Source organism: Mucilaginibacter sp. RCC_168, from assembly GCF_041355315.1.
In the GTDB taxonomy this organism is placed as follows: Bacteria; Bacteroidota; Bacteroidia; order Sphingobacteriales; family Sphingobacteriaceae; genus Mucilaginibacter.
The window spans coordinates 173,015-222,722 of the sequence record NZ_JBFUPN010000011.1; the positions used below are offsets into that span (position 1 = coordinate 173,015).

37 protein-coding genes and 1 pseudogene (1 of these 38 only partly in view) are annotated in these 49,708 nt (G+C 44.0%); 26 read left to right on the forward strand and 12 right to left on the reverse strand.

What is annotated here, in order from left to right:
- Nucleotides 1–207, forward strand: a pseudogene (locus tag AB6735_RS12330) (SDR family oxidoreductase) (it extends 420 nt beyond the left edge of the window).
- A 549-nt stretch (nucleotides 208–756) separates the two neighbouring features.
- Here the strand turns inward: AB6735_RS12330 and AB6735_RS12335 are convergent.
- Together AB6735_RS12335 and AB6735_RS12340 are read right to left on the reverse strand one after the other, a co-directional pair.
- Nucleotides 757–2,703 (reverse strand): RagB/SusD family nutrient uptake outer membrane protein, encoded by a 1,947-nt coding sequence (locus AB6735_RS12335; RefSeq protein WP_090465734.1) that lies wholly within the window; start codon nucleotides 2,701–2,703, stop codon nucleotides 757–759.
- Nucleotides 2,704–2,719: 16 nt separating this feature from the next.
- The gene (locus AB6735_RS12340) at nucleotides 2,720–5,914 is read right to left on the reverse strand and encodes a SusC/RagA family TonB-linked outer membrane protein (RefSeq protein ID WP_090463711.1); all 3,195 of its coding nucleotides are present in this window, start codon (nucleotides 5,912–5,914) and stop codon (nucleotides 2,720–2,722) included.
- Between the two features lie 564 nt (nucleotides 5,915–6,478).
- On the opposite strand from AB6735_RS12340, the gene AB6735_RS12345 reads away from it, so the two are divergent.
- Nucleotides 6,479–7,708 carry a hypothetical protein gene (locus AB6735_RS12345; RefSeq protein ID WP_090463708.1) on the forward strand — a complete coding sequence of 410 codons (1,230 nt, stop codon included), beginning with the start codon at nucleotides 6,479–6,481 and terminating at the stop codon, nucleotides 7,706–7,708.
- On the opposite strand, the gene AB6735_RS12350 is transcribed toward AB6735_RS12345, so the two are convergent.
- Nucleotides 7,705–7,896, reverse strand: a complete 192-nt coding sequence (locus tag AB6735_RS12350; RefSeq protein ID WP_090463705.1) for a hypothetical protein — start codon at nucleotides 7,894–7,896, stop codon at nucleotides 7,705–7,707. The two genes, AB6735_RS12345 and AB6735_RS12350, sit on opposite strands and share 4 nt — an antisense overlap.
- Before the next feature lie 253 nt (nucleotides 7,897–8,149).
- Here AB6735_RS12350 and AB6735_RS12355 point away from each other — a divergent pair, with 253 nt between their 5' ends.
- Nucleotides 8,150–11,200 (forward strand): lantibiotic dehydratase, encoded by a 3,051-nt coding sequence (locus AB6735_RS12355; RefSeq protein WP_090463702.1) that lies wholly within the window; start codon nucleotides 8,150–8,152, stop codon nucleotides 11,198–11,200.
- A 9-nt stretch (nucleotides 11,201–11,209) separates the two neighbouring features.
- Here AB6735_RS12355 and AB6735_RS12360 read toward each other — a convergent pair whose 3' ends face one another.
- A complete protein-coding gene (locus tag AB6735_RS12360) occupies nucleotides 11,210–11,941 on the reverse strand; it encodes a LytTR family DNA-binding domain-containing protein (protein ID WP_090463699.1) in 732 nt (243 codons plus the stop codon).
- Nucleotides 11,938–12,993: a sensor histidine kinase gene (locus AB6735_RS12365; RefSeq protein ID WP_090463696.1), complete on the reverse strand. Its 1,056-nt coding sequence runs from the start codon at nucleotides 12,991–12,993 to the stop codon at nucleotides 11,938–11,940. The genes AB6735_RS12360 and AB6735_RS12365 overlap by 4 nt, the downstream gene beginning before the upstream one ends.
- 127 nt (nucleotides 12,994–13,120) lie before the next feature.
- On the opposite strand from AB6735_RS12365, the gene AB6735_RS12370 reads away from it, so the two are divergent.
- The 17 genes from AB6735_RS12370 (at nucleotide 13,121) to AB6735_RS12450 (ending at nucleotide 27,420) form a co-directional block, all read left to right on the forward strand.
- The gene (locus tag AB6735_RS12370; RefSeq protein WP_090463694.1) at nucleotides 13,121–13,300 is read left to right on the forward strand and encodes a hypothetical protein; all 180 of its coding nucleotides are present in this window, start codon (nucleotides 13,121–13,123) and stop codon (nucleotides 13,298–13,300) included.
- Nucleotides 13,301–13,408: 108 nt separating this feature from the next.
- A complete protein-coding gene (locus tag AB6735_RS12375; RefSeq protein ID WP_090463691.1) occupies nucleotides 13,409–14,572 on the forward strand; it encodes a hypothetical protein in 1,164 nt (387 codons plus the stop codon).
- A gap of 88 nt (nucleotides 14,573–14,660) precedes the next feature.
- On the forward strand, nucleotides 14,661–15,497 hold the full coding sequence (locus AB6735_RS12380; protein WP_090463688.1) for an RteC domain-containing protein: 837 nt from the start codon (nucleotides 14,661–14,663) through the stop codon (nucleotides 15,495–15,497).
- 156 nt (nucleotides 15,498–15,653) lie between these two features.
- Nucleotides 15,654–16,223: a hypothetical protein gene (locus AB6735_RS12385; RefSeq protein ID WP_143013805.1), complete on the forward strand. Its 570-nt coding sequence runs from the start codon at nucleotides 15,654–15,656 to the stop codon at nucleotides 16,221–16,223.
- 10 nt (nucleotides 16,224–16,233) lie between these two features.
- Nucleotides 16,234–16,578, forward strand: coding sequence for a DUF4134 domain-containing protein (locus tag AB6735_RS12390; protein WP_090463683.1), 345 nt, complete (start codon nucleotides 16,234–16,236; stop codon nucleotides 16,576–16,578).
- 26 nt (nucleotides 16,579–16,604) lie between these two features.
- On the forward strand, nucleotides 16,605–16,919 hold the full coding sequence (locus AB6735_RS12395; RefSeq protein ID WP_090463681.1) for a DUF4133 domain-containing protein: 315 nt from the start codon (nucleotides 16,605–16,607) through the stop codon (nucleotides 16,917–16,919).
- A gap of 2 nt (nucleotides 16,920–16,921) precedes the next feature.
- Nucleotides 16,922–19,372 carry a TraG family conjugative transposon ATPase gene (locus AB6735_RS12400; RefSeq protein ID WP_090463678.1) on the forward strand — a complete coding sequence of 817 codons (2,451 nt, stop codon included), beginning with the start codon at nucleotides 16,922–16,924 and terminating at the stop codon, nucleotides 19,370–19,372.
- 64 nt (nucleotides 19,373–19,436) lie between these two features.
- On the forward strand, nucleotides 19,437–19,757 hold the full coding sequence (locus AB6735_RS12405; RefSeq protein ID WP_090463675.1) for a hypothetical protein: 321 nt from the start codon (nucleotides 19,437–19,439) through the stop codon (nucleotides 19,755–19,757).
- Between the two features lie 64 nt (nucleotides 19,758–19,821).
- A complete protein-coding gene (locus AB6735_RS12410) occupies nucleotides 19,822–20,505 on the forward strand; it encodes a conjugal transfer protein TraI (protein WP_090463673.1) in 684 nt (227 codons plus the stop codon).
- Entirely contained in the window at nucleotides 20,492–21,187 is a 696-nt protein-coding gene (locus AB6735_RS12415) for a hypothetical protein (protein ID WP_090463671.1), read from the forward strand. The genes AB6735_RS12410 and AB6735_RS12415 overlap by 14 nt, the downstream gene beginning before the upstream one ends.
- An 8-nt stretch (nucleotides 21,188–21,195) precedes the next feature.
- Entirely contained in the window at nucleotides 21,196–21,843 is a 648-nt protein-coding gene (locus tag AB6735_RS12420) for a hypothetical protein (RefSeq protein ID WP_090465731.1), read from the forward strand.
- Between the two features lie 10 nt (nucleotides 21,844–21,853).
- Nucleotides 21,854–23,056 (forward strand): conjugative transposon protein TraJ, encoded by a 1,203-nt coding sequence (gene traJ, locus AB6735_RS12425; RefSeq protein ID WP_090463669.1) that lies wholly within the window; start codon nucleotides 21,854–21,856, stop codon nucleotides 23,054–23,056.
- A gap of 26 nt (nucleotides 23,057–23,082) precedes the next feature.
- Complete coding sequence (traK, locus tag AB6735_RS12430) at nucleotides 23,083–23,703, forward strand: conjugative transposon protein TraK (protein ID WP_090463666.1); 621 nt, start codon at nucleotides 23,083–23,085, stop codon at nucleotides 23,701–23,703.
- Nucleotides 23,704–23,705: 2 nt separating this feature from the next.
- Entirely contained in the window at nucleotides 23,706–24,041 is a 336-nt protein-coding gene (locus AB6735_RS12435; protein ID WP_090463663.1) for a hypothetical protein, read from the forward strand.
- A 2-nt stretch (nucleotides 24,042–24,043) separates the two neighbouring features.
- Nucleotides 24,044–25,153: a conjugative transposon protein TraM gene (gene traM, locus AB6735_RS12440; protein ID WP_090463660.1), complete on the forward strand. Its 1,110-nt coding sequence runs from the start codon at nucleotides 24,044–24,046 to the stop codon at nucleotides 25,151–25,153.
- Nucleotides 25,154–25,159: 6 nt separating this feature from the next.
- Nucleotides 25,160–26,191: a hypothetical protein gene (locus AB6735_RS12445; RefSeq protein ID WP_090463657.1), complete on the forward strand. Its 1,032-nt coding sequence runs from the start codon at nucleotides 25,160–25,162 to the stop codon at nucleotides 26,189–26,191.
- 53 nt (nucleotides 26,192–26,244) lie between these two features.
- Entirely contained in the window at nucleotides 26,245–27,420 is a 1,176-nt protein-coding gene (locus AB6735_RS12450) for a hypothetical protein (RefSeq protein ID WP_090463654.1), read from the forward strand.
- A gap of 592 nt (nucleotides 27,421–28,012) precedes the next feature.
- Here AB6735_RS12450 and AB6735_RS12455 read toward each other — a convergent pair.
- From AB6735_RS12455 to AB6735_RS12485, 7 genes are all read right to left on the reverse strand, one after another.
- Nucleotides 28,013–29,794 carry an alpha-L-fucosidase gene (locus AB6735_RS12455; RefSeq protein ID WP_090463651.1) on the reverse strand — a complete coding sequence of 594 codons (1,782 nt, stop codon included), beginning with the start codon at nucleotides 29,792–29,794 and terminating at the stop codon, nucleotides 28,013–28,015.
- A 382-nt stretch (nucleotides 29,795–30,176) separates the two neighbouring features.
- Nucleotides 30,177–31,814 carry a RagB/SusD family nutrient uptake outer membrane protein gene (locus AB6735_RS12460; protein ID WP_090463649.1) on the reverse strand — a complete coding sequence of 546 codons (1,638 nt, stop codon included), beginning with the start codon at nucleotides 31,812–31,814 and terminating at the stop codon, nucleotides 30,177–30,179.
- A 40-nt stretch (nucleotides 31,815–31,854) separates the two neighbouring features.
- Entirely contained in the window at nucleotides 31,855–35,151 is a 3,297-nt protein-coding gene (locus tag AB6735_RS12465) for a TonB-dependent receptor (RefSeq protein WP_255366841.1), read from the reverse strand.
- 230 nt (nucleotides 35,152–35,381) lie between these two features.
- Nucleotides 35,382–36,410, reverse strand: coding sequence for a FecR family protein (locus AB6735_RS12470; RefSeq protein ID WP_090463642.1), 1,029 nt, complete (start codon nucleotides 36,408–36,410; stop codon nucleotides 35,382–35,384).
- Between the two features lie 191 nt (nucleotides 36,411–36,601).
- Nucleotides 36,602–37,189 carry an RNA polymerase sigma-70 factor gene (locus tag AB6735_RS12475; RefSeq protein WP_090463639.1) on the reverse strand — a complete coding sequence of 196 codons (588 nt, stop codon included), beginning with the start codon at nucleotides 37,187–37,189 and terminating at the stop codon, nucleotides 36,602–36,604.
- A gap of 387 nt (nucleotides 37,190–37,576) precedes the next feature.
- Nucleotides 37,577–38,356, reverse strand: coding sequence for a carbonic anhydrase (locus AB6735_RS12480; protein ID WP_218128198.1), 780 nt, complete (start codon nucleotides 38,354–38,356; stop codon nucleotides 37,577–37,579).
- A 310-nt stretch (nucleotides 38,357–38,666) separates the two neighbouring features.
- Nucleotides 38,667–39,056: a nuclear transport factor 2 family protein gene (locus tag AB6735_RS12485; protein WP_090463636.1), complete on the reverse strand. Its 390-nt coding sequence runs from the start codon at nucleotides 39,054–39,056 to the stop codon at nucleotides 38,667–38,669.
- 138 nt (nucleotides 39,057–39,194) lie between these two features.
- Between AB6735_RS12485 and AB6735_RS12490 the strand changes: the two genes are divergently transcribed.
- The 6 genes from AB6735_RS12490 to AB6735_RS12515 all read left to right on the forward strand — a co-directional run bounded on the left by AB6735_RS12490 (nucleotide 39,195) and on the right by AB6735_RS12515 (nucleotide 48,972).
- Nucleotides 39,195–39,503, forward strand: a complete 309-nt coding sequence (locus AB6735_RS12490; protein ID WP_090465725.1) for a helix-turn-helix domain-containing protein — start codon at nucleotides 39,195–39,197, stop codon at nucleotides 39,501–39,503.
- 645 nt (nucleotides 39,504–40,148) lie between these two features.
- Nucleotides 40,149–40,739 carry an RNA polymerase sigma factor gene (locus tag AB6735_RS12495; RefSeq protein WP_090463630.1) on the forward strand — a complete coding sequence of 197 codons (591 nt, stop codon included), beginning with the start codon at nucleotides 40,149–40,151 and terminating at the stop codon, nucleotides 40,737–40,739.
- Between the two features lie 95 nt (nucleotides 40,740–40,834).
- Nucleotides 40,835–42,004, forward strand: coding sequence for a FecR family protein (locus tag AB6735_RS12500; RefSeq protein ID WP_090463627.1), 1,170 nt, complete (start codon nucleotides 40,835–40,837; stop codon nucleotides 42,002–42,004).
- Between the two features lie 173 nt (nucleotides 42,005–42,177).
- Nucleotides 42,178–45,468: a TonB-dependent receptor gene (locus AB6735_RS12505; protein ID WP_090463624.1), complete on the forward strand. Its 3,291-nt coding sequence runs from the start codon at nucleotides 42,178–42,180 to the stop codon at nucleotides 45,466–45,468.
- An 11-nt stretch (nucleotides 45,469–45,479) separates the two neighbouring features.
- Nucleotides 45,480–47,150: a RagB/SusD family nutrient uptake outer membrane protein gene (locus AB6735_RS12510; protein WP_090463621.1), complete on the forward strand. Its 1,671-nt coding sequence runs from the start codon at nucleotides 45,480–45,482 to the stop codon at nucleotides 47,148–47,150.
- Nucleotides 47,151–47,355: 205 nt separating this feature from the next.
- The gene (locus AB6735_RS12515) at nucleotides 47,356–48,972 is read left to right on the forward strand and encodes a hypothetical protein (RefSeq protein WP_143013804.1); all 1,617 of its coding nucleotides are present in this window, start codon (nucleotides 47,356–47,358) and stop codon (nucleotides 48,970–48,972) included.
- Nucleotides 48,973–49,708 lie beyond the last annotated feature (736 nt).

Consider the following 49,708-nt stretch of genomic DNA (forward strand, 5'->3'; position numbering starts at 1 on the left):
GAACAGAACCGGACCCTGCTTACCCGTCCGGACGGCTCTTATACAGAACGAGGTAAGCTGGTGCTGAAACAAACGCCGTATCATCGGTTCGGGGATGCGGACGAGTTATGCGGAGCCTTGATCTGGCTGCTCAGCGACGCCTCTAAATTTGTTACCGGTACCGTTATTAACGTCGATGGTGGTTTCGCCGTGTTCAGTGGCGTATAATTTATTTCCACTAAATACTTCCCGTGCCGTGCCGGTATTCGTAACCGCAATAACAAACAATCTATTCACTTAAAACATATGTACTGAAAACATCATCATTTATAACAGAAAGGAGTCCCGGATCAAGGTATTTTTACCGTTATCACTGGCTCGTGCCTCGCACAGACATGAATTTACCTGGAAATTGCATGCAACCCGTACAAGGCAGGACTACACACCATCTATTATTCCCTACAAGGGCAAGTGGTATATTTTTTACCATGATACAGAGTTATTTGGCAAAACCTATCTACGCAATATCAAAGTGACCAAATTATATCATACTGCTGATGGTAAAATCAAGATGATCTATCCTTGATTCAGGCCATGGTATACTAAGAAGTTACAATTGTAGGGGTTAACCGCGCGTCTTCTATTACTCTACAGCGGATACTTTATCCGCTAATTATTGGCAAACAGGGGCGCCAATCCTTAAATGAAAATCCTAACTAAAACAGGCCGCCGGATATCCGGCGGCCTGTTTTAGTTAATCACGGGTAAATTTAAGATTTAATAACCATTGTTTTGCGGATACTTAGGCCCTGTAAGTACCGCGTCGATCAGACTCTGCGGTATCGGCCTCCGCATGTGATATTCCTGAACGTTCGGTCTGCCGTTCGCATTGTACATTTTTACACGGCGAACCAGCTGCCGGGTCCTCACCAGATCATACCAACGACGCGGATCACCAAACAATTCTCTTGAATACTCATCCAGGATCAGATCCATCCCACAGGGCGGCGAACCCGGCGTTAGGTTGTTGGGAATGGACAATTGCGCCTGTTGTGCCGGTGTCAATGCCATTGCGGCGACATTCGCCGCGTTGGCCGTTCCCTGAGTGGCAGCTGTCACCCTGAATTGTCCCTGGGGAATCGTATTTCCATCAGCAGGAACGCGGTAAGCGGCACGCTGGCGAATGACATTCAATGACACAGCAGCTTTATCAGCATTACCCAGCATATAGTTAGCCTCCGCGTTCATGAGGTACACTTCCGAAAAACGCATTAGAACGATGGGGCGGCTTGAAAAATCATTCATGCCGGTACGCAACGGATCGTCAAATTTCTTGACGGTTGGGAACACGTTATTATTGTATTGTTTCGGGGTGACGATCAAACCTTTAAAAGCATCCCTCCTGGCCATGGTAACCTCTGCTCCTGGCATCAATATAGCGGTGTCGCCATCAATAGGAATATTGTAAGCGGACTGTGAAAAATTTGACGTGGGTGTAAGGGCGCCTTTAGACCCGCCCGTACTGGTTACGCCGGCAGCCACCTTTTGATTACAAATCCAAAAAGTTTGAAAAGTAGCGTCCCAACGGCAATCATGCACCTGATCCAAAAAAACCTGATTAACATATGGTCCATTAGGCGCCACACGCACATAGGGACGGCCATTATAAACATCACGCTGCATTGGCTGTTTGTTGGTATTAATTTTTTGCGGGACAGCATCAATACCGGAGCCATTGTCAACACCGGCTTGCGTGATATAATTCCAGCGCCATACTACGGGTAACTGGTTCAAACCATAACCCCCACTTCCCTGTTGGGTATAACCAGAGTAACTCGGATCAGTCATGCCGTAATCAATAGTGAACATGTTCTCCTTGCCATAGTCATTAGCCGGTTTGTGTTCATCGTTGTAATCCTGAAACAGATCAAGTCCATAAGCAGATTTGTTGGCAATGAGATCACTGGTCAGATCTGCGGCTTTCTGATAATCGCCTGGCTGCGCCACTTCGTTGAGATAGCCCCTGGTCAAATACACCTTAGCCAGGTAAGCTTTTGCCACTGCAGCGGTGGCCGTTTTACCGATACCGCCGGCGGAAAATGGATTTGAAGAAGTGATCGTATTCGGCAATGCTGCTGCTGCATCCGTAAGGTCTTTAATAATCAGATTGTAAATATCTGCCAACGGAGCTGGCGCATCACTTGTATTGGCCGCAGTGATAAATGTGGTATGCAGTGGAATACCACTTTTTTGTGTGGCGGTTGTTCCGCCATAGGCCTGAACCAGGTGAAAATAGATCCACCCGCGTAAAAATTTGGCCTGCGCCACATATTGTACTTTGAGCTCGGGAGCAAGCGTGGTGGTTTCCGAATATTTAAGCACACCGTTTAAGGTATTGATATCTGACCAAAAGTTATTGAAGTAAATCGTATTGGACGAGTTAATGCCGTTATAGGTATCAAACGCAATCCCGCCAGAAGTGGAACTTGAACCGTAAATAGACTCATCTGTACCATTCCACCAGTAAACGCCCTCGCCCGAAAAAACGCCCCTCAGATCATTGTATACTCCTGTTATCCCTGCGGGGATGCCACCAGGTGTACCAAGGTAATCCGGATACAAGGATGCGCGCGGCTTTTCATCCAGTAACTTCTTACAACCTACACCCGAAAAAAACAACACGAAGACAGCTATGACGATACCTGTTTTATTTAAAATTTTCATGACTCCTTTAGTTAAATTAAAATCTTGCATTGATACCAAAAATAAAATCACGTGTCTGTTCTCCTGCGCTGATACCTACGCCACGATAAGAACTGGCATTGTTTCCGTCGAAACCGCCTACGTTACCGCTTGCATTCGCCGGCACAGGCCCGATGCCGCTGATCGACTCTGGATCAGGTACGGAAAAACCATGATTGCGAATAGGCGCGTAAATAATAAACGGATTTGTAACATTCGCATAAACACGTAATGAGGCCACGCCCAGGCGTTTTAGCACACTGGCTGGAATAGTGTAACCCAAGTTGATACTTTTTGCACGGATGAAAGAACCGTCGAAATACTGCAGCGTGGAGTAAAACTGGCTCTGGAACTGGTTGTTGGGCATAGGCCATTCACCATTAGGGTTAGTCGGGGTCCAATAATCAAGTACCGGCTGATTGTGGCGTCCCAGATTCAGAAACTGCCATCCCCACACGTTTGAATTTGACGAAGAAACATAGGGAACCGTTGTCATAAACTTCATGCGGCCTTGAATAACAATACTCAGATCGAAGTTTTTGTAATTAAAACGATTGGTGAACCCAAATGTATATTTCGGCTGCGGAGACCCCAGGATCTGATTGTCCTTGGCATCAATCTTACCATCGCCATTCAGGTCCTGCACCCGGATTTGTCCAGGATATTGCAAGGGGGAAGTTTGTCCATTTACCGGCAGATATACCGTACCACCGTCAGAAGCACTTTTTGCTGTATTAACGCCCTGCGAATCAGCTATCTGCCAGATGCCGATTTTACGAAGATCATAATAAACGGTGAGCGGAGAACCCACAAACTCACCCACGCCTATATTCTGTATACTGCCGTTTGGTAGTTTAACTATTTTTTCACGGCTGAACGCGATGTTGAAATCCGTAGACCAGTTGAACCCTGATGCGTTTCGGATGTTTACACTGCTCAATGATATTTCCAGACCTTTATTCGCGGATTCACCCAGGTTGCTGGTTTGCGACCCGGCTCCGCTCGTTGCGGGCAGAATATTGTTCAGGATGATACCGGTCGTCTTTTGATGGTACACTTCCACCGAACCTGTCAGGCGATTTTTAAAAAAGGCAAAATCCAAAGCCAGGTTCGTTTCAGCAGTACGCTGCCACGTTAAGCTGTTGTTTACTAATGATGTCACCAATACCCCGGAAGCATCGCCCGATGAGGCACCACCATACTGATATTTATTAGAGGTTAACTGGCCCAGGGTGTTATACGAAGAGGCACTGACGGTGTTGGACGTGATGCCATAACCGGCACGCAACTTCAGGTTATCGACAAAGTTATAAGCCTTCATGAACGATTCGTTACTGACTACCCATCCCAATCCAATGGAAGGATAGCTGGTCCATTTGTGACCGTCGGCTAAGGCTGAGGCTCCGTCCGAACGCATCGTCGCCGTCAGGTTATACCGGTTGGCATAGGTATAATTTATCCTCCCAACAAAAGACAGTAAGCCCGTCTCGTTCCAGCTGCCGCCGAAGCTGTTGAAGGTTCCGAGATTCAGGTTGGCGTTTTTTACCGCATCAGACGGAATACCGGTTGCACTCATATTGGAATTTTCGGTATGTGATTTTTCCGATGTAAAGCCGGCTACAAAATTGATGTGGTGATCATTAAAAAAGGTATTGTCATAGGTGAGCAGGTGTTCCTGATACAGGCGGTAAGCATAATTGTTGGTCGTACTCGCGCTGGTCTTGGCGATGGTCAGGATATCCACACCGTTTATACCGTTATAGACCCCCTGCAATGATTGCGAAAAGTTATAATTAGCGCTATAGCGGTAGGTCAGGTGGCTAAGCGGCTTTACCTCCAGATAGACAATATCATTGTTAAGAAAACCTCGCGTATAGTTATAAAACGTGTCGGGATTTTGACCTTTAAGAAGGGGGTTACGGGCAGACGCATCCAGTTGCCCTACCAGGGGGGTAGGATTAATAGAACCATCGGTATTATAAGGAGAGGCAAGCGGGCTAAACCATTGTGCGGTGCCGTATTCGTTTCCCCCCCCACTATTGATCAGCCTGATACTACCTAAAATACTTACACCAAATTTAATATAGTTGTTGATCTTGTGATCAATGTTCGCATTCAGCGTAATTCGCTTAACGGAATTATTCGGCTCCAGACCGGTGCTGTTCCGGTAAGCCAGACCAACGTTAAATTGTGTCTTTTCGGTGCCACCGGACACGCGCAGGCTCTGATCCCATACCTGCGCGGGTTTGGTCAATAAATCAACCCAGTTGGTATTAGTCCCATCCTTAAGCGCCTGTTGTTCGGTGGCCGTTAACGGGTAGGCTTGTGAAGGGCCATTACTTTGCATGATTGATCCCTGAAGTGCATCGGTTTTGAGTTGTGCATATTGTTGACCATTCAGCGTTTTAAGCTGGCCTTCCAGCGTGGTAATACCGTAATAGGTGTCATATGCTGTTTGTGTTTGACCAACTCTTCCACGATTGCTCGTGATCAGGATCACCCCCCCGGAGCCCCGCGACCCATAGATAGCTGTAGCGGACGCACCTTTCAGCACCTCCACGCTTTTAATATCATTCGGGTTGATATTTTCAATAAAATTATAATAAGGCACGCCATCTAAAATAATCAACGGGCCATCCGCACCCGGATTACCGATCGTGCGGTTACCCCTGATCGTTATCGCGGGGCCATTATTCACATTATTAACTACATCAAGACCAGCCACTCTACCTTTTAGCTGTTCGAAAACGTTGGCAGAAGGTACTTCCTGAAGTGTCTTGGCGCTTACAGACACAACGGTACCGGTTACATCCTGCCTTCGCAGCGCGCCATAACCCACGACAACCACCTCATTCAGGTCTTTATTATTTTTGGTTAGGGTCACTGTTGCCAAATTGGGTTTATCGGGATTGATGATTTTTACCGCATCCACATAACCAACAAAGGAAATAGTGACGCTGTTGGTACGGGCCGGAACATTCAATGTAAAATTACCGTTGAGGTCAGCTGTTGTTGCTGTGGTAGTTCCGGTGATCCGGATGGTAGCGCCCGTAAGCGGCTCCCCTTTCTCATCCACCACTTTTCCTTTAAGCCCGATTGTCTGCGCATGAGCAACAGTGGATATTCCATTTAACAATATAAAGGTAAGCAACAGTGTGGGGCATTTTAATTTAAAAAGTTGAAGTATTCTCATATAATTGGATTTATAATTAAAGTTCAGATTGTTTTCATCTGCTCGTCCTGGACGAGCAGGTTTACGGTATTATCTATGTCTCCATGGTCTTCTATTAAAATAAAGTAGTTAATTAATCCGCTTCCGCGGCTACGCAAAGGATGTCAATTACACTATGCAATCGATATCACAACATGGCTCAATAATTCCCCGTTTACAGAGGTTAAAAAAATGATTTACGGCTTATAATTATAAATTTTAGTGCAACGCACACGGTTGCGGCTGAATTGCTAAGTTCAGTGGTTTCGGCTTTCTCCTGTAGAACTTTTCGGCAAAATATTATGACAAATGTTCATTTCAAGCGCTTTAGACCGCTGTTATGACGAAAATGGCAGCCGTTCCCGCTATTCCGGAAAAATAACCTCCTCCTGCTACTTGCGGCCTTCTTTTCTTTAAGGAAATACGATTTAATCATTTGTTGCATATTTCAATTCAATCGTGACATTTCGTCACGGCGAATAAAAATATTTTTGTTCTATCAGTAGTCACTGACATTTACCAATTATTAACCAAAATCTAATCATCATGAGAAAAAACTTATGGCAACTGGCTTGCCTGGTCCTGCTGTTTGCTGGTTGTTCAAAAAACGAAAACACCAAACCGCGCACAACTGAACCTACGCCCGACCAAACACGGAAAGCACAAACCACGGCCACTACCGGCACAGCCGCGATAGATGCAGCAACGGAACAACAAACCATTCAGGGGTTTGGCGGTGCAAGCATCCTGACCTGGATAGCCGACCTTACTCCCACTCAGCGTACCGAAGCTTTTTCGCCAACCAGCGGCATTGGTATGAGTATACTTCGTGTAATGGTTCCTACAAGCAGCAGCAACTTTGCGGCTGAAAAACCGACCATTGATGTAGCCAAAAGTTATGGCGCCAAAGTAATCGCCACGGCTTGGAACGCTCCCTCAAGTATGATGACAGGTGTCAATCTGAATACCGCATCATACGCTGCTTACGCGGCTCACTTAAATTCGTACAACACCGCGGTGGGCGGCGTTTATGCGATTAGCCCGTTCAACGAACCCAATTTGTCGGGTACCGGCTGGATGGAGGCAACCGCCACGGAAGTAGCTAACTTTGTAGCAGCACAGGGAAGCAACTGCGGTGCACCAATTATGGCTCCGGAGCCCTTTAATATGGATCAGACATTTATTAACGCCTATTTAAGTAACGCAACTGCCAAATCAAAGACAAGCTTTGTTTGCGGACATATTTATGGCAAGACGCCTTACAGCTTAGGCAGCATTGGTAAATCAGTTTGGATGACGGAACACTTTACCAACTCCAGTGTGAGCGGTAATGACTGGTCCAATGCTATGAACGCTGCTAAAGAAATTCACGACTGTATGGCTGCCGGATATGCTGCCTATACCTGGTGGTATATTCGCCGAAGCTACGGCCCTATCGACGAAAGCAGCAATATTACCAAGCTTGGGTATGTCATGGCGCAGTATGCGCGCTATGTAAGGCCTAACTATATGAAGGTATCCTGTACAGCTAACCCATCCACCGGGGTTTACGTTACCGCGTACAAAAGCGGCAGCACGCTGGTACTTGTTATTGTCAATCAGAATACGGCAACAACAAACCAGGTATTTAGTTTGAGCGGCATTACGGTAAGCGGATTCAATCGTTATTACACCAACAGTTCCTCAAATCTGGCATCCAACAGTTTTAGCGTATCGGGCAGCAGTTTTAACATTAACCTCACTCCCTCAAGTATAACGACATTGGTCTCTAATTAATGACCGAACATTGAACGGCCTGAAAAATTTTCAGGCCGTTCAATGTTCCAGGATGCTTGCCCGCTGATGGTCTCCTTTTGCGGACATTTCATGACCAACAAGTATGCGAGCAAAACCTTAGCCGCCTGTTTTATCCGTTTCGATTGAAAAACAGTAGGCTGGTACCGTTTTGCTATCGGAACATCCATAATTTTATATTTTAGTTTTCGGTCGGTTAATTAGGATCGCAACAAATCATCTGCAGTGAATTGATCTTTTTGTCGAAGGACTATTTTCCATACTCAGGGTGATGCCGGTTTGTAACTCGTAATAACTTATGTACTTAAAGAAGATTGGTATACCCAGACATTATCGGGGAAGTGGCCCTAAAGTTGCTTTAGAAATTTAACGGGTGCCAGATCCTATCATCAATGAGTATTTGCATTTATCTACATTGCCATCATGAATTACCATTTTGCGCCGCATCTGCTTTTGCGAATGCCTGTTAAAACCCCAGTTGACTATATCGGGGAACAACAAAGCTTTCTGGATGATGAATTTTTTCGCACAGCGATAAAAGTCGCCACACCCGCCTTTTACGCTGTCCTCGATCACCATCAGTTTCAGGGTATAAGGCTATCGGAAAAAGAAACGATTACGGTACAAAAATACATCAACCGTTATTGTTTTCGTCCAACGCCATTCGGCCTTTTCTCTTCTGTATCATTGGTGAACTGGGTAGACAAGGCCGACAGCGATCATTCCCCGGCAAATTTCAGCGCTGACATCCGGACCGCCATGCCGTTGCAAAATATGCTGGGCAACTACCTGCTGGAATACGAATTGAAAGATCAGGCAAGGTTTGAAAGCAATCCGTCCATTTACCGGGTATTAAATGAATACCGTTTTCTTAGAGTGGGATTGGAAGAAGGAGGTAAACGGCGCGAATACCAGCTACAGTCCATTGCTTTCTCTAAGTTACTCAAGGACCTGCTCAACCAATGCGCCAGAGGATGTTCCCGGCAGGAAATCGTCAGCCGAATTGCAAGGTCCGCTGACTGCCTTCTTCATGATGCTGAAGATTATGCCGATTTTCTGATCGAAGCGCAATTACTTATCAACCAGGATCGCATGTCAATTAACGGTGCGGATTACCTAACGCGACTGGCCGGCAAGCTTAATGAAAGCCCGGTAAAACATGATCTTCTAAGTATCCTGGACCGGCAAAGCAACGAAAAAAACATTCTTAATCCTTCGTTAATCGAGCAATTGGAGCATGATCTTAACGCTCTACTCCCAGAAAAAGAAATGCCACAGGATAAACTAAGTGTTATTTTAAAACGCGAAGGTGCGACTGAACAAGTGGAAATGAGTTGCCGGAGCCAGCTTCAGAATGGCTTTAGTGCGCTGGAATTGCTTTCTCCAACCAGGCAGTCAACCAGGATGTCGCAGTTTATTACTTCTTTTCAACAGCATTTTGAAGGTCAGACATTACCCCTGTTGCAGGCGCTTGACCCTGAAGCCGGGGTTGGCTATCAGTACCCTGAAACCGAGAAAAACAACCCGCTCCTCGAAACGTTGCATATCTCTTACGGTAACCAGCCAAAACCGCACGGAACCTGGTCCCCAGTTCATAGTATGCTGATGGAATCCTGGCTTCGGGATAAATCAGCCGATCCGGTAATAAGGTTGCAGGATACCGACCTGGAACGCTTGACCGTCACCGATAAACCCGAGCCCATATTGGGCATGTCGGTTCTCTTTCGCATTGCGGAAAATAAGGTGTTCATCGAGAATGCGGGCGGCATTAATGCACCTGCTTTAATGGGCCGGTTCACGGTAGTCAATGAAAGAACCGCCTCGGCCGCGAAGCTGATGGCTCGTCAGCTGGAGGCACAAAATCCCGATCTTATTTTTGCCGAATTGTTGCACCTGGCCGATCCGCACATTGATAACGTGAATCGCAGAGCTCATATCTATCATTACGAAATACCAATCACAGCCGCATCTACCTTACCGGCAGAACAGCAACTTCAGCTTTCCGACCTGTATGTGCGGATTATTAATAACAAGGTGATGCTTTTTTCCGAGCAGCATCAAAAGCTCGTGATCCCCCGCCTGACCTCGGCCTACAATCACAGCCTGAATCAACTGCCCTTATTTCGTTTTCTAGCGGACCTGCCTTATCAATACGGGCGGTCAAACCTGGGACTGGACATGCGGCAGTTTTTTCCTGGCCTGAGCTTCTACCCGCGGGTTGAGTATAAGGATACCATCTTAAGCCTGGCAACGTGGATCATCAAAGTGCAGCACATAGCAGAGTTACAGGGTGACCTTAAGGACATCCGCAAAGCGTTTACCGCACTAAGTACACCTATCCGGCTACCACGTTATTTTTCGCTTGCGGAAGGCGACCAGGAATTGGTCTTTGACGGGCAAAGTGAGCGTGATATCGTTTTTTTCTGTAACTGCATCCGGCAAAAGAAAGAAGTGGTGTTAAAGGAGTTCTTGAAACAACCGGAAGTAAAGCAATATAACGCTTACCTGTTGCCGGCCGAACCGATTGTCCTGCCAAAACCAATTAATCTGCGCACATTTAAACCCAAGCAGCAGCGCAAATATATTCCGGGTTCCTCCTGGCTTTACCTGAAAGTATATGCACCAAAGATCGGTGCCAACCGACTGCTCCTGCGGCTGGCCCCTTTGCTCAATAGGCGCTATGGTGGGCACAAGATCGGTCAATGGTTCTTTATCCGTTACGAAGACCAGGCGCCACACATTCGCCTGCGGCTCAAAGTAAATCCTGATTCGATCAGCGAAATACTTCAGGCCTTTAAAACGAAACTGGAAGGCCCCATCCAGCAGCATGTAATCCGGGAATTCCAGATCGATGTCTACAACCGTGAACTGGAACGTTATGCTGCAGGCGGCATTGAAAATACCGAGCACTTTTTTTGGGCCAGCAGTGAGCTGGTGTTGCATTTCTTAAAACAGGCGAGGACAAAAACGGTTACCGGCACCCATATATTTGCGCTTTATTCAGTTGTCGTCATGATCAGGGCATTCATCGCCGATCCGGAGGAGCAGCTTGACTTCACGCTTATCAGCTTTCAACAATTCCTGACGGAGTTTACCGATAAACCCATTAAGGTTGATCTGGATAAAAAGTACCGTGAGCTTACACCCGGAATCATATCGGCATTCCAGGCTGCCGACCCGGGCATTCTCAGCGGTTCCCTGAAAGCAGGTATCAGTTTCAGTCAAAGCTTGCAGGTCATATCAAAATATTCGGGAAAAATACCGGATTTAGATTACCTGCGCAGCATTATTCACATGCATCTGAACCGGATTTTCACAGATGAATCCCGCAAACAGGAAATGATCTGCTACTACCTGCTGCATAAATACCTGCGTTCTGTAAAAGGCAGGCATAAACGATCCGTAATGGACCGGTTAACAGTTTGTTTTGACCAAGCGCTCATGTGGGCGAAACGCAAAAATAAAATCAAATAACACCGCGTTTCAGGAGACCCGATTCGTTTTAATTAAGCGGGCGTCCATAAAATCCAGAAATTTCTGTTTGTAGTGGTCTCCAAGGCCCAGAAACTCGCCATTGTCCAATCTAATCCGCGCTCGTTCGATCACTTTTACAAAATTAATATTAACGATAAAAGAGCGATGAATGCGGACAAATGTCTGCCTGGGCAGATGACGTTCGATTTCCTGTATCGTTAAGTAAGTGATATGCTTTTCCTTTAACGTATGAATCTGGATATAATTAACCGCCCCCTCTATGTAAACTACTTCGTCGAATCTAATTTTTACCATTCGGCCCTTAACTTCACTTTTTATATTGAAGAAATCTTCCATACCAATTTCTTCATAACCCGGTCTTTTTATTTTTCTTTTAGCTTTCTGTATACATTTAGCAAAACGTTCGTAATTGATCGGCTTTAACAGGAAGTCAAACGCCTCTTTCTCAAACGCCTGTAGGGCATATTCCGGGAAGGCTGTCGTAAATACCACTGTTGTGTACAGGTTGACCATCCCAGCCAGCTCCATCCCGGAGAGCTGACGCATATCGACATCAATAAAAGCAATATCCGGCGCGTTCCTGCTGGTCAGCTCGTCGAGGGCGATCAGCGGGTTTTGATTCGAACCGATCAGTTCCAAACCGGGTGTGAGTTCAATATATTCTTTTAAAAGGGTTATCGCGTCGGACTCATCATCGATGACATAACAGGTGAAATTCATAAGCTTAGGGTTAGTGTAACTGAAAACTCGTCACTTCTATCCAGGATATCCAGCTGAAACCGGTTCTGGTAGAAGTTAATCAGTCGTTTTTCAATATTTTTCAGACCAAGGCCCCCTTTTGGGTGGGGGCTTCCTGATCTTTTTTTATTCCTGGTTTCAAAAACAAGTAAATTATCCTTATGTTCCAGTCTGATCACGGCAGGTTTTCCAATCTCTCCGAGATCTCCGTGCTTCATCATATTTTCAACAAGCGTGATCAAGATCAGCGGCAGGATCCTGACACCGGAGAATTTTCCTTTCTTTCTGAATTTGAGAAAGAATTGTTCCTGAAACCTAAGGTGACTCAACTCGATAAGTCTATTGATTTGTTCTATTTCATTGTTTAACAAGACTGTCCGTTTGTCTTCACTTGAAACCAACGAATAGCGCATGATCTCCGCTAAGAGCATAACCCCTCTCCCTGCCCTGTCCGACAAATTATGGATGGAATTATAAATAAAATTCAAAGAATTAAACAGGAGGTGCGGGCTGATCTGATTTTGCAGGTAGGCATTTTCTGCCGTGATATATTTGTTCTCCAGTTCGAGTGCTGCTGCTTTTGTCTTCAACTGCTCGGTTTTCATCGCGTGGTTCTTTTCTTTAAACCTCATCATATAGAGCATAGACCAATAAGCGATGCTGAATCCTATAAAAAATATCTCCCGCCAGATATTTGTCAACCAAAGTTTTTCATTGACAAGATTGACCGTCAGGCTTAAATGCCTGGCTCCCGATAATATACGATCCAACTCCAGCTTGATAAAGAGATAGGTGATAATTTCTAAAAAAATTAAAACGCTTGATACCAGATAAGGTTTCCTGGTTTTAAAAAACGCAAAGTCAAGAATTACGTGGGCATTAAAATAAAACAGGCAAATATTCAGCAGATAGAAAATCAAGTAATGAAATGCAGATGGGTTTAAACCTACGGTAATTTGTATGAGAGACAGCTCATAACCAATATATAATACCCATGCCAAAAGGTGCCGGAAAATGATCACTCGCTTTTTCATTAGCTAACTGAATTGATCTATCATAATAATGTCAACTGGCGGTTTCTACATCGCGCAATCGGCTCTCTGCGTAATAAAGTTCTGCGCCTTTCTTTGTCAAAATAGCTTTGGTCAAAATATCAAAATCATGAAAAATATAAGACCAAAGAAGTTTAACAAAAGGATCAATACCATCTGTGATTTCAACAGCGAAAATTTAAGGGGTTCATTTTCCGATATAAATAATCCGACGGAGACCGATCCGACAACCGCCACAGTGACCATAGTCATCACTACCGCCAATGCGGGGATACCAGCCAAACATTAACGTAAAGTTAATTAATTATTAAAAACATCCCTACTTACGCCTAAAAATCGCTCATTAGAACCATTTTCCCTTATTTTTTAGGTTTTGATTAAATCGGAATTATATCATTTGGAAAAGCTTATCGGAGACCTACTTAAAGGAGCCGAGGAAACCGATAAAACCGGCTTTCACTTAAAACTCGCCGCTCAGCGAAGAAACATAAAATCCCTGTGCACAAACATGAAGGAAAAATGGGTACATGAGCTTTTCAGTTCCGCGAAAGACCTGGTTATCACCAGGTATGTACAATACCACCAGGCTGGTCTTACCCAGTTATCCAATCAAATCAGCAATATAATACCGGCTGCTGATACGTTTGCAAAAAAGAAGAAACCCACACCGCCATATGATGAGCAAATCCTCAACGAGTTAGAACAGCTTTTGGATTTTCTTCAACATCAATGCTATTCCTATTTCGACCCGGACTATAAAACGACGATTTACAACTGCCGCCAGCAGTGCGGAAAGTTGGCCGGGTACCGGCGGGATATCATTTCACATCCAGCGGCTGGGATTGAACCGGCGCTGATCGGCGTTATTGACATTTCGGTAGAGGAAATGATCGCTGATGCTTTGCAGTCCGGCCTCTCCTATCGCCAGGCCGAACACGCGCAGAACCTCTTAGGGACCGTTCAGCAGTTCATCCATGCGCCAGGGGGAACTACAACCGACCAACTGGCCCGGGTACTTTACCGGCAAAACCTGAACACTCTGCATCTTTTATACTGGTACCAGGACTATATCCAGTCCAATTTAAACCAGTTACCCGACAAAGCTGACCGGGAAACTTTCATTGTGCAGCAAATTAAAACACTATCAACCATTGCTGTTAACCCGGAGAAGGCATGGCAACCCGAGCTTTTATCCGTCGACCTGGCTTTGTTACCCTGGCTTTATGAAAAAACAGAAAACCAGGACCTCCGAAGCAGTTTATTAATCAAAACGAATGTTCCGGTTCGCTTGCCGCTCAATCTCTCCGTGCCGCAGTTTGCCATGTTTATTCGTATTTTCTCGCAGACAGGCTGTTTTCCGGATACCAATGTCTCCAAAATAACCCGTTTTTTTTCCCGGCACTTCAGCACGCGAAAGCAGGGTAATATTTCTCTAAAAAGCTTCTCCCGGGCATTTTACGGCCTTGATCAGACTTCCGCTGCCGTCGTACGGGATTACCTGCAAAAGATGATCAATTATGTTCATAAAACTTATTTCCCTGAATTAAAACAGAAAGGCTGAACTATGAAAAAATGATTACCTGTGCGGCTTTGTTTGTGATACCAGTTTCTGTTAACCGGTGACAAGGCCCTTTACCTAACGGTTAATTATGATGATAACTAAATTTAGCGAACGGCTTTATGCAGATCTGAACAGGGATCTGAATGCCCTGGTACTGGAAGAAGACCAAGTGATCAAACGACTGGAAAAATCCATACACGCCTGCTTAAAATACCTGCGAAAATTGAAAGATTACTGCAAGTTGAATAATCCGGGAACGCCGGCAGAAGAGATCGTGTTCTTCAAACATATCAAGCCCAAATTCAAGTCCCAGCTCATTTTCTACCAATCGTTGCTCCATATCGAGATCCGAAAGCCCATTGGTGACGGAAAGGTTGTGGCCGAGTATTACGCCAATGAAATCAGGGTCCTTTATCATTTCTTTGAGAGCAACCTCTCTTTTTATCAGTATGTCCGGACCCAGGCAACCTATCTGGATGAATATTACTTTGTCCGGGGAAATTACGACGTCCATCTCGACCCTGATCAATGCGTCATTGACTTTGACCCAACTTTCAGCACTACTCATGATCACAAACTGGCACAGGTTTTAGCCAGCGAGCTGATGCAGGAATACCTGGAACATTCCATACAAAAGATCAATCAAAAAGAAGCCATCGTGCAGATCGACTCCGAATTCAGGGATTTTAACTGGAAGCAAACCAAATGCGCCCTGATCGAGCTCATCTACAGTTGGCATGCAACAGAAGCCTTTGGCAAAAAAAACCTCAAAAGCATTGTCAAATTCATTGAGAAGAGTTTTAATATCTCGCTCGGGAACTTCTATGACACCTATGACTGGCTCTGCGGACGACCGAGCCCAACGGTTTATATCGACGAAATGAAGGAGGCTTTCCTACTCCGGGTACAGAAAAAATTCAAGTAAGAATCTATGGATCAAAGCGGCTAAACGCCGCTTTTTTTATATCAAATAAAAATAGTTGCACTCCGAGTCGGATAAACTCGGAGTGTTTCGGGGCGGGTGTTTCCAAATTTTGTCCTGTCGCCGGCAGTAATGGAACTGCCGCCAAAATCTCACATTATGCTACACCAAATTTCATGGTACACCTACGCGGTCAGCGTCCTTTTTATCATCGCGATTTATTACCTGTATGTCGGGCTGACCTTTTACCACGCCGAAATCCAGGGGTTCATGGACAAGCTGCTCGGCAGGCAACCCACATTAAAAAGTTCCGGCCGGGGAGACCTGGAATTCGCTGACTATGCGATCATCGGTAAAGCCCAGGCAGATGATATAACCTTTGTCGACCAGGAAGAGCTTTCCTTCGGGCCGCCGGACAGCCCGGACGAATGGCCAGACGAAGACCCCACGTCCGCCATCCTCCCGAGTGGAAATTCCAGCCGGTTGGTTGGTGATTTTTCTGAGATGGTCTCTGAAGTCAAAACACTGATCCGCGTCATCAACGAATCCGGTGAGAGCAAGGAGAACTTCGAGATGCTTTTCCGCCTGATCATACAAAAATACCCGTCCTTATCCGGAACAGACTATCAAAGGCAGATCAATGATTTCCTGCTGGATGAAGGCGCTGCCCAGTTTCCCTTTCCTCTATCGGATGCCGACTTAGCAAACTATTGGACAAACGAAGATTAAACCTGCTGTTATGAAAAAGCTGTTTTTAAAAAATAGAAATGAGCGACTGGTCGCAGCGATCAAAACATCCATCATACTCGCGTCGCTAATCGCCCTGAATTACCAGGCCGCGATGGCACAGGATGGCAACGCCGGGATCAACCAGGCAACCTCCGAGGTTAAAAGTTATTTTGATACGGGTACCAAACTCATGTACGCTATCGGAGCAATCAATGGCCTGGTCGGCGCTATCAAAGTTTATAAAAAAATGGGAGACGGAGATCATGATACGAGTAAGATCGCGTCCAGCTGGTTTGGGAGCATGATCTTCCTGGTGATCGTCGCCACGGTTATCAAAGCATTTTTAGGAATTTAACTCATCAACAGAAAGGATATCAACGTATGCCTGTCTATCAAATCAATAAAGGAATCAATAAACCGATCGAATTTAAGGGGCTTAAGGCTCAATATATCGGTTACCTGGCCGCCGGGTTAGTAGCGCTGCTGTTTTTTTTCGCCGTGTTATACATTTCAGGATTGCCCATAGTGATCTGTATTATCCTGATCGGGGCCCTGGGTGGCATCCTGTTTTTCCAGGTATTTAAGCTCAGCCATAAATACGGCCAGCACGGCCTGATGAAATATACCGCTAAACGATACCTGCCCGGTTACCTCAAATTTAATTCACGTCAAGTATTCACCCGATTAATCCGTTGATCATGGCCCTATTCACCCGTGCTGAACAAGTTTTTCCCGTTTATAAAGTCGAGCATGACTGCATGGTTTCGGTCCAGGGCGACCTGACCATTGCCTACCAGGTTTTTATGCCAGAGATCTTTACCCTCTCAGATGAGGATTATGAGACCTATCACCAGAGCTGGATCAGGGCGGTTAAAGTATTGCCCAAACACAGTATTGTCCACAAGCAGGATATATTTATGAGGAATAGCTATACCGGAACGCGGGGTATCCAGGCCGGCTTTCTCACTGCGGCCGCTGACCGTCATTTCAGCGGCAGGCCATTCCTCGACCATACCTGTTACCTGATGCTGACCCAAAAGGCCGATGACCGGAAACCAGCTACCAGTGGATTTTCAGGCATCCTGCGCAAAAGCGTTACACCGAAGCAAACCATTGACGACCGTTCGCTACCGGCCTTCCTGGAGAAAGCCGGACAATTCGAACGTATCCTTGGTGACAACGGATTTATCCAATTAAAAAGGCTGGACAATGAGGCCATAGCAGGCACCGAAAAAAAAGCGGGTATACTGGAGCAGTATTGTTTTCTGCTAAAGGCAGATGAACGACCTATGCTCAAAGACATTCACCTCAAAGACCGGCTACAGATTGGAGACCAGCATGCCCAGTTGTTCACCCTGGGTGATGCGGAGTACCTGCCATCCCTTTGCGGGAGCAGGATCAGCTATGACAAGTATAGTACCGACAAAACTAAATTCCCGATCGGATTTGCTACGCAGCTCAACCTCCTGCTGGACTGTAATCATCTCTATAATCAATACTTTTTTATTGGTGACACCGGAAAAACGCTCAAACAACTGGAAGCCAAAAAACTGCGGTTGCAATCCCTTTCCGCCTACAGCCGTGAAAACGCGATCGGCCGGGACGCGACCAATGATTTCCTGAATGAAGCCATTGGCCAGCAACGGCTGCCGGTTAAAGCCCATTTCAATGTCATCGCCTGGACAGACAATCGCGCCGATTTACAGGGCATCAAAAATCAGGTTGGTTCGGCCATGGCGCAGCTCGGTGCCAGCAGCAAACAGGAATCAGACGGGGCGGCGCAGATATGGTGGGCCGGTATACCTGGCAACGCGGCGGACTTTCCGGGGAACGACACTTTTGATACTTTCCTGGAGCAGGCCACCTGTTTTTTAAACCTCGAAAGCAACTACCGGTCCGATCCTCCTGCCGAGGGTATCCGGTTTTGCGACCGGCTAACCGGAAAGCCGGTTTTCGTCGACCTTTTTGACTCGCCTCGTAAAAAAGGGATCACCTCCAATTTAGGTATGCTGGTTTGCGGAACATCCGGCGGCGGCAAGTCTATGACCGTAAACCATATTCTCCGCACCCTGTACGACCAGGGCGCTCATTGCGTCACGGTAGATATCGGGGGCAGTTATAAAGGTTTATGTGAACTGGTGGGCGGTTATTACTTTACCTATGAGGAAAGCAACCCAATTAAATTCAACCCGTTTTACCTGCCCGATGGACAATCACTGGATACCGAAAAAAAAGAGAGCCTGAAGGCTTTGCTCATTACCCTCTGGAAACAGGAAAACGAGAGTTTTATGCGGAGCGAGTACGTGGCGCTCTCCAATGCTTTACAAGGCTATTATGAACACCTCACTGCGCATCAACAGCACTTGCCGGGTTTTAATTCCTTTTATGACTACCTGGAGAGTCATTATGTACAGGTCCTCAAAGCGCAGCGGGTCAAGGATAAGGATTTCGACATCGACAATTTCCTCTACGTATTGCGGCCCTATTACCGGGGAGGTGAATTTGATTACCTGCTGAACGCCCATGAAAACCTCAACCTGCTCGATCAGCGTTTTGTGGTCATCGAGCTGGACGCGATCAAAGACCATCCGATCCTCTTTCCGGTGGTAACGCTGATCATCATGGAACTGTTCCTTTCCAAAATGCGCAAATTGAAAGGTGTCCGGAAAGTACTCACCATTGACGAGGCCTGGAAAGCCATCGCCAATTCCGGCATGGCGGGATTCATACAATACGCGTTCAAAACCATGCGCAAGTTCAATGGCGTACCGAATGTTGTCAGCCAAGAACTGGATGACCTGGTCAGTTCGCCCATTGTCAAGGATGCGATCATCAATAACGCGTCCATTAAAATCCTGATGGATATGCGCAGCTACATGAACAAATTCGATAAACTTCAGGAAACGCTCGGGATGTCAGATAAAGGCAAACAACAGGTTTTATCGGTCAACAAGGATAACCGGGAGATCTATATCGACCTGGGCGGGCAGGTGATGAAGGTTTATAAAAACGAACTGTCACCCGAGGAATATTACGCCTATACCACCGAAGGGACCGAACGCGTCCTGGTCCAGGAATATGCCGCGAAATACGGCAGCATGGAAAAAGGCATCGCCGCGCTGGTCAGTGAAAGCATGAAAACAGTATAAATTAAAATCAATTCATATGAAAACGTTCAAACTTCTATTACTGTTCGTGTGTGCAATCACCATCATGGGTTGCAACAAGAGCGATTATTCTGTTTCCGGCGTATACGTCATGAGCTTCAAAAATGAGTATAGCATTGCCACGGATACGCTGGTTATACAATCCTATAACCTGGCTGCCGGCACTTATCAGGTGGAAAGACGAGATGGCTATCACCGTATACGCGATGGGAAGACCTTACCAAAAGAATACCGGCAAGAGCACTGGATGGCAACTTTTGATAAAGACAAACAGGTTCTCCAGGAGACTATCTACGGACGGCAAATCTATATTAAGGACGACGGTCGTTCCCTCTCTTTTGGCGGAATCTACCGTAAGATAGATTAAAGCATTATCAAAATTGGTTGTTCAAATTTACTTCTGTCATCTGGCGGGAGAAAGGGGGATTTTTATGAAAATTTTAAAGATCACATTACCGGTAAGCCTGGCCATTATACTGGTTTCCTTTGATGCGGGAAGAGCAAACGCACAGATTGTGGCCGCCGAGGTCATCAAGCTTACTGTAAGCCGGGTTATCAAAGCGATCGATCTGAAAGTTCAGCGAATGCAGAACCAGACGATCTGGTTACAGAATGCGCAAAAAGTACTGGAAAACCAACTGTCTAAATTAAGGCTCGCGGAAATTTCCGGTTGGTCCAGTCAGCAACAACAGCTTTACAGCAGCTATTATGACGAGCTCTGGAAAATTAAATCCATCATCACCTATTACCAGCGCATCAAGGACCTGACCGTCAAACAGGTGGCATTGGTGAAGGAATATAACCAGGCCTGGGGCATGCTCAAAAGGGACAAACATTTTAACCCTGCGGAGCTATCCGCGATGCAGGAGGTTTATGGCGGAATCCTGAATGCCAGTGTACAAAACCTGGATCAGATCCTGCTGATCGTGAAACGTGATAAAACCCAGATGACCGACGAGCAACGACTGGAACTGATCAATCACGCCGGGGATCAGCTTGATGAGAACTACAGCGACCTGTGCAGGTACAATACCCAAAACAAAATGCTCAGCCTTCAGCGCAGTAAAGATCTCGACGATACACAAACAACAAAAGCATTGTATGGAATCCATTAACCACATCAGCCGGCAGTCCGCCACGATCAGGCGGCGTGCCCGTACCTTACTGGTCTTTTCCCTGTTCACAGCGATCAGCACCGGGATGTCAGCTACAGGGAAAGCGCAAACATTCGCGGAATGGTTCAAACAGAAAAAGACGCAAAAGAAATACCTGGTACAACAGATCGGGGCCTTAGCGGTGTATGCTGACTACCTAAAAAAAGGATATCGTATCGCTACAAATGGACTGGGTTCCATAACCGGTTCCTTAAAAATGGAGAACGGCCAGCATACCGCCTATTATAACCGGCTAAAAACAGTCGATGGCGAAGTCAAGAACAACCCCATGGTGAATGATATCCTTACCTGGCAAAAGGACATATTGAAAAGACTGGCTGTGATCGGGCGGACAACTGGATTAACACGGGAAGAGCTAAGCTATCTCAGCGGGGTACGCGAAGCCGTTTTAAAAGATTGCGATAACCAGATCAACACCCTGCAAAATTTGCTCCATAACGGAAACTTGGAAATGAGTGATGCGGAACGGATCACACTGATCAATAAGGTGCATGCCTGTATGCAGGACAATTACCGGTTTACAGCTGGATTTACAGCACAGGTTCAAATATATGCAGGGCAACGGCGGCAGGAACAAGGTCAAGCCGCACTGACAAAGCGGCTTTACGGGATAAACAAATAATGAAGATGATGAAAAAGCACCTTTCGATATGGCTTACTACACTGCTTACCGGCATCGGCGTGCTTAGTGCCACTCCCGGCCAGGCACAGTCATCCGAAATGCAGCAATTGCTGCTGGATATTGAAAAGCTGACCCAAATGAAGGCGATACTATCGGATATGAAAACCGGCTACCAGATCTATCAACAGGGCTATGGAACCATCTCGTCCCTGTCCAAAGGAAACTTTGATCTCCATCACATGTATATTGACGGCTTGATGGCGATCAGCCCGGCAGTAAGGAATTATGGCCGCGTAGCCGAAATTCTGGCTATGGAAGCCAGTCTGATCAGCGAGTATAAACGAAAAAAAAGCCTGTTCCAGCAAAGCGGGACCTTTAGCGCCGCTGAACTCAGTTATATGAGTGAGGTATATGCCAACCTGGTTAACAGTACACTGGAAAACGTCGAGGAATTAACCACCATCATCACGGCCAACAAATTACGGATGTCCGATGCCGAGCGGATCAAAGCGATAGACCGTATTTATGCCCGGAGTTCCGATAAACTTCAATTCCTGCGGTACTTTAATATCCAGGGGGTCGCGCTATCCATTCAGCGTGTGAAGGATGCAGCGGATACGCGGACATTGAAACAGCTTTATGGCTTAAACAATTAATAGCACCATCATGAAAAAAACAATAGGAATAACCGCCTTATCAGCGGTAACAGGGATATTTTTTCCTTTATTTTCTCATGCCGAAGGGCTGGCCAGCGATGTCCAGGGATTGCAGGGAACCTTAAACGGCGTTTATAATGACATGCTGCCCATGTGCGGGCAGCTGATCAGTGTAGGCAAGGCCATAGCCGGCTTTGGTGCCCTATGCTATATCTCGGTGAGGGTCTGGCGACAGATCGCCAGCGCCGAGCCCATTGATTTTTTCCCGTTGCTTCGCCCCTTCTGTATTGGGCTCGCAGTCATCCTCTACACTGTACTGGTTATACCGGTATTCAACGGGGTAATGGCACCTACCGTGAGCGCTACTGCCGGCATGGTTCAAAACTCCGACGCGGCTATTGAGCGGCTACTCCGGGCCAAGGATGAAGCGGTAAAAAAAACGGATGCCTGGCAGGCCTATGTGGGCATTAATGGTAATGGTGATGAGGATCACTGGTACAAATACACGCACCCGAATGATAAAAGCGGAGCAGGCAATACCGGCATGCTGAACAGCATGAGTAACAGCATCAAGTTTGAGATGTCTAAGGCCTCCTATCAGTTTCGTAATTCGATCAAACAATGGATGTCGGAGGTTCTGCAGGTATGTTATGAAGCGGCTTCTTTATGCATCAATACCATCCGCACCTTTTATCTGATCGTACTGGCTATTCTTGGCCCGATCGTTTTGGGCTTATCTGTTTTTGATGGTTTTCAGCATAGTCTCACCTCCTGGCTGGCCAAGTATATTAATGTTTTCCTATGGTTACCTGTCTCCAATATTTTTGGTGCGATCATCGGTAAGGTACAAGAGAATATGCTGAAGCTGGATATTACACAGGTTCAAAATGCCGGAGATACCTTCTTCAGTTCGACGGACACCGCCTACCTCATTTTCCTGATCATCGGGATCATCGGTTATTTCACCGTGCCCAGCGTCGCTGGCTATATTGTTCATGCCGGTGGCGGTAACGGGCTGCTTCAAAAGGTCAATTCGATGGTCAGCCATGCTTCCAGTACAGCCATGCAGACAGGATCCGCAACAAGCGGCCGTATGCAACAGGGCGCAGCGAACCTGCTTAAGGCACCCGGTCATTTCATGGAAGGCTATAACGGGGCAGGCAGCAACAGTCAATCGGATAGATACCAGGAACAAAAGCTATCCGGTAAATAAATCATTCACCATTAAACTTCTCCATTATGTTTACACATCTCAAAAATATCGACACTGCCTTTAAGCATATCCGGCAATTCAGCTTTTTCCTGATCCTCGGGAATGTGGTCACCATGTGTTTCTGCATTTATAAAAGCAGTCAATTAATTCACCAAGCGGAAAGCCGAGTACATATCCTGTATAATGGTAAAGTACTGGAGGCGATCGCCACAGACCGGAAAAATAACCTACCAGTGGAACTCCGCGACCATATCAAAACATTTCATCAATATTTCTTCGATCTGAGCCCGGATGACAAAGCCATACAGGCCAATGTGTCCAAGGCATTGTACCTGGCGGACGAATCGGCTAAAAGGCAATATGATAATCTCCAGGAGTCAGGATATTATAATAACCTGATCTCCGCCAATATTTCGCAGGATATCAATATCGACAGCACGGAACTGCGGGGAAAACAATTCCCTTATACCTTCATCTGCTATGCTACGGAAAAGTTGGTTCGTTCCAGCGGAACCGTCTATCGCAAACTGGTCACCCAGGGTGAGGTCCGTGACCTGCAAAACCAGACTGATAACAACCCGCATGGCTTTCTCATCCAGCGCTGGCAAATTTTAGCGAACCGGGATACTACCATTCAAAATCAATAAACATGATCTTTTTCAAAAAGAAACCTGCATTGCCGATTGATCAACGGGATCACCTGGCTAAGATCATTGCCGATCGAATTATCGGGTGGCAAATTCTGCTGGCTACTACATTGAATGCCCGGGTCAACAAGTGCTCTAAAAAACGGCAGAAACGATTTTTCTGGGTCTGCTTCAGCGTCATCACAGGCGGACTGATCCTTAGTCTTGGATTGTCCTCCCGAAAAATTGGCACGATCACGCATGCCCCAAATGATCAGCCTGTACATATCGGTATGCCGTCAGACCCGCCGGTCAACAGACAAGTTCTACCAACAGATTCATTAACACTCAAAAAATAAATATGATGGAAAATCAACAGCAAGGCAGCGTAATGCCCAAACACTCTGAAGAATTTCTTAAAAAACGCAAATTCTACACAGCTATTCCGGTGCTTGCCCTGCCCTTTTTGACTATGGCCTTCGTGGCATTAGGTGGCGGGGAAGACGGTGGAAAAGCTAAAGCCGCCATTCCCGATCACGGGATCGATATGGTGCTGCCGTCGGCGCAGTTCAGGGATACCCGGGAAAAAGACAAAATGGATATCTACCGGTCTGCCGGGAAAGATGCGACCAAAACCAAAGATGGCGTGAACAAGAGTTTTATCGAAGCGATGGGATTTAATCATTCCGCTGAAGTCAGTCCGGATGCCGAAAAACCGGGTAAATCATTCACGACCATTCCTGCAAATACCACCGACCAGCAATCGGCCCGGATCGAAGCCCGGTTAACACAGATCAATCGCCAGATCAATCAACCCGAGCCAGCCTCCTATTCCCAACAGTCATCAGACCGCGAGATCCGCCGCCTGCACAAGCTCATGAAAACAATGAATTCCACCAATGCCAGTGATCCGGAAATGGAGCAGCTCGACCATATGCTGACCAAGATCCAGGCGATCCAGAATCCGGAATCGGTGAAAGTGCCGGTGGCACCAAAAAGAGAAAACGACAGTGCATTCCGGGCGATACCGGCAATTATTGACGGTAAACAAAAAGTAATGAACGGCGGTACCGTCAAATTGAAGCTAACCGATTCCGTAAACTTAAAAGGCATAACACTTCCCAAAGGTCAGCTGCTGTTTGGCGCATGCCAGGTAACCAACCAGCGTTTGTTGTTGAATATACAGAATATCAGGATCGGGAAAGATATCCTTCCCACGGCTCTTACCGTTTTCAGCCTGGACGGCATGCCCGGGATTCCTGCGCCCGAGGCGGAGTTGAGCGGGGCGGCTTCAGATGGTGCCGACAATGCCTTGCAAAGCATGCAATTTCTCAGTATGGACCAAACCATTTCCGCACAGGCAGCAGCAGGCGGGATCAACGCGGCTAAAGATCTGTTCAGCAAAAAGGTGAGAAAGATCAAAGTCAAGCTTCAGGACAAGTTCCCGGTATTGCTCAAAATCAATAAATAGAACGTTATGGCAGTTTTCGTTAACCGAGTCCTCCTGGCTTTCAGAACCTGGGAAGAACGCAAAAAGGAAATAGAACCCTTGCTCAAAGCAGGCGTGGCAGATACGAATACACTGTCGCGGCTGCAGCTTGACCACCTACGACAGGCCAGACATCGCCTGCGCCAAACCGCGCGTCCTGATGAAAAGCCTTTCGTGATCCTGCTGAATAAGCAAATCAGCAGGCTCGAAAAACAATTGTACCCGAACCGTTTCCTTAGGTTCTTCGCGCAAATGAAAGACCTGCTTTTTGAAGGCCCTGCCTACCTCAAGGAGCAACAACGGTTAAGGAACAATAATATCGAAAGCCTAAAAGTACAACTGAAGGAAGCCGGGCTTGGTTCTTTCGGTGGCCGATTGGAGCATCATCTGGATCCCGATCAAAAGCAAATCCGCCTGCCCCTGGATTGTAAGCTCGGTCCGGAAAAGCGGTTGAGCTTCGATCTGCATTTTGAAAAGGACGCCTATGGTAACTTTCAGCTGAACCGCATCAGTGGCTCCCTGCTTCAAAACGACCAGCTGGTCAGGACACATGAATTTGAGCTCAGGAATTGGCCGGATCTGAAGAGCAATCACATCTGGAGCCTATTGGAAGGACGGGCACTGAAGCAACGATACACAGACGCTTCTGGTCACGAAAATCATCGCTGGGTCGAACTTGGTCCCCAAACGCCCCATTATTATGCCCCGGATTACGCATTTGATATTAAAACCGCGTTGAACGCCATGCCGGCGATCACCAGGAACAAGGAAGAACTGATCCGTTACCTGGAAAACGGGCAGCAAGTATCGGCCCATTGGAGACAGGGCCGTCAATACCACCCTATTTATATACAAGCGGACCCAGCCAACCGGTGCATCAAATTGCTGGATGACAAATTGCGACTGGTTACTGCTGAAAAGCTGAACCAGAACATCGCGAAACAGGGGATCAAGATCAAAACACTCGGAGAACCTGTAAAAAAAATAAGAAAAGGGATTAAAAACGGACATCATCAATAAGCAAATACACCCTATACAGGCTTAGCGTTATCCAAACACAAAAGCGAAAAGACATGAATACCGGCATCAATTTTTATGAACTCAAAACCCAGCTGGCTGACCTTGGCTTCAACGAGCCGGTGGTAGTCGATCAACTACGCACGTTCATCCTTAGCAATGATTTGGGCTTACCGGACATTGAGCTGAGCAAACCAGCCGGTGATGATCTGGCTTTTTTCACCCTTTATTTTGGACGTGATACTGATGGGCGGTATGAGCTAATATGCACGGAATGTGCTATGGACAATTTGACCACGCCCGGTTGTCAACACTTGCAATATTTCCGGCAAGATGTCCCTGCCGAAGAAGCAATCACCCTGCTGCAACTGTACCAATGCCAGCCGAAGATGAACCGTGACGTTTTTATACCGCTAAACCGCACCGAAACACAACAGCATATTTATTTACTAAAAACAAATACAATTATGAACACGCAAAATTTAGAATTTCTAAAAAAAAGCCTTTTGAACCTCGGATTTGGGGAACAGGTGAACGAAGCATTAGAGAAAAACATCGACAAAAAAATGTTGGAATTTACGCTGCCGGCAAAGCATGAGTTTAACCAGCAAAAAGTGGATTACACCCTCCATTTCAAAAGCGGGGATAACCAGGAAATGTATTTCTTTAACAAGTTCGATGCCACGCTCGGTAAAGGGAAGGAGAAAGAACAAAACCAAACTTTTTACATCAACAAAGGCAATGGCATCACCGCCAAAGAAGCCTTTAACCTGATGGAAGGCCGCGCTGTACACAAACAACTGTTCAATAAGGAAGGTGAAAAGTATCATGCCTGGCTGCAACTGGACAATGATAACCTAGCCCAAAACGGCAGCAAAGAAATTAAACGTTTCAGTGAAAACTACGGTTTTGACGTTGAGCAGGTGATCTCGGGTAAGGGCATAAAAGAAATGGGCACCGCGGAAGGACAGGATAATCTGTTGCGCTCTTTAAAGAAAGGGAATGCCCAACAGATCACCGTGGAGCGACACGGCGAAGAAAAGAAATATTTTATCTCAGCAAGCCCACAATTCAAGACCGTTGACCTGTACGATCATCAAATGAAAAAGATCAAACGGGAAGAGCTATTACAACCGGAACAAAAGCAGACCAATAACCAAAAGCAAGATAAGCAGCAAAAGGAGGAGCTGCCCGCAAAAAAGCAAAGCAGTAAAAGGAAAATGCCTGTATAAAATAAGAGGCCGTCTCAAAAGCGAGGCGGCCCTTTTTATTTTTAAAAGGTTTGGCTATTTAAAGTTATAGGAGGGAAAGTAGTCTTTAAGCCATTTGACCCGGATAGCTGACACTGCTAGCATATAAATTGGAGAAGTTGTTACCGCTATTATCTTCAGATCAACTTCCTGAAGCGGTGGTAGCAGATGTGGGTTACTGCTCTGACGAAAACCACGTCATATTGCGGGGAAAGGGCATCGAAGCCTACATAAATACAATAAGGTTGATAAAGAACAAAAAGAAGACATCAAAGCATTCAGTAACGACAGCCTGTATTATAACGAGGCAGTGAAGTGCCTGGTCTGTCCGATGGGGCAGCGGTGGCATACAATAGGGATGGGCAAAGAATAAAAAATAATATCATCAGATTATATACAAATGATCAGCCGTTACCAGGCACAGAAAATTTTCATTGTCGGTTTTTGACCTGCAACCTCAAAATGTAAAAAAATCCATTTAAACGACTACCAACTTTAAATTCGAATTTCTTTAACTTACGACAATAAGGGGATTAAAAGATTCCCTTATTGTCGTTGATAAGATTAACTGTCCTTAATCAATCCTGAACACAATGGAAGTCGAGTACGGCATGTTCGATGGGCAGATGACAGACAGCCCTTCGGCTTCCTGTTTCCATTGCAGTTTACCGTTATAACCCAACAGTGTCACAGATTTAATTTCCTTGGTAAGATGCTTTGAATCTGTACCCAATGATCTTATCATTAAGCGTGTTCCGGATAAAGGTACGGTCATGCAAAAAGCATACAACGCTCCATTTTTGCCTCTGGTAAAACGAAAATCCCGGAGATCGAATTTAAATTCGGCCTGCCTGCGAGTCAATGCGCCCGGAGGCAGCATTTTCAGCTTGCCATTCACTTGTTCTCCTTCGCCAGCGATGACCCAAGCGTGGCTTCCATAAACGGCCTCGCCGTTGCGGCGCATCCAGACACCCACTTCCTTTAATAGCTGCTGGCTGCCCTTATCCAGTGATCCATCGGGCAAAATCGAGATACATACTGCCGCGTTTCCGTCGCGGGCTATGGCCTCTATAATATAACGGATCACCATACCCGAGTCATATGTAAATCCAGGTTCGTAAAACCAATCGCCTACCGGCGCTTCAGCTATCCAGGGTTGATCGGTTTTTATATTCGCCGGAATTCCGAATTCCTCGGTATTTACTGTGCCATTTGTTTTATCGCGGAATTTTACGATGCTAAATGTGTTTACCGCCCCTCGCTTTTTGAGCGTACGGTTATAATAATCTGCAATAACTGTTTGCATGGCATTGGCTTTTAACCCGGTGCCTGTTCCGTTACCTGTAAATGGCCCTTGAACCGTGCCGTCGGTGTAAATAAAATCAGGATCGTAATGTTTTACCACATCCATCATCCTTAACGCCCATCGAGTGGCATACCATTTGGCATAGTCCAAATGATTGTTAAAAATGCCGGCTGGCGGTGGGTTCCATGGAGAAGCCGCTTCCTTTTCAACGCCTTTATATTCGCGCAGGTCAATTCCGTAAAGTAAACGCGGATCATACCCTTGCCACCATTTGCCTTTACCATCGGCTAAGGTGAGGTTACCATCGTAAGGGATGCCCTTTTTTTCGCCAACTTTGTCGCTCCCAAACGCTGTTTGCCACCACCACCAGGTATATTCGTGATGGAAAGTTACTCCATAACGCATATCATTTGCCCGGCAAGCTTTAGCCCATTCGCCAATTATATCGCGCCTGGGACCAATATTAACAGAATTCCATGGCTGATAACGCGAATTCCACATATCGTAATTGTCATGATGTACACCCTGAATCATCAGGAACCGGGCCCCAGCATCTTTATATATCTTAGTCAATTTAGCAGGGTCAAGTTTGATAGGGTTCCAATCACGAAGCACTTCTTTGTATCCAGCTTCGGAAGGGTGACCATATTTCTTGAGGTGATTATTATAGGCTTTTGTCCCCGGCGTATAAAGCCTGCGCGCGTACCAATCGCCGCTCTCACCTGCCGCTTGCGGTCCAAAGTGGACCCATATACCAAACTTCGCCTGACGAAGCCATGCAGGCTCACCCGGATAATTCTTTTCTATTGATTCCCAGGTCGGCTTAAACGGGCCGTCAGCAATAGGGATATCCAATTTGACTTCAGGAAATGACTTCCAATCACCCATAAGCACACTATCAATAGGTAGCCGAACAGGAGTAGCTGGAAACGGGGAAAGCTGTGGAAACTGTGTTTTTGGTGTAATTTTTACTTTTTTGTTAATGTTTTGTGCACTTAGCTTAAATGACGCTATTGCGATAAAAAAAATAACGCTTAAAATTCTGCTCATGATTAATTACAGATTATTGTTTTTTAATTGACTTTGGTTTTAAAATTGCCTAAACTCACGTATAACTATTTGCTTAAATTAATTCAATCGTATCAAGTGGGAAGTAAATTTCTTTAGCTGTCCGGTAGTATGTTTTATTAAATTTCGGGCTAGGACTATCTTTCATTTTATTATTATCAAATGTTTGGTAATCTGATCAATCCGCCCTTCGAATCACATCATCAGGCAACGATAGATTTTAAATGCTGTTTAATTTAGAAAGCAAATGCGGCCTCAGTGCGGTAGATTTAATTTGCAAACAACCGGGAAGGACAATCGGTACGAACTACGCCCTATCCTTCCCGGATAAATGTTAAGATACTTTAATCGGAGATTGCAAGACTTAATAGCCTGGATTTTGAGTTAAATTTTTATTCAGATCGCGTTCCGATTGCGGTATCGGCCACAATTCATTCTTCCCGGTCACAAAGCTTCTTTTTTTGTAAATATAATAACCATCGGCATCAACGGGATATGCGGTGTAGGATGCCGGTGTATTGGTAAGCTTCATCCCGGTAAACTGGCGGTCGTTTTCTGAAGCAATAATTCCCCAGCGAAGACAATCATAATATCTCAATCCCTCGAAAGCAAATTCAATATGACGCTCGCGCCTGATTATTGTCCTTAGCGCGGTCGGATCTGTTGTGGTTACTGCGGGCATGTTAACCGCAGCCCTTCCCCTGACTTTGTTGATGGTCTGATCAAGCAGCGATTGATTGATTGAGGCGCCGGATTCAAGTTCAGATTCAAGGTAGCCTAAAAGTACTTCCGGGTAGCGGATCAACGGAAAATTGGTTCCGGAATTAAATGCTTGACCAACCGCCGGATCATCTTCCAGGAATTTATGAATGCAGTACCCACTCCAGATCCCGGGATACTCGTTAAGCCTGTCGGACAATGTTGTTCCCGGCTTGGAAGAAAACGTTGTTCCTCTGAAAACAGTCCGGTCCGAGATCATAATGGTCGCATCCAGCCGCGGATCACGATTATTGTATGGATTATTCTTGTCATATAAAGGAGATGCTTCAATACTTTTGCCATCTGTACATTCATAATCCTTCACTAACTCATTAAAAGGCGAAAATTGGTGCCAGCCTCCCCAGGTTTCGGGTGTAAGATATATGAAAAGCACGTTAGAGTAAACATCTTTAAGATACTGCGATGTCATGATAAACTCATGACTGAACTCGTTGGCCTGTTGAAATAGCTCACGAAATTTTGGATCAACAACGTAATAGTTGTAGTCCATGATTGTTTTGTAAGTGGTAGCGGCATCTGCCCATTTCTTTTCCGCCATTTGCAACCTACCCAATATCGCCAATGCAGCGGCAGAAGTAACACGGCCATTTTCTCCATCCGGCCTGGAATGTGGTAGCACCGGATAGCTGGCTTTCAGCTCCGATTCAACAAAAGCCCATATATCGGCCTTGGGAGTTCGGGTAACACTGTTGGCTTCTGCAATCGTCAGCACATGCTGGACCAACGGAACATCTCCAAAATATAAAGCGAGGTTAAAATATTCATAGGCCCGGAGCGTACGTACTTCAGCGATCATGGTCGCTTTTTGTGTTGCATCCATAGTTACTTTACCAATATGGTCCAGGAAGTTATTATCGGTGGCGATATGCTTATAAGCATTCTTCCAATATGCCCCGGTAACCCAATACGACGGCGTTAACGTTCCATCGGTTACATGATCCGGTATAGATTCTTTTTCCGAACCATCGCCGGCCATCATGTCAAGTATCAGCAGGGATTTCGGTGTCCAGAAATCCTCATCAGTCCAATTGGCGCCTGTATTGTAGCAACCGTTCAGGGCCAGGGTAGCGTCCGCAGAGGTTTTCCAGAAAGTTGCATCAGAAACCGAATCTAACGGTTCTTTATCTAAGAAATTCTTTTTACAGCTTGTGGTTAATGCCCCCAGCAATACCAAAACAATTCTTATTTTAAATATAATTGAGTTTAAATAGCTCTTTTTCATTTTAGTGATTTTATGGTTAAATCTAAAAAGATGTGTCACGTTAAAATTTAACATTTACGCCGAAGGTGTAAACGCTGGTGATAGGGTAAAAATTTGGTCCGTCCCCTGTTGCTTGATACATCTCCGGATCCCATCCAGGATAAAAATGGTTCCACGAAAACAGATTTTGACCGCCCATAAAAACCCTTAACCGGCTGATATGAAGTTTTTGTGTCACGCTGTTGGAAAACGAATAACCGAGCTGTAAGTTCTTTACACGGAGATAGGTGGCATTCCGGTTCCAGAAAGTAGAGGTTTGTACATTTTCACTTCCCTGGCTTAAATTAGTTATGGCCGGATAGGCGGCATTCGGATTCGGATTGGCGGCGGTCCATGCATTATCTGCCTGCCATCTTTGAATATTGCCCGAATTGTAATAAGCAAAAGCCTGATAGGACCCCATCTGTTTAGAATATCCTCCCAGGCCCTGCAACAAGGCTGTAAAATCAAACCCTTTATAGTTGGCTGTCAGTGTCGCGCCATAAGCATATTTAGGGGTGGTATTGCCGATCACAGTCCGATCGTAGGAATTCACTACTCCATCCGGGACTCCGTTTGGTCCGCTGATATCCTTAAAGCGGATAACACCAGGGCTACCGGCGATCGGCTGTGTTGGATAAGCAGCAACGTCGGCAGCATCTTTGAATATACCGTCGGCTACATAACCATATACCGGGTTAAGTGATTGACCCACAAAAAAACCTGCACCTATGTCTTGCTGAATATTTCCTGCAATTTTGGTAACCCTGCTGTTAACATAGGAGAAGTTAGGGGATAAACCGATATGGAAATTACCGATCGAAGTGTTATATTTAAGCATGATCTCAAAACCGGTATTTTTCATTGCACCTGCGTTAACTTCTGATGGTGTTAAGCCCAGCACCGAAGAAACAGGTACATTGTAAAGAATATCGGAGGTCGTTTTATCGAAGTAGTCTAAAGTCATACTCAGGCTTCCTTTAAAAACATCCAGATCAAGTCCCACATCAGTGATCCGCGTTGTTTCCCATTTAATGCCGGCATTGGATAATGTGGTTAATGCGGCGCCTGGTGCAAGAGCTCCACCAAAAGTATAATTTTGCCCTAAGCTGATGGCGTTTTGATACGGGTAATTGGAGATATTCTGGTTCCCTAACTCACCCCAGGAAGCACGAAGCTTAAGGTTATAGATCCAACTGATATTGTCTTTAATAAAGGACTCCTCAGAAATCCTCCAGCCGGTAGAAAATGAGGGGAAAAATCCCCATCGGTTATTTTTTGGAAAGCGCGAAGAACCATCGTAGCGTGCATTGGCTTCAAAGAGGTATTTACCGCCGAACGCATAATTTAAACGTCCGAAATAGGACCTCAACGCCCACTCCGATGCGGAACCCGATGACTGCATATTGGTAGCGGCGCCTGCGTTCAGTTCATATAACAGGTTGCTGGGAAAATTGTCTCTGGAAGCCCGGATCCAGTTATCCCGGTTTGATTCCTGCGAATAGCCTGCCAAAATGGTAAAACTATGTTTCTGAATTGTTCTGGTATATTGTAATAAGGACTGAAGGGTTGTTAACGTGCCGTCACCTTTATATACAGTTAAGTTGTTGGGGCCGATATGCGTGTTGGCATCAAACTGAACATCGGCAACATAATTGGTATTGGTAAGATCATAGTATTTATAGCCGCCTTTACCACTTAATGTCAGTCCCTTAATAATTTCCCAGGTAAGCTCAAGGCCACCCATCAAATATTTATTGCGGGTATCATTAAACGATGGGCTGGCCAGCCAGCCCTCCGGACTGAAAGCATCCTGATGTCCGTAAGTACCGTCGGATCTCAGCCCGGCAAAAGTATTGGGTTCACGAACGGCATATCCGATAATGCTTTGCATATCTCCGCTATTTTGCCGGGGTTCTGTGGTGTTAGCGGAATAACCATTCAAATTTACTTTTAACGTCAGATTGTCCTTGATTTTACTATCTACATTTAAAAGAAAATTGTATTTCTCATAATCATTTTTTGCCACAATACCATTTTGGTTAAGGTATCCAAGGGAAAGCAAATAGGTATTCTTTTGATCACCACCGGTGAAACTCACGTTGTGGTCCGTTTGAAAGCCGGAGCCGGAGTTCAGTAAATTTTTAAGGTGAAATACGTTCGGATAATTATCAGGATCGGTACCGCTTTTGTATTTGGCGACCACATCTGCCGATGCGCCAGTGAGTTGCGCGTACTCCCAGGAATTCACAAAATCAGGCAGAGAAGTTGCCTTTTGCCATCCTAAATAATTATTATAGGCAATTTGCATTTTACCGTTTTGTCCGCGTTTGGTTTCCACCAGGATCACCCCATTTGCTGCGCGGGTTCCATAAATAGATGCCGATGCGGCGTCCTTTAGTACAGATATGCTTTTTATATTATCCGGATCAATATCATTGAGTGACCCGGCCAATCCATCAATTAACACCAGCGCATCCCGGCCGGCGCCAAAAGAGCCTATTCCTCTTATAGTGATACCTGCTCCGTCATTTCCCGGACGGCCGCTCCCCTGGGAAACCTGCACACCCGCAGCCAGGCCCGCCAAAGCCTGCGATGCTTGTGTTATCGGCCTGTTATCCAAGTCATTTGAAGATATACTGGATACCGAACCGGTAAGATTGACCTTCTTTTGCGTTCCGTAACCGACAACGACAACTTCGCCTAAATCTTTACTTTCAGGCTCTAACTTCACGTTGATGTTTTTCTGGCCGTTAATCAATACTTCGCGACTGGCATAGCCGATAAAGGTGAAAACCAATGTTCCATTATAATCTGGTATATTAATGATATAAACACCTTGTTCGTTAGTACTTACCGCGGTAGCCGTACCCTTTAATCTCACAACTACGCCGGGGAGGCCCTGGCCGCTCTCGTCAGTAACTTTTCCACTAACGGAAACCACTTGCATTTCTTCGATACCTGATTTGGCGTCGGTAGCTGTTATGGAAAGCTCCTTGGTATTCTTACTTAGTACTATCCGGTCATTTACAATATCATAGCTAATGTTATAAGGCCTCAGTAGTTCAGTTAACAAATCTTTAAGCTTTTCCTGATGTACATCGATATTTATCTTTTTTGTGCTTTCGAGTATATTTTGAAAATAAATAAATTTGACGTTGGTCTTTTTTTCCAGCTTTTTTAAAAAGCTGCTCAAATCCATATTTTTAGCAGAGATATTTACCTGTTGTGATAATATCCCCTGGGCATGGCTGGGGCTGGCCAGGGAAACCCCTGTAAACGCAATTGCTATCAATAGCTGACTACATGTTATTTTCATGATTCTACACCAGTCAATGGATCTTTGTAAATTAATATTCATACATTAGAATGTTTTATTTGGTTAAAAAATGAGACAAAAATCCCCCTGCACCTTAACTAAGGTGTTCTTTTCCGAGACATGGGGGGAATCTAAAAGAAAGGGTGTCGCAAGCACTCTTTCTTTCATTTTAGGGATTAAGGGTAGTTACGATTTCTTCATATGAGGGATTTAAGGTTAATAATAATTGGTTATCTAGAGGTTTCCTTCTGCAACGTAAATTTTTTCCCATCCGTTACATAGGTTAGTTTTAATAGTTTTTTTAACATCTCCATAATGTCGGGCAAACTCTGATCCGTAAAGTCTGCCTGCAATATATATCCGTTTAACTCTTTATCCTGTAGCACGATTTCAACATTAAATTGCTTATTGAGCGTCTGAATAACATCACGTAAAGCGGTTTTCTCAAACGAAAGATTCGCTTTAGTCCACATATTTAACGAGGAAATTTCGGCTATCCGCCCGAGCTTCAGACCATGCCGGGTTTCTTCGTAAATTACTTTTTGCCGCGGCAACAACATTACGTTATTATCCCTCTGGTTTTTGACGTCAAATATTTGCTTATTTTTATTTGCAATTTCAACAGATACCTTACCGGTAACTACAGCCACTTCTGCAGTGGTTTCCCGTTCACTATCGTGCACACGGAAAGTGGTGCCCCATACTCTGGTAGTGATATGATTACTGTAAATCACAAATGGGTGCGCTGGGTCTTTGGTTACCTCAAAAAACGACTCTCCTGATAATGTAACTTCCCTTAAATCTTTTTTAAATACTTTATGATAACTTAGGTGCGCACCCGGGCTAAGCCAAACAATGCTTTTGTCAGGTAGGGTTTGCTTGTAGATAGTACCAGTATGATTGTTGATAACAATATCTTCATTCTGAAGATGAGCAGTCGATTGCGCTGCTTTTTGATCACCTAAAAAGCCTGGTATTTTTAGAAACAATAAAAGCGCAGCGGCAGCACCTAAGGAATAACCAATGTATTTTAAGAACTTCATTCTTACAGTTTTTCCGTTTTGATCAGCATTAAGGCCCGACTCGATATTCGCCAGCATCCTCAACCGTAATTCCTGCTGCTGTTGGATGCTTAACTGATCATATGGATCTGCTTTGCTTTCAAAAGAATTATACCATTCGAGTACCATGTTCTCTTCTTCAGGCGAACAGGCACCGTTGAGGTATTTCTGTATTAATTCAGGCGAAATAGGTTCCATTTAATCGGTTTTAAATTAGCGGCTATACAGATATGACAGTTCTCAAAGCCTCACCCCCTTATTTGCCATGAAATATTTAATTAAAACATATCACACCCACACAGCGGAGGTTCATTGGTACGTATATATTGTGCGGAAAGCGATAAAACTAAACGAGCAATCTATGGATAAGAATAAGTAAGAATTTACCTTTACTTAAAAAAAACAAAGGCGGCCAGGGATAAAAGAATATAATGAAGGCCGATACGTAAATATTTTAAGGCCCTTGTAATATGATTTTCAACCGTCTTTTCTGAAATACCTAATTGCTGAGCAATTTGTTTATTACTTTTATGATGCTTACGGCTGAGCTCAAATACGGAACGGCATTTTTCGGGCAGAAAACCGAGGTTTATATTTAATTGATGGCTTAAGTCGTTAGCCATCACTATTTCTTCCGTGGAATTATCATAATCAATGCTGTCATGAACAAACGATTCATAAACCCTCCTTCTGACAGTTTCTTTCTGAATTTGGTTCAGTATCAGATTCCGAACGGCGGTAAACAGATAGCCACTTAGAGAAGAATTAATTTTGATGGTTGCCCGGTTCCTCCATAGATTGATGTAAAGATCTTGTACAATTTCTTCAGCAACTTCGGTTGAAGAGCAACGTTTACAGGCTGCATTATACAATTGAACATAATAACGATTGTATATTTCAATAAACGCTGCGGTCTCGTCCTTTGTATTTAATTGAAGCAGGATATCTTCATCAGTCATCTCCATCAGACTTTTCATTTGCTAAAAAATATTTACTCGTTTAGATATAAGCATTCTAGCAAATAATCGATAGATGAACTTTCGTCCAGATCGGTTATTGCGTAAGTAATTGGTTTGAATTAAAAAATTTAGTGATTAGCGGACTAATATATAAATAAAATTTAAAAGTGTAAAAAACACAATTAATTCCCTTTGAAATTTTCAATCGGGACTTATATAAACAAAACCACAGGTTATTCGAGTGCATTCTAAACTTAAAGTATAAAGAATTAAGTCATAAATTCAGATGTTTATTTAATTGCTACGTCCTTAAAAGGCAGAGCAATGCCATGTATAAAAAAAGAGTCATCCAGCTACAAAAAACATTATAGAAGGCGCTGACCCTAATTTTCATGGTGGTATGGCTTACTTAGATTTCTTTTCCGGAAGACCATGCAAGGTTTCCTTTAAGAGTTCTACCTTTCCAGTGTGAATATCATAAACGGCGCCTACGATCAGTATCTCGCCTTTTGAATATTTTTTATGCAAGATAGGATCTAAATTCCTGAGGATATTCACCTGATCGATTACATTTTGTCTTACTGCATTATTTACAGGATCGCCCGGCATGTGTGCTACTTTGGCTACAGCAGGTTTAATTTCATTTATTAAAGTCACTATGTGGCCAGGAACATCTTCAGGTCTTTGCACTGCCGCCGCCACGGCGCCACACTCAGTATGTCCTAAAACAACAATTAACCTGGTGTACAATTTTAACACCGCATACTCTATGCTTCCATAAGAGGCCGCCGATGAAACTTGCCCTGCGGTTCTGATAATAAATAAATCACCTACACCCTGGTCGAATACGATTTCATTTGGCACGCGTGAATCAGAACAGCTTACAATGGTTGCAAAAGGTTTTTGACCCAAGCCTAATTTTTTAATGGTTTCCGCATCCTGTCTGGGGCGAATGGATTTATTTTCGACGAATCTCTTATTGCCTCCCATAAGCTTTTTTATGGCTACTCCCGGGTCGGTAAATGCCGAATCTCTATTTACAATATAGTGGTCGGCTCGCCATTTTAAGGAGCCGGAAGCTGATTGTTCGTGCTTTTTGATCACGGTTACTGGTTGTACATTCTGTGCATCAGCAAAATAACGGAGAGTAAACAATACAATAATTACAAGTGGTATTTTTTTCATATAGGTAGGTACTAAAGAGATTTAATTGTTTTTTTGTAATAGGTAGTAAGGAGAAGAAGTTTATGTTTATACCTTTTGATATTCATAAGTTGATCATTATCTAAATCTCAAAAAAGTTTTGGCAATAACTATTATTCGAATACTCTTCAATGGGGACAACCCTGAATTTGTATCGATAATTGTCATTGCCGTTACTATTCTAATAGGGGAAGCTCCCTTATGGACTGGAAATGATGGTACTTTGTTGTAATTAAATACCTTGAAGCTCTTTTTTAATTCGGATCCTTCGTCATTGAATCCCTGAAAAGAATTATTTACCCCAAAACTTGTCTTCGAGTTCCTGATCATCGGAAAATAGCCATACTCCTGTGATCTTTCCTTCATTTACTTCAAACAGGTCTACTCCGGTCATATCGATGTTTCGGTCGTCAATTGTGCCGCTAAAGCGAACTGGCAATGCGGCCATCTTGCCGTTGACCATTAAATTTCCGTATGGCTTCAATGCAAAACTTCCCCGGGTTGCTTCCATCATACCACCGAGCATTTTTCCGATTGCCTCGATTCCTGATTTTACTCCTGAAAATTTGTGGGATCCTGGTTGATGCCATTGTGCGTTGGGACTAAAGAATGAAAAGGCAAGGCCTACATCGCCTTTTCCTAAGGCTTCCAAATAGGCTGAAATTATTTCCTTTGGCATCATAATATTTGATTTTTTTAATGTTTACTTTGCAAAGTAATGTGATATCTTACTTTTGCACAAGTACTTACTTACCGGTAAGGTACTTACCTGTAGGTTAGATATATTGATAATCAAATGGAAGAAACTCCGAAAATAATCATGCAGTCGGATATAAACTGCCCGGTTAGAAAATCTTTAGTATTGTTGGGTGGCAAATGGACGTTGTTAATACTGTTCCAAATAAATGAAAGGACTATCAGGTACGGCGAGTTAAAAAGATGTATTCCCGGAATCAGTGAGAAGGTGCTAATGCACGAATTGAACGTCTTGGTGGCAAATGAATTTGTTGCTAAGAAATCATACGCAGAAATTCCCCCCAGAGTTGAATACCGACTAACGGACAAAGGATTAAATACTTTGCCAATCGTAGATCAACTTGCAGCTTTCGGACTCCATAACCTTTTCTGATATTTATTCTTAATAGCTATATATCAATTTCATCGCTTCGCAAATCTCTTCCTATCTAATTTTACCGATGTAAATTTAGAAGGGAAAAACAACGGTTACAGTTGGTTACCCGATATAATTTTAACTAAATCACGCAAACTGAACGCGACTATTACTTTGAAGCTAAGACTCGACGCCGGTTGACTGGTTTTTAAACGGTGTAATGATATTTAGGCCCTAAAATGACGTTTGGTTTTTCTATATACAAGGGCAGGTCTGTAAGTTACGGAAGTGCCCGGATCCGGAATGAAAAAACGGTGTCAAATTCAAATTCTATATTAGGTGAATCTTGCGGAGTATGCGCCAGAATGGGTTTGTTGGCCGCGGGAGCAGACCCTATCAGGGAACTTACACTAATCCAGGAAGTCCAAAGAGGATGCCAGTTATAGTTAAACCAAAACATAATATTTTGCAAACAATTATAAATAACTATTTTCGTCGAGTCAATTATAAACGAAACCAGTAAATTTCATTTTGATGATTTTAATGATTCGTTTCAGTACACTTGTGATGTATTGAACGCAATTAAGATCGTAGTAATTATTGCCAAACCGGAAATAGAAGGCGACCTCTTTTATTCACTTTATGTTTAAAACTTTATAAGACATGGCGTCCATTTACGGAGCTTTTGATGATCATCAACTTGCTGATCTTTTAACGTCAGATGATGAGGCTGCATTCGTTGAAATTTATGAACGCTATTGGAGTAAGCTTTATATATTGGCGCGAAACAGATTAAATGACTCCTGCGAAGCAGAAGAAGTCGTTCAAGATATATTTTACAGCCTTTGGCGGAATCGAAGGTCGTTCGAATTGATAAAGGGATTTGATAATTATTTTTCATCAGCAGTAAAGTTCGGCGTAATTAACAGGTTATCAAAAAAAGCCCGGCGAGTGACTTATTCTCAGGAGATTGCTGAAAGAGTATCAGAAATTGATGAAAGTACAACTCACCGGCTGGACTTACTTGACCTCCAACAACACATACAGGTATCTTTAAGCAGCTTACCGGACAAATGCAGGGAAATTTTCAACTTAAAGTACGTTCAGGGATATTCACAACGACAAATTGCCGAGGAACTGACAATTTCCGAAAAAACAGTAGAAGCTCATTTATCAAGGGCCCGTAAAAAGCTCAAGGGGACATTTTTTCATATCTCATTATTCCTTATCTCCATTTTTCTTTTGTTCTCGTAACGGTAATATTCAATACCTGCATGTAGGTCGCAATTTTTTTTTGCTGCATAGGGATTTGTGCCTTTGTTTTGTCTATATATAAAACGACATCTTTAATGGCTGCAAAGGAAAACCAGGAACGCATATGGGAACTTGCCAGGAAATGGCAGGATGATAGCATTACAGAAGACGAACGTAAGGAATTCAATGATTGGTATAAATCCTTTGATGACACCGGCATGCCCGATCTCCTGGGTGATAGCCCCGAGGCATTAAAGGAACGAATGCTTCGGTCTGTTATGAAAATGAAAAGCAATTCTGACCGGGCAGCTGCACAAACAACGTTTTTTTCTTATCGCGTTGCTGCCGCAGCAATTGTCCTTCTTTGCTTATCTGTCGGTGCATACTTATTTTTAAGGCCGTCAATAAAATACAGCGCGCACAAAATTGCTGTTATAAAAACCGATGCCAGTCCCGGTCGTAATAAAGCAATACTTACTTTATCAAACGGCGAAAAAATCGACCTTGATCAAGCCCAAAGCGGAATATTAGCCCGAGAAAAAAGCGCCATTGTCAAGAAGACAAAAGATGGGCGGCTAGCCTATAACAATACAGCTTTAGGAGCTGGCCCAAACAATGGCGAAATGCTATATAATACGGTAACTACGCCAAGGGCAGGACAATATCAAATTACTCTGTCGGACGGATCGGATGTGTGGCTTAATGCCTGTTCGTCGATTAGCTTTCCGCTCGCTTTTGGGGAAAATGAGCGGCAGGTAAAAATATCCGGAGAGGTTTATTTTGAAGTTAAAAAAAATAAACATTTACCATTCCGTGTAATCAGTAACAACCAAATAGTCGAGGTACTTGGCACACATTTCAACATTAACGCCTATGTGGACGAATCGGTAGTAACAACAACCTTACTGGAAGGATCGGTAAAGATATCTCAACTTAACCAGCCCAGTGCAAAGTTTCTTAAACCCGGGCAACAATCAATTATTCAACCCGGCAAGGCGCCTATTAACATACAACAAGTGGATACTGAAATTGCTGTTGCCTGGAAGAATGGTTATTTCCGCTTTGAACATGCAGACCTGCAGTCATTGATGCGGCAGTTTTCCAGATGGTATGATGTTGATGTAAGTTATGAGGGAGCAATAAGTGATGATTTTTTTGAAGGGCAGATACCGCGAAGCTCCAAATTATCTGAAGCATTAAAAATATTGGAATTGGGAGATGTCCACTTTAAAATAAAAGACAAAAAATTAATAGTGCTGCCTTAAATGACCTTTTTAATCAAACAATTGTTAAACCAAAAAAGCTCAATGATATGAAGAAATAGCTATACAATTACCCACATGCCTAAAAAGAGCCGAAAGTGCTTCCAACACTTTCGGCTAATTACGTCGGGCCAGTCAAAAAACGAATCCATTACTAACCCAAGCTTAACAAAAGTATGAAATTTAAACTATGTGGCAAATTAGCTGCCATTGGGTGGATTTTTCCATCTAAAATCATTCTGGTGATGAAACTCACTACACTCCTTTTAATTATTGCCTGTGTGCAAGTATCCGCCAAAGGATACGCGCAAATGGTTACGCTCTCAGAAAAAAACATCCAAATAGCTGAAGTGTTTACCAAGCTGCATAAGCAAACCGGTTACAGTTTTTTTTACAAATACAAGTTTGTCAAAGATATAAGGGTATCTGTTGAATTACAGGATGTAAATATTGAACAAGCCCTAAACGCGATTTTAAAGGACCAGCCGCTCACCTATTCTATTGTCAATAAGACTGTGGTTTTAAAAAGGAAGGAAGGAACTGATGCTACAAAAGACGTCGGTATTCCGCCTGTAACAATAAAAGGTAAAGTCCTCGATGAAAACGGAAAAACCTTACCAGGCGTCACAATTAAAGTCAAAGGATCAAATACTGGGGTCGTCACCGATTCAGAGGGTTCATTTACGTTCACGGTTCCGGAACATGCTACCATTGTTGTATCCTTTATCGGGTATGAGTCGCAGGAAATTGCGTTAAACGGAGAACTAAACTTGACCGTCAAACTTACGCCTTCCCTTAAATCCCTCGATCAGGTTATCGTGATTGGCTATGGTGCTCAAAAGAAATCGGACATTACCGGCTCAGTTGCACGTGCCGATTTGGAGTCATTCAGACAATCGCCCAATACTAATTTAGTACAGTTGTTGCAAGGAACGGTGCCCGGTTTAAATATCGGACAGGTATCATCTGCGGGCCAGTCGCCTACGATTCAAATCAGAGGACAATCTACAATTTCCGGATCCCAAAATGTTTTGATTGTTCTGGACGGAATTGTTTATAGTGGCGATATATCCAGCATTAATCCAAATGACATCGCTTCCATCGATATCTTAAAGGATGCAAGCAGTAAAGCCATTTACGGTGCATCAGCAGCAAACGGCGTATTGTTGATCAGCACAAAAAAAGGGAAAGCAGGCAGCAAGCCGGTTATTAACTTTTCATCTTCCTATGCTACACAGAACCCAGCTAGCCAGTTACATCCTTTAGACAGGAATGAGTTTATACAAAAAGTAAAAGATATCAATTGGCGACAAGCTTATTTAGCGCCTGATTACCTTACACCAAATCCGGCCTTCGATCTCCGCTCAAAATTAGATGCTACACAGGTATCGGGCTATGATAATGGAACCGATTACAATTGGTACAAAGCAGCCACTAATCCGGGCTTGTTGTATGACCAGCAGCTAAGTGTGAGTAACGCTACCGAAAAAACCAATTTTTTCATTTCTGGCGGCTATACCAAACAAAAAGGCTTTGTTATTAATGATCAGTTCAACAGGAAATCGGTAAGAATCAATCTGGAAACGAAAGTTTTCGATTGGCTTACTGTCGGAGCGCAGGCATTTACTTCACTTGCTGATTATTCCGGTAACCCTCCCGATTTACGAAGCATCATGCTTTACAGTCCTTTGAACACTCCATACAGCCCTGCCGGAGCCATCAATCTGACGCCTAATGCATCCATTAATAACCCCTTTTTAAGTACCTATGGAAGCGATTATAACCACAGAAATACTTTGTCAGGTAATTTTTACGGGATTTTCAATATTCCTCATGTCAAAGGACTTACCTATCGTTTGAACTATGGCAACGGATATTATTGGAATCAACATTATATGGCTAACCAATACTCCGCTAATTTTACAGGGGCGGTTTCAAAAGTTAATGATGCCACCTACGATTATACTTTGGACAACATTCTAAATTATAAACGAACTTTTGGTTCTGATCATGCAATTGACCTAACCATGGTTTATGGCGCAAGAGAGCGTAAGTATGAAACCACATCTGCTTCAGGCACGGGATACAACAATATATCGTTGGGTTATAATAGTTTACAGCAAGGACTTATCCAGCAAATATCATCCAACGCTTATAGCGAGACTTATAATTATCAAACTGCCAGGCTGAGTTATGGCTATAAAAGCAAATACCTGTTAACATCTACGATCAGAAGGGATGGCTTTTCCGGCTTTGCGAGTAATAAGAAATTTGGTGTTTTTCCATCAGTGGCAGCTGCATGGATAGCCAGTAATGAGTCCTTTCTTAAAATCAACTGGCTTGATAATTTAAAGTTACGGGTGGGTTATGGCTCCAATGGCAATTTAACCAACCGTTATGCTTCTTTGGCTACTGTGTCGCAGGGAGCTGCTTATGTTTTCGGGGATGCCGGCGGTACCTTATTTGGCCAGCAGGTAGCTACATTAGCCAACAACAACCTATCATGGGAAACCACAACCGGTATTAATATTGGTGTAGATTTTTCTTTACTCAATGGCCGGATAAGTGGAGCTGTGGATTACTACAATACCAGTACCAATAATTTGCTTTTTAGTGTTAACATCCCTACAATTACGGGATTCTCGTCTATCAATACCAATGTCGGGGAAATAAATAATTCGGGGGCCGAATTTACATTAAATACGATAAACGTTAAAGTAAAAGATTTTCAATGGAGCACCGTACTAAATTATGCAACCAATAAAAACAAGATCAAAAAGTTATTGGGCTCCGGTGACCTTGTATCCAGCAACCTGTTTATCGGACAACCTTTGGGTGCTATCTACAACTATAAAACCGATGGTATATGGCAAATTGGCGAAACACCCCCGAGCGGTTATTACACAGGCGGCAATAAGCTGGTGGATGTCAATGGGGATGGTAAAGTAACATCAGATGACCGGGTAATTTTAGGGCATACCGAACCCGCTTACAGGTTTAGTATAGGCAATACTTTTTCTTATCAACAGTTTTCTTTATTTGTATTTATCAACTCTGTACAGGGTGGAAAAAATGGCTATTTGGGCTACAATAATCCATGGAGCGATACTGGCATTCAGCAGGGAGATAATGCCATAAGAAATAACTGGTTTAAAGAAGTCAATTACTGGACACCTTCAAATCCAAATGCAGCTTACCGCATCACGGGTAGCGTGCCGGCTATCGACCCAGGCATCTATCAGGATAGAAGCTTCGTCAGGCTCCAAGAGGTTTCACTCAGCTATAATTTTAGTAGCGCACTGATCAACAAAGTGGGAATAAAAAATCTGCGTGTTTACCTGAGCGGTAAGAACCTTGCAACATGGACGAAGTGGAAAGGATGGGACCCTGAAACCATCCAGGGCTTTGCTTATGGAGCATCCCCGGTTATTAAAGCTTATTCCGCAGGATTAAATGTTACCTTTTAATTATTAAAAACATGAAAAATCTATATAAAATTTTGATGTGTACTGTATTACTGAGTACAATATCATGTAAGAAGACATTCCTCGATGAAAAACCACTCGATTTTGCAAGTACGGTCAATTCATTCAGCACTTTAAAGGATTTTAACGCTTCTGTTTATAACTTATATAATTTAGTTCGTACCGAATTTTATACTTACGATGAACAAAGTCCATTTGATTACATCTACGGATTGGACCTGGTATATGACGGCCAGCCAAGTGGCCCTCAAAGGTTCAGTGATTACGCAGTTTCAACCAATCCCAGTAACGGTTATTTAACAATCCATTGGACTAACCTCTATAAAATCATTTCAGAAGCGAACACTATTTTAAACAGGTTGCCATCCTCATCGGTAACTGGTGCAGATGCTAATCTTGTTCAGGCGAATGCCCGGTTTTTTCGAGGTTTTGCCTATCGGACACTAGCTTATTTATATGGTGGGGTTCCGTTAGTGTTGAACGAAGTGACTTCGCCTAAGACGGATTTCGTAAGGGCGAGTCAGGCGGATGTTTATAAGCAGGTAATTGACGACCTGATGTTTGCCGCTGCTAACCTGCCGGCAATTTCGGCGGTGCAAGATGGCCAAATATCCAAAACGGCAGCCCAGCATTTGTTAGCCGAAGTTTATTTAGCCGCAGGGCAGTTTAATAATGCGGTTACAACGGCCAATCTTGTAATCGATGACGGAAATATGGCTTTAATGAAAACCAGATTTGGGTCGCAAAGCGCAGATCCAGGAGATGTTTATTGGGATTTATTCAGGCCGAAGAACCAAAACCGTAGTTCAGGTAATAAAGAGGCTATCTGGGTAATTCAATTTGAAAACGATGTGCCGGGAGGCTCTTCTTCCGCCACCTCCATTAACGGCAGCTATCGTTTGGAAAGACAGCACGCCCCTTTAATAAGGGATCTCACATTAAGCGATGGCGCAAAACCGTTTTTATGGCCGGTATCTGATTATACCGGGGGAAGGGGTATTGGCTGGGCCATTTCCACAAGATATTTTACCAACTCCATCTGGACCAGTGATTTTAGTAATGACATGAGAAATTCAAACTATAATTTTGTCCGCACCTTCACCTACAACGATCCAGCTAAACCCGCGTATTTTGGTCAGACCGTTTCGACAGAAAATCCGCCACCGGGAGTTATCGTGCCAAGCAGGGCATTTTACGCCTATCAATCTAAATGCACAACTCCAGGAAAACACCCCGATGGATTATTCATCAATAAGTCTACGCTTCTACTGAGCTCTGCAGCAGGCGGTACATATTGTAATCAATATATGTTCCGTCTGGCCGAGACCTATTTAATACGTGCGGAAGCATACCTCGGTGCCGGATTGTTGGAAAACGCTGCAAAAGATATAAATGTTGTCAGAGCGAGGGCAAATGCCTCACCCATATTATCTTCTGCGGTCAATATTAATTACATATTAGATGAGCGGATGCGCGAATTAGGTGTTGAAGAAAAGCGACGGCTTACTCTGGCCCGGCTTAACCTGGTTTACGATAGGACCGTAAATGTAGCGCATAATCCAGTTGCTGCCAATATCAAACCAACCAACAATCTTTGGCCGATACCTCAAAGTGAAATAGAAAGAAACAAAGACGCCAAATTAATTCAAAATCCTGGCTATTAGTGTAATGCTAAAAAAACAAAGCTTATTTTAAATGGATAATTTTAAGATAAAAATTAAGTATCTGACACTAATTGCATGCCTGTCCATAATGATTGGACAGGCATTTGCACAGTCAGCGGTTCAACCACTTCCATACATTCTGGACATGGTGCATAATAACCCAGGAGAAGTACCTTATGTAACAAAGTATAATGATCCAGTTTACATGAAATCTCAGGGTTTTAATGGAATGGTAACTCATTGGTTTGTCAATTGCGCCATTACTTATGATAATTACGAAAAAGGCATTGTTCCTGAAAACAGTAAAGAGCGGGAATGGATAATGGCGAAAGCTGCGGAAATCGATAAAAAACTGAATGCCTGTAAAAAGGCTGGTATGTGTGTTTATCCATTTACCGACTTCATTGTTTTTCCAAAATCATTGTGGACAAGATATGGCAGCGAAATAACGGGGAAAGGCAAGGTAGCCGGGACTGGCGGCATGGACGAACGGTCAAGAAAGCCCGATATGCAAAGCAAAAGGACCCAGGATATGCTCCGTGCACAGATAGCCGGGATTTTTGAACGGTTTCCTCAACTGGACGGTTTGACACTTCGCTTTGGCGAAACATATTTACAGGATGCTCCTTATCATATGGGAGGTGGGCCTATACGTGATGGTAAGAGTGGTATAGAAGATCAAGTGACCTTGATAAACATTTTACGGGATGAGATTTGTGTAAAGCGCAATAAGAAGCTGTTTTATCGTACTTGGGATTTTGGATATAATTTCCATAACAACCCCGATTATTATCTGGCAGTTACCAATCGAATAAAACCGCATCCTAATTTAATTTTTGTCATTAAATATCAGCAGGACGATTTTCACCGCATGACACCGTTTAATCCTACGCTCGCCATCGGCAACCATGCACAGATAGTGGAGGCACAATCAAGGATGGAAGCTTACGGGAAAGGTGCGCATCCGTATTATACGGCCAAAGGCGTAATAGACGGCTGGCCGGAGACGAAATATGAAATCGTTTTTGGGCGACATGAATTCAATGGGAAGCTTAACGATCCAGACAATCCGCGGGGAATAAAAGATATTTTGGGTAAAGGATTATTAAAAGGAGTTATGACATGGTCAAATGGAGGCGGATGGGACGGCCCGTATATCACTAATGAGTTATGGGCAGATTTGAATACATACGTGCTTTCACAATGGGCGCAGCATCCCGAAAAGTCCGAAGAAGCCCTCTTTTATGAGTTCGCTAAAAGGCTTGGGTTAACTGGTTATGAAGCCGATCTGTTCAGACAGCTAAATCTATTGACCATAGAAGGTGTGCGGAAAGGACAATTGAACAGTTATACATCTAATGCCGTTTGGTGGAGTCGTGATCAATATTTTTCGGCGGTAGAAAACAAAAATATAGTCAATGAAATCATTAACAAAAAAAAAGAAAGAGAAATATTGGCTGAAAAAGCAGAGGCTTCAGCCATATGGAGGCAGATTGAAGCGTTGTCGAAACAAATCTATGTAAACAATGCTGCTGATCAGGAAGCTGTTGAAGTGTCATGTACCTATGGCCGGATAAAATATGAACTGGTCGAACAGATGTGGATATTGATGATAGAAAACGGCATCGCAAAACGGGGCGGCAGTTTCAATATAGGGGTAATTAAGCAGGCCATTAACCATTACGACCTCTTATGGTCGGAATGGAAGGCTCTAAAGTCATCCAGTAAATATTGCGCTACTCTTTATACCGATTTGGCTTTTAGAAATCAGCAAAACGGAAGTATAGGAGAGCTGGTTGACAGTTTAAGAAAGGTTTTATGACGATCGTTATGTTTATGCTTATTATATCAGTTTTAATAATACGGACATCGATTTCCGAAATAACGGAGCGTTCGTTTAACATGTAACAGCGACATAATTATGGGTATGGTCCTATGTTCAGTTTAAAGAGTATCACTGTTTTCTCATCGTTAGGGCTTTGGCATCAACAATAAAACGGGTTTGATTTGACCAGATAATGATTATGACAGCATCTTGATGGTAACTTTTAAAAACGGAAAAGCTTACATGGAAGTTGATAAGGAAAATGTCAACCCATCAGCATTGTGGATTTTAGCTTAAGGTGCGTGTATAATACTTAAGCTTTATCGTCTTCATAAGAATAAAGTTGCAATTTCGAGATTTACCTTTATCTGACGAGATTTACCTTTATCTGAGTTGGTCTATGAATGAATGCCCCAGATACTGTTTTAAGGGATATATAAGAGCTGATCGAGAAAAGAATATTAGAAAAAGAACCTGCAGGCCGTCAGAACATCACTTATAACTTAGTATCTCGGGAAATAACATATCAAGAGGGACCGGATACTTATAAGTTATGATTTGAGCTGTTCTTTTCTAACTTCGCGGCATGACTACGAATTTTAAGATCACGTTTGAAGGAACGGAATTTGAATTTATAACCATGAACAGGGTAAGGCTGGGTATTCTGCGGAGGGTGACCATGCTATTCCGTGGCAAACGGAGCATGTATTTGGCTGGCGGACGAGTACAGCAA

Excerpts from the sequence above, each read along its gene's own strand:
- AB6735_RS12460 (WP_090463649.1), bottom strand. The coding sequence starts at position 31,814 with ATGAAAAAGAGCTATTTAAACTCAATTATATTTAAAATAAGAATTGTT.
- AB6735_RS12355 (WP_090463702.1), top strand. The coding sequence starts at position 8,150 with ATGAATTACCATTTTGCGCCGCATCTGCTTTTGCGAATGCCTGTTAAA.
- AB6735_RS12395 (WP_090463681.1), top strand. The coding sequence starts at position 16,605 with ATGCCTGTCTATCAAATCAATAAAGGAATCAATAAACCGATCGAATTT.
- AB6735_RS12335 (WP_090465734.1), bottom strand. The coding sequence starts at position 2,703 with ATGAAAATTTTAAATAAAACAGGTATCGTCATAGCTGTCTTCGTGTTG.
- AB6735_RS12500 (WP_090463627.1), top strand. The coding sequence starts at position 40,835 with ATGGCTGCAAAGGAAAACCAGGAACGCATATGGGAACTTGCCAGGAAA.
- traM (WP_090463660.1), top strand. The coding sequence starts at position 24,044 with ATGATGGAAAATCAACAGCAAGGCAGCGTAATGCCCAAACACTCTGAA.
- AB6735_RS12420 (WP_090465731.1), top strand. The coding sequence starts at position 21,196 with ATGAAAAAGCACCTTTCGATATGGCTTACTACACTGCTTACCGGCATC.
- AB6735_RS12450 (WP_090463654.1), top strand. The coding sequence starts at position 26,245 with ATGAATACCGGCATCAATTTTTATGAACTCAAAACCCAGCTGGCTGAC.
- AB6735_RS12390 (WP_090463683.1), top strand. The coding sequence starts at position 16,234 with ATGAAAAAGCTGTTTTTAAAAAATAGAAATGAGCGACTGGTCGCAGCG.
- AB6735_RS12380 (WP_090463688.1), top strand. The coding sequence starts at position 14,661 with ATGATGATAACTAAATTTAGCGAACGGCTTTATGCAGATCTGAACAGG.
- AB6735_RS12350 (WP_090463705.1), bottom strand. The coding sequence starts at position 7,896 with ATGGATGTTCCGATAGCAAAACGGTACCAGCCTACTGTTTTTCAATCG.
- AB6735_RS12485 (WP_090463636.1), bottom strand. The coding sequence starts at position 39,056 with ATGATGCCAAAGGAAATAATTTCAGCCTATTTGGAAGCCTTAGGAAAA.
- AB6735_RS12445 (WP_090463657.1), top strand. The coding sequence starts at position 25,160 with ATGGCAGTTTTCGTTAACCGAGTCCTCCTGGCTTTCAGAACCTGGGAA.
- AB6735_RS12495 (WP_090463630.1), top strand. The coding sequence starts at position 40,149 with ATGGCGTCCATTTACGGAGCTTTTGATGATCATCAACTTGCTGATCTT.
- AB6735_RS12360 (WP_090463699.1), bottom strand. The coding sequence starts at position 11,941 with ATGAATTTCACCTGTTATGTCATCGATGATGAGTCCGACGCGATAACC.
- AB6735_RS12480 (WP_218128198.1), bottom strand. The coding sequence starts at position 38,356 with ATGAAAAAAATACCACTTGTAATTATTGTATTGTTTACTCTCCGTTAT.
- AB6735_RS12405 (WP_090463675.1), top strand. The coding sequence starts at position 19,437 with ATGGGTTGCAACAAGAGCGATTATTCTGTTTCCGGCGTATACGTCATG.
- AB6735_RS12505 (WP_090463624.1), top strand. The coding sequence starts at position 42,178 with ATGAAATTTAAACTATGTGGCAAATTAGCTGCCATTGGGTGGATTTTT.
- AB6735_RS12515 (WP_143013804.1), top strand. The coding sequence starts at position 47,356 with ATGAAATCTCAGGGTTTTAATGGAATGGTAACTCATTGGTTTGTCAAT.
- AB6735_RS12370 (WP_090463694.1), top strand. The coding sequence starts at position 13,121 with ATGAAAAATATAAGACCAAAGAAGTTTAACAAAAGGATCAATACCATC.
- AB6735_RS12465 (WP_255366841.1), bottom strand. The coding sequence starts at position 35,151 with ATGAAAATAACATGTAGTCAGCTATTGATAGCAATTGCGTTTACAGGG.
- traJ (WP_090463669.1), top strand. The coding sequence starts at position 21,854 with ATGAAAAAAACAATAGGAATAACCGCCTTATCAGCGGTAACAGGGATA.
- AB6735_RS12365 (WP_090463696.1), bottom strand. The coding sequence starts at position 12,993 with ATGAAAAAGCGAGTGATCATTTTCCGGCACCTTTTGGCATGGGTATTA.
- AB6735_RS12385 (WP_143013805.1), top strand. The coding sequence starts at position 15,654 with ATGCTACACCAAATTTCATGGTACACCTACGCGGTCAGCGTCCTTTTT.
- AB6735_RS12415 (WP_090463671.1), top strand. The coding sequence starts at position 20,492 with ATGGAATCCATTAACCACATCAGCCGGCAGTCCGCCACGATCAGGCGG.
- AB6735_RS12510 (WP_090463621.1), top strand. The coding sequence starts at position 45,480 with ATGAAAAATCTATATAAAATTTTGATGTGTACTGTATTACTGAGTACA.
- AB6735_RS12490 (WP_090465725.1), top strand. The coding sequence starts at position 39,195 with ATGCAGTCGGATATAAACTGCCCGGTTAGAAAATCTTTAGTATTGTTG.
- AB6735_RS12455 (WP_090463651.1), bottom strand. The coding sequence starts at position 29,794 with ATGAGCAGAATTTTAAGCGTTATTTTTTTTATCGCAATAGCGTCATTT.
- AB6735_RS12410 (WP_090463673.1), top strand. The coding sequence starts at position 19,822 with ATGAAAATTTTAAAGATCACATTACCGGTAAGCCTGGCCATTATACTG.
- AB6735_RS12475 (WP_090463639.1), bottom strand. The coding sequence starts at position 37,189 with ATGAAAAGTCTGATGGAGATGACTGATGAAGATATCCTGCTTCAATTA.
- AB6735_RS12435 (WP_090463663.1), top strand. The coding sequence starts at position 23,706 with ATGATCTTTTTCAAAAAGAAACCTGCATTGCCGATTGATCAACGGGAT.
- AB6735_RS12470 (WP_090463642.1), bottom strand. The coding sequence starts at position 36,410 with ATGGAACCTATTTCGCCTGAATTAATACAGAAATACCTCAACGGTGCC.
- traK (WP_090463666.1), top strand. The coding sequence starts at position 23,083 with ATGTTTACACATCTCAAAAATATCGACACTGCCTTTAAGCATATCCGG.
- AB6735_RS12400 (WP_090463678.1), top strand. The coding sequence starts at position 16,922 with ATGGCCCTATTCACCCGTGCTGAACAAGTTTTTCCCGTTTATAAAGTC.
- AB6735_RS12340 (WP_090463711.1), bottom strand. The coding sequence starts at position 5,914 with ATGAGAATACTTCAACTTTTTAAATTAAAATGCCCCACACTGTTGCTT.
- AB6735_RS12345 (WP_090463708.1), top strand. The coding sequence starts at position 6,479 with ATGAGAAAAAACTTATGGCAACTGGCTTGCCTGGTCCTGCTGTTTGCT.